Source organism: Cyanobium sp. T1B-Tous (assembly GCF_024345475.1).
Taxonomy (GTDB): Bacteria; Cyanobacteriota; Cyanobacteriia; order PCC-6307; family Cyanobiaceae; genus Cyanobium_A.
This window is the reverse complement of record NZ_JAGQBE010000016.1, coordinates 1-41,824: the sequence shown is the minus strand read 5'-3', so window position 1 is coordinate 41,824 and position 41,824 is coordinate 1. Positions and strand designations below refer to the sequence as shown.

Annotated in this window: 42 protein-coding genes, 2 tRNA genes and 3 rRNA genes; 28 read left to right on the top strand and 19 right to left on the bottom strand. The window is 66.3% G+C overall.

Going from position 1 to position 41,824, the window contains the following annotated elements; genetic code table 11:
• Positions 1-268: type II toxin-antitoxin system Phd/YefM family antitoxin (locus KBY71_RS05995; RefSeq protein ID WP_254928041.1), on the top strand; the 268-nt coding region annotated here is incomplete at its 5' end.
• Positions 268-657: a type II toxin-antitoxin system VapC family toxin gene (locus KBY71_RS05990; protein ID WP_254928040.1), complete on the top strand. Its 390-nt coding sequence runs from the start codon at positions 268-270 to the stop codon at positions 655-657. The genes KBY71_RS05995 and KBY71_RS05990, both read left to right, overlap by 1 nt.
• A gap of 18 nt (positions 658-675) precedes the next feature.
• Here the strand turns inward: KBY71_RS05990 and KBY71_RS05985 are convergent, their stop codons facing one another.
• Positions 676-1,995: a cation:proton antiporter gene (locus KBY71_RS05985; RefSeq protein WP_254928039.1), complete on the bottom strand. Its 1,320-nt coding sequence runs from the start codon at positions 1,993-1,995 to the stop codon at positions 676-678.
• A 48-nt stretch (positions 1,996-2,043) separates the two neighbouring features.
• On the opposite strand from KBY71_RS05985, the gene KBY71_RS05980 reads away from it, so the two are divergent.
• From KBY71_RS05980 to KBY71_RS05970, 3 genes are read left to right on the top strand one after another with little or no spacing between them, the layout of a single operon-like run.
• Positions 2,044-2,382, top strand: a complete 339-nt coding sequence (locus KBY71_RS05980; protein ID WP_254928038.1) for a 4a-hydroxytetrahydrobiopterin dehydratase — start codon at positions 2,044-2,046, stop codon at positions 2,380-2,382.
• Between the two features lie 24 nt (positions 2,383-2,406).
• Positions 2,407-3,192, top strand: a complete 786-nt coding sequence (locus KBY71_RS05975; protein WP_254928037.1) for a biliverdin-producing heme oxygenase — start codon at positions 2,407-2,409, stop codon at positions 3,190-3,192.
• Positions 3,193-3,219: 27 nt separating this feature from the next.
• Positions 3,220-3,645 carry a hypothetical protein gene (locus KBY71_RS05970; RefSeq protein WP_254928036.1) on the top strand — a complete coding sequence of 142 codons (426 nt, stop codon included), beginning with the start codon at positions 3,220-3,222 and terminating at the stop codon, positions 3,643-3,645.
• Between the two features lie 4 nt (positions 3,646-3,649).
• On the opposite strand, the gene KBY71_RS05965 is transcribed toward KBY71_RS05970, so the two are convergent.
• Positions 3,650-4,903: an MFS transporter gene (locus tag KBY71_RS05965; RefSeq protein WP_254928035.1), complete on the bottom strand. Its 1,254-nt coding sequence runs from the start codon at positions 4,901-4,903 to the stop codon at positions 3,650-3,652.
• Between the two features lie 75 nt (positions 4,904-4,978).
• On the opposite strand from KBY71_RS05965, the gene KBY71_RS05960 reads away from it, so the two are divergent.
• The 3 genes from KBY71_RS05960 to KBY71_RS05950 are packed head-to-tail and all read left to right on the top strand — an operon-like array spanning position 4,979 to position 6,857.
• On the top strand, positions 4,979-5,545 hold the full coding sequence (locus tag KBY71_RS05960; RefSeq protein ID WP_254928034.1) for a lectin-like protein: 567 nt from the start codon (positions 4,979-4,981) through the stop codon (positions 5,543-5,545).
• Positions 5,546-5,574: 29 nt separating this feature from the next.
• Complete coding sequence (locus KBY71_RS05955; RefSeq protein ID WP_254928033.1) at positions 5,575-6,318, top strand: hypothetical protein; 744 nt, start codon at positions 5,575-5,577, stop codon at positions 6,316-6,318.
• A gap of 53 nt (positions 6,319-6,371) precedes the next feature.
• Positions 6,372-6,857, top strand: a complete 486-nt coding sequence (locus KBY71_RS05950; RefSeq protein WP_254928032.1) for a hemagglutinin — start codon at positions 6,372-6,374, stop codon at positions 6,855-6,857.
• Here KBY71_RS05950 and KBY71_RS05945 read toward each other — a convergent pair whose 3' ends face one another.
• The 3 genes from KBY71_RS05945 to KBY71_RS05935 are packed head-to-tail and all read right to left on the bottom strand — an operon-like array spanning position 6,858 to position 12,453.
• Entirely contained in the window at positions 6,858-10,127 is a 3,270-nt protein-coding gene (locus KBY71_RS05945) for an efflux RND transporter permease subunit (protein WP_254928031.1), read from the bottom strand. It abuts the gene before it with no gap.
• A gap of 9 nt (positions 10,128-10,136) precedes the next feature.
• Positions 10,137-11,276, bottom strand: coding sequence for an efflux RND transporter periplasmic adaptor subunit (locus KBY71_RS05940; RefSeq protein WP_396095080.1), 1,140 nt, complete (start codon positions 11,274-11,276; stop codon positions 10,137-10,139).
• Between the two features lie 49 nt (positions 11,277-11,325).
• A complete protein-coding gene (locus tag KBY71_RS05935) occupies positions 11,326-12,453 on the bottom strand; it encodes an efflux RND transporter periplasmic adaptor subunit (protein WP_254928029.1) in 1,128 nt (375 codons plus the stop codon).
• Positions 12,454-12,534: 81 nt separating this feature from the next.
• Between KBY71_RS05935 and KBY71_RS05930 the strand changes: the two genes are divergently transcribed.
• Positions 12,535-14,796: an AAA family ATPase gene (locus KBY71_RS05930; RefSeq protein ID WP_254928028.1), complete on the top strand. Its 2,262-nt coding sequence runs from the start codon at positions 12,535-12,537 to the stop codon at positions 14,794-14,796.
• 28 nt (positions 14,797-14,824) lie between these two features.
• Here the strand turns inward: KBY71_RS05930 and KBY71_RS05925 are convergent, their stop codons facing one another.
• Both KBY71_RS05925 and KBY71_RS05920 read right to left on the bottom strand, forming a co-directional pair.
• A complete protein-coding gene (locus KBY71_RS05925; protein WP_254928027.1) occupies positions 14,825-15,496 on the bottom strand; it encodes an alpha/beta hydrolase in 672 nt (223 codons plus the stop codon).
• Positions 15,497-15,682: 186 nt separating this feature from the next.
• Positions 15,683-16,333, bottom strand: coding sequence for a 4'-phosphopantetheinyl transferase superfamily protein (locus tag KBY71_RS05920; RefSeq protein ID WP_254928026.1), 651 nt, complete (start codon positions 16,331-16,333; stop codon positions 15,683-15,685).
• Between the two features lie 36 nt (positions 16,334-16,369).
• On the opposite strand from KBY71_RS05920, the gene bcp reads away from it, so the two are divergent.
• Positions 16,370-16,837, top strand: a complete 468-nt coding sequence (gene bcp, locus KBY71_RS05915) for a thioredoxin-dependent thiol peroxidase (RefSeq protein WP_254928025.1) — start codon at positions 16,370-16,372, stop codon at positions 16,835-16,837.
• Here bcp and KBY71_RS05910 read toward each other — a convergent pair.
• Together KBY71_RS05910 and KBY71_RS05905 are read right to left on the bottom strand one after the other, a co-directional pair.
• The gene (locus tag KBY71_RS05910; RefSeq protein ID WP_254928024.1) at positions 16,815-17,378 is read right to left on the bottom strand and encodes a type III pantothenate kinase; all 564 of its coding nucleotides are present in this window, start codon (positions 17,376-17,378) and stop codon (positions 16,815-16,817) included. The genes bcp and KBY71_RS05910 overlap by 23 nt on opposite strands.
• Positions 17,379-17,506: 128 nt before the next feature.
• The gene (locus KBY71_RS05905; RefSeq protein ID WP_254928023.1) at positions 17,507-18,274 is read right to left on the bottom strand and encodes a phosphoadenylyl-sulfate reductase; all 768 of its coding nucleotides are present in this window, start codon (positions 18,272-18,274) and stop codon (positions 17,507-17,509) included.
• Positions 18,275-18,348: 74 nt separating this feature from the next.
• Between KBY71_RS05905 and KBY71_RS05900 the strand changes: the two genes are divergently transcribed.
• Genes KBY71_RS05900 through KBY71_RS05880 form a run of 5 tightly spaced genes read left to right on the top strand, consistent with a single transcriptional unit; the run spans position 18,349 to position 23,699 of the window.
• Complete coding sequence (locus tag KBY71_RS05900; protein WP_254928022.1) at positions 18,349-19,542, top strand: NAD(P)/FAD-dependent oxidoreductase; 1,194 nt, start codon at positions 18,349-18,351, stop codon at positions 19,540-19,542.
• A complete protein-coding gene (locus KBY71_RS05895; RefSeq protein WP_254928021.1) occupies positions 19,539-20,183 on the top strand; it encodes an HAD-IA family hydrolase in 645 nt (214 codons plus the stop codon). Before KBY71_RS05900 ends, KBY71_RS05895 begins: the two co-directional genes overlap by 4 nt.
• A gap of 28 nt (positions 20,184-20,211) precedes the next feature.
• On the top strand, positions 20,212-21,870 hold the full coding sequence (gene hflX / locus KBY71_RS05890; protein WP_254928020.1) for a GTPase HflX: 1,659 nt from the start codon (positions 20,212-20,214) through the stop codon (positions 21,868-21,870).
• Positions 21,871-21,916: 46 nt separating this feature from the next.
• Positions 21,917-22,552 carry a peroxiredoxin gene (locus KBY71_RS05885; protein WP_190390678.1) on the top strand — a complete coding sequence of 212 codons (636 nt, stop codon included), beginning with the start codon at positions 21,917-21,919 and terminating at the stop codon, positions 22,550-22,552.
• A 10-nt stretch (positions 22,553-22,562) separates the two neighbouring features.
• Positions 22,563-23,699 carry an anhydro-N-acetylmuramic acid kinase gene (locus KBY71_RS05880; protein ID WP_254928019.1) on the top strand — a complete coding sequence of 379 codons (1,137 nt, stop codon included), beginning with the start codon at positions 22,563-22,565 and terminating at the stop codon, positions 23,697-23,699.
• A gap of 16 nt (positions 23,700-23,715) precedes the next feature.
• Here KBY71_RS05880 and KBY71_RS05875 read toward each other — a convergent pair whose 3' ends face one another.
• A complete protein-coding gene (locus KBY71_RS05875) occupies positions 23,716-24,006 on the bottom strand; it encodes a ribbon-helix-helix domain-containing protein (protein ID WP_254928018.1) in 291 nt (96 codons plus the stop codon).
• Between the two features lie 73 nt (positions 24,007-24,079).
• Here KBY71_RS05875 and KBY71_RS05870 point away from each other — a divergent pair, with 73 nt between their 5' ends.
• From KBY71_RS05870 to KBY71_RS05850, 5 genes are all read left to right on the top strand, one after another.
• Entirely contained in the window at positions 24,080-24,394 is a 315-nt protein-coding gene (locus KBY71_RS05870; protein WP_254928017.1) for a hypothetical protein, read from the top strand.
• Between the two features lie 99 nt (positions 24,395-24,493).
• Positions 24,494-24,760 carry a hypothetical protein gene (locus tag KBY71_RS05865; protein ID WP_254928016.1) on the top strand — a complete coding sequence of 89 codons (267 nt, stop codon included), beginning with the start codon at positions 24,494-24,496 and terminating at the stop codon, positions 24,758-24,760.
• A gap of 254 nt (positions 24,761-25,014) precedes the next feature.
• Positions 25,015-26,736, top strand: coding sequence for an ABC-F family ATP-binding cassette domain-containing protein (locus tag KBY71_RS05860; RefSeq protein WP_254928015.1), 1,722 nt, complete (start codon positions 25,015-25,017; stop codon positions 26,734-26,736).
• Between the two features lie 121 nt (positions 26,737-26,857).
• The gene (locus tag KBY71_RS05855) at positions 26,858-27,070 is read left to right on the top strand and encodes a hypothetical protein (RefSeq protein ID WP_254928045.1); all 213 of its coding nucleotides are present in this window, start codon (positions 26,858-26,860) and stop codon (positions 27,068-27,070) included.
• 135 nt (positions 27,071-27,205) lie between these two features.
• Positions 27,206-27,433: a hypothetical protein gene (locus KBY71_RS05850; RefSeq protein WP_254928014.1), complete on the top strand. Its 228-nt coding sequence runs from the start codon at positions 27,206-27,208 to the stop codon at positions 27,431-27,433.
• Here the strand turns inward: KBY71_RS05850 and KBY71_RS05845 are convergent.
• Positions 27,430-28,587 carry a trypsin-like peptidase domain-containing protein gene (locus KBY71_RS05845; RefSeq protein ID WP_396095079.1) on the bottom strand — a complete coding sequence of 386 codons (1,158 nt, stop codon included), beginning with the start codon at positions 28,585-28,587 and terminating at the stop codon, positions 27,430-27,432. The genes KBY71_RS05850 and KBY71_RS05845 overlap by 4 nt on opposite strands.
• 166 nt (positions 28,588-28,753) lie before the next feature.
• Between KBY71_RS05845 and KBY71_RS05840 the strand changes: the two genes are divergently transcribed.
• The 4 genes from KBY71_RS05840 to hrpB are packed head-to-tail and all read left to right on the top strand — an operon-like array spanning position 28,754 to position 32,211.
• The gene (locus tag KBY71_RS05840; protein WP_254928012.1) at positions 28,754-28,885 is read left to right on the top strand and encodes a hypothetical protein; all 132 of its coding nucleotides are present in this window, start codon (positions 28,754-28,756) and stop codon (positions 28,883-28,885) included.
• Between the two features lie 46 nt (positions 28,886-28,931).
• Positions 28,932-29,237, top strand: coding sequence for a DUF2973 domain-containing protein (locus KBY71_RS05835; RefSeq protein WP_254928011.1), 306 nt, complete (start codon positions 28,932-28,934; stop codon positions 29,235-29,237).
• A gap of 43 nt (positions 29,238-29,280) precedes the next feature.
• Complete coding sequence (locus KBY71_RS05830) at positions 29,281-29,664, top strand: hypothetical protein (RefSeq protein ID WP_254928010.1); 384 nt, start codon at positions 29,281-29,283, stop codon at positions 29,662-29,664.
• Positions 29,665-29,682: 18 nt separating this feature from the next.
• Positions 29,683-32,211 carry an ATP-dependent helicase HrpB gene (gene hrpB / locus KBY71_RS05825; RefSeq protein WP_254928043.1) on the top strand — a complete coding sequence of 843 codons (2,529 nt, stop codon included), beginning with the start codon at positions 29,683-29,685 and terminating at the stop codon, positions 32,209-32,211.
• On the opposite strand, the gene KBY71_RS05820 is transcribed toward hrpB, so the two are convergent.
• Complete coding sequence (locus tag KBY71_RS05820; RefSeq protein WP_254928009.1) at positions 32,202-32,969, bottom strand: HAD family hydrolase; 768 nt, start codon at positions 32,967-32,969, stop codon at positions 32,202-32,204. The two genes, hrpB and KBY71_RS05820, sit on opposite strands and share 10 nt — an antisense overlap.
• Before the next feature lie 55 nt (positions 32,970-33,024).
• Here KBY71_RS05820 and KBY71_RS05815 point away from each other — a divergent pair, with 55 nt between their 5' ends.
• The 4 genes from KBY71_RS05815 to KBY71_RS05800 all read left to right on the top strand — a co-directional run bounded on the left by KBY71_RS05815 (position 33,025) and on the right by KBY71_RS05800 (position 35,318).
• Positions 33,025-33,321 (top strand): hypothetical protein, encoded by a 297-nt coding sequence (locus tag KBY71_RS05815; protein ID WP_254928044.1) that lies wholly within the window; start codon positions 33,025-33,027, stop codon positions 33,319-33,321.
• On the top strand, positions 33,318-34,499 hold the full coding sequence (gene xseA, locus KBY71_RS05810; protein ID WP_254928042.1) for an exodeoxyribonuclease VII large subunit: 1,182 nt from the start codon (positions 33,318-33,320) through the stop codon (positions 34,497-34,499). The genes KBY71_RS05815 and xseA overlap by 4 nt, the downstream gene beginning before the upstream one ends.
• 3 nt (positions 34,500-34,502) lie before the next feature.
• Positions 34,503-34,772, top strand: a complete 270-nt coding sequence (locus KBY71_RS05805; protein ID WP_254928008.1) for an exodeoxyribonuclease VII small subunit — start codon at positions 34,503-34,505, stop codon at positions 34,770-34,772.
• Between the two features lie 126 nt (positions 34,773-34,898).
• Positions 34,899-35,318 carry a DUF2834 domain-containing protein gene (locus KBY71_RS05800; protein ID WP_254928007.1) on the top strand — a complete coding sequence of 140 codons (420 nt, stop codon included), beginning with the start codon at positions 34,899-34,901 and terminating at the stop codon, positions 35,316-35,318.
• A gap of 35 nt (positions 35,319-35,353) precedes the next feature.
• On the opposite strand, the gene KBY71_RS05795 is transcribed toward KBY71_RS05800, so the two are convergent.
• From KBY71_RS05795 to KBY71_RS05765, 7 genes are all read right to left on the bottom strand, one after another.
• The gene (locus KBY71_RS05795; RefSeq protein WP_254928006.1) at positions 35,354-35,707 is read right to left on the bottom strand and encodes a hypothetical protein; all 354 of its coding nucleotides are present in this window, start codon (positions 35,705-35,707) and stop codon (positions 35,354-35,356) included.
• Positions 35,708-35,728: 21 nt separating this feature from the next.
• The gene (locus KBY71_RS05790; protein ID WP_254928005.1) at positions 35,729-36,637 is read right to left on the bottom strand and encodes a YihY/virulence factor BrkB family protein; all 909 of its coding nucleotides are present in this window, start codon (positions 36,635-36,637) and stop codon (positions 35,729-35,731) included.
• Between the two features lie 130 nt (positions 36,638-36,767).
• Positions 36,768-36,884, bottom strand: a 5S ribosomal RNA gene (gene rrf / locus KBY71_RS05785).
• Between the two features lie 111 nt (positions 36,885-36,995).
• Positions 36,996-39,871: ribosomal RNA gene (locus tag KBY71_RS05780) — 23S ribosomal RNA — on the bottom strand.
• Positions 39,872-40,332: 461 nt separating this feature from the next.
• Positions 40,333-40,405 (bottom strand) — tRNA-Ala (locus KBY71_RS05775).
• A 9-nt stretch (positions 40,406-40,414) separates the two neighbouring features.
• Positions 40,415-40,488 (bottom strand) — tRNA-Ile (locus KBY71_RS05770).
• Between the two features lie 255 nt (positions 40,489-40,743).
• Positions 40,744-41,824 (bottom strand): 16S ribosomal RNA (locus KBY71_RS05765); the annotation flags it as partial.

Here is a 41,824-nt window from a genome sequence, read left to right as displayed (position 1 = left end):
GTCCTCCCCGCAGGGCGCTCCGTCGCCCGCATCGCCGGGGCCCAAGCCGCGCAGCGTGAATGTTCAGGAGGCCAAGACGCACCTCTCGGCCCTGTTGGCCAGGGTTGCAGCCGGCGAGCGCATCGTGCTGTCCCGCCATGGCAAGCCGATCGCCCAGTTGGTGCCGCTTGACCCCAGCCCGCGCCGCCAGCTCGGCTTCCTGCAGGGCCGTGTGGATGAGGCGTTCTTCGAGCCCCTGCCCGACGACGAGCTCGAGCGCTGGGGCTGATGCAGCTGCTGCTCGACACCCATGTGCTGCTCTGGGCTCTGCTGGAACCTCAAAAGCTCTCGCCCAGCTTGCGCAACGCCCTGGAGAACAGCGACAACACCCTGATGGTCAGCGCGGCCTCCGCCTGGGAGATCGCCACCAAGTGGAGGCTCGGCAAGCTGCCACACGCCAGGGCCGTCGTCGAGAACTACGCCATGGCCCTGCATCGTCTGGCGGCGGTTGAACTGCCGATCAGCGGTGCCGTGGCCCGCCAGGCCGGCCTCTGGCAGGTACCCCACCGGGATCCCTTCGATCGCCTGCTGGCCGCCCAGGCCAGCTCAGACGATCTGGTGCTGGCGAGCACGGATCCGGCCTTCGCGCAGTTCGAGGGGGTGAGGACGCTGGCGTGAACCCAGGGCAGCCCCCACTCATCGCTGCGCGATCGCCTCGAGCTGACGCCGCATCACCACGGTCTGCAGCAGCAGATCGCTGAGCACCACCACGAACATCAGCGCCAGCAGCTGAGCCGCCAGGGGCTCGGCCAGCTCCACTGGGATGCCGCGCAGGTGCGGCAGTTCCTCGCTCAACGCCACCATCAGCGCCAGGGGCACCGCCGCCCGCACACCGCAGCCGGCAACAACCAGGCGCTCGGGCCAGGAGAACCGGGCCGCGGGCAACAGCGCCCACACGGCCAGCAGGCGCGCCAGGGGCAGCACGATTGCCACCAGGAGCCCCAGCGGCAACACCGTGAGCAGAACGGCCGGCTGAACCAGGAGTCCGAGCAGGAGCAGCACCGTCACCTCCGCCGCGGTGTTGAAGGGGTGCATCACCCGCCCCAGGGCCTGCTGCTCGAAGCGGTTGACGCGGTAGCGGCCGTTGGAGAGCAGCACTCCGGCCACGAACACCGCCACCAGGCCACCACCACCGAGCCACTGGCCGAGGCCATAGGCCACGAAGGCCAGCGCCACCGCCACCAGCAGCAGCTGCGGATCGGAGCGCACCAGGGCATCGATCAGCCGCGGCGCCAGGGCGCCGATGATCAGCCCCGCCACCGCCCCGGCGAGCAGGTGCAGGCCCACCGCCCCCAGCTGCTCCGGCAGGCGCTGGGCCAGCGCCCCCTGCAGGGCGTCGTGGGCGCCATGGCCGGGCACCTGCAACACCCCCGCCACCAGCCCGAAGAGCAGCAGCGTGACCAGGGTGCTCACCGCCACTTCGAACTGCAGCAGATGGCTGAGACGTCCGCTCACCGCATGGCGCAGCGCCTTGAGCAGATCCTCCAGGGCACCGCTGTCGGTGGCGCCCAGGCAGCACACCGCCAGGGCCGCGGCGGCCGGCGGCAGCCCCCCTGGCATCAGGGGCGCCAGCAGCAGCAGCGCCAGCCCGGTGATCGCCAGGGTGATCAGCGCACCGGCACTGCCCAGCCGCAGACCCACGGCGGTCATGCCGCGGATGCGACGCAGATCGGTCTTGAGACCGGCATAGAAGATCAGCAGCGCCAGGCTCACGCGATGCAGGGTTTCCACCTGCACCGGGCCGAGGGGGTGGGCCCGGGTGAGCAGTTCGGTGGGGAGGGCCAGGCCCAGCAGCAGCACCGCCGCCGCACCGGGCACGCGCCAATGGGCCGCCAACCGGTCCATCGCCAGCGCCGCCAGGTAGATCAGCCCCAGCACCAGAAAGAAGCCCCGCGGCAGCAGCGTGCCTTCGAGGTGGGCATGGGGCTGGAGCGTCACCATCAACAATCCGATCACCCGCCGAAGCCACAGTCTTCAGTGGTGATTCTCTAGCCGTGGCACGCCATGGCCGGCAGGACCGGGGCCCTGCATCATGAGCTCAGGCGCGGAGCAGCGACGCCAACGGAGGCTGAACTGCAGGAGCTCCTGCCGAAGCTGCCGGGCTGGTCGGTGGCGGATCAGCACCACCTGCAGCGCGCCCTGAGCTTCCCCGATTTCCAGAATGCGCTGGAATGGGTGATTGCCGCGGGCGCCATCTGCGAAGACCAGGGTCATCACGCCGAGTTCAGCCTGGGCTGGGGCCACGCCGAGGCGGTGATCTACACCCACAAGGTGGATGGGCTCACCCAAGCCGATGCGGTGCTGGCGGCCAAGCTCAACAGGATCGGCACCGCTGCGGGCTGAATCCTGGTCCAACAGACCCCAACCATGCTCTATTTCTTCCCGACCTTCGGCCTTGCCCCCATCCTCCTGGCCGTGATCGTGAGCACGACCCTGGGAGTCGCCGCCTATCTGATCGTCTTCAAGACCAGGCTGTTCGATCATCTGATCAACAAGCCACTGGTCCCGCCGTACATCGTCATCCCCACCAGCGTCCTGGCCTTGCTGCTGGCCTTCATGGCCTCGTCCGCGTGGCAGAACACAACAACAGCCGCCGCGGCCCTGCAGAACGAAGCGACGGCCCTCAACCGGTTGGGCATCATCGCGGCCACGTCCCCCGCCCTGGCGCGCGAGCTGAACGGCGACCTGTCGTTGTACATCCAGCTGGTGGAGCAGGGTGAATGGGGCAAGGAGTACAACATGAAGCGTCAGCCCGAGGTTGATCAAACCCTCTCCAACCTCTACAAGGAAGCCTGGACGATCGACGCTGGCGCCTGCACCGTTCGGGATGCCGGATCTCAGTGCACCACCCAAGCGATGGCGGCAGAGATCCTCACCGAAATCAAGCAGCTGGAAGCAGCTCGGGAGCAACGCCTCTCGATCGGCAGCCAGTCGAACCTGGGCTACGCGAGAAAGTGGGCCATCATTTATCTGCTGACTCTGGTCTCCAGTATCACGATTGGGGCCGTGCATCGTGCCCATCGCCCAACGGCGATCACGGCCATCGTGATCTGGTGCCTGTGCACAGCTCTGGTCTTTTCCATGATCAAGTTGCACACTCACCCCTACAAAGGGTTCAATCCACTCAGGCCTGATTTCACCAGCCTGGGCTGATCCTGCCGACCCATTCTCCACCGACCCATGCCCGCCCGACTGCCCCTTCCCGGCCGGATCGCCCGGCTCCCCCTGATCGTGCTGGCCATGGCCGCCGGCAGCGCCGCATCAGCCACCCCGCTGCCCTGCAGCAACGCCACCCTCAAGGGCACCTACCTCTACAGCGAAAGCGGCGTGCTCAACGGCAAGCCCTACGCCGAGAGCGGCCGCGAGGTGTACGACGGCCAGGGCGGCATCGTGCTGAGCTATCGCGGCTCCGATGGCTCCGGTGGTGTCGAAAAGGCCACCTACAGCGTCAGCGCCGACTGCATCGCCATGGCCACCTACCCGGACGGCCAGAAGGCGACCAGCTTCGTCAGCCCGGACGGCAGCCGCTTCGTCTACACAATCACGGCGGCGCCGGGAGGCCAGACCACGGCCCTCTCCGGGTCGGAGGTGCGAGTGGCGCCGTGAGGGCTCAGGCCCGCCAGTCCGGCAACAGATGCCGCTCCAGCTGGCTGTAGGCCAGCAGAGAGGGCACCGCCCAGATCAGGCAATACAGCGCCGGCCCTTGCGTCAGCCCCAGGCTCGCCTCCAGCCAGGTGGCGACCAGTGGCAGCGTGCCGCCGACAAGCGCCACCACCAGGCTGTAGGAGAAGGAGAAGGCGCTGCAGCGCTGCGCGGCCGGAAACAGGCCCGGCAACAGCGAGGGATAGACGCCCAGATAGAGCATCAGCGGCACGAGCACGATCAACTGGCCCACAGCAAAGGCCAGCGGGGTGCCCGCAGCGATCAGCAGCATCCCTGGCAGCACGCCCACGGCCAGCACCAGGTTCAGGCGCCGCGCCAGCGCCACCGCTGCACCGCGATCGGCCAGATGACCGCCCAGCAGGATCAACCCCACGCCGATCGCCTGGTTGAGCGTGGTGATCGCATTGAAACTGGCGGCCAGCGCCGGCAGCCGCGCCGACACCTCCTGCACGGCAAACACTGTGGCGGCATAGAAGCTCACCGCCGATAGGGCCACCGCCGCCATCAGCCGCAGCATCGCCGGAAGCTGGGCGCGCAGCTCCGCCAGGTGGGCCGCCAGACCGGCAGACGGCGCCTCCAGCCGCGTCTCCTCAAGGTGGGTGCGCAGGCTCAGGGCCCAGATCCCCAGGGCGGCGCCCACCACGAAGGGAATTCGCCAGCCCCACTGCATCACAGCTGGTGGAGTCAACCAGAGATGGATCAGTGCCGCCGCCAAGGATCCCCCCACAAAACCCAGCACGGCCCCGGCGCTGGCGAAGCTGGCGGTAAGGCCGCGCCGCTGCGGTGGAGCCGCCTCCACCAGGGCCACCACTGAGCCGGTGAACTCACCGCCCACCGAGAGGCCCTGCAGCAGGCGCAACAGCACCAGCAGCACGGCGGAGCTGCTCCCCCACGCGCTGGTGGGCGGTAACAGGGCAATGCCCAGGCTGCAGGCCGCCATCACCGCCACGCTCACCAGCAGCAGCGCCCGCCGGCCCACCAGATCGCCGATCGGCCCCAGCAGCAACCCGCCCACCGGCCGCATCAGATAGCCCACCGCAAACACCGCGAAGGCGCTCAGCAGCTGCAGCGACGGCACGTCCGCCGGGAAGAAGGCCTCGCCGATCTCCTTGGCGAAGTAGCCGTAGACGGCGAAGTCGAACCACTCCACCGTGTTGCCGATCGCTCCGGCCAGGGTGCTGCGCGGGATCAGGGGAGCCATGGCACCCAGTGTCGCCCAGCTGACAGGGCGATTCAGGCTTGCTAAGACGTCGGCAGATCAACGGATGAGGCAATCATGCGTCAGACAGTGGTCAAACTCATGCTCCTGGGGGCAACGGCCCTGCTGGCCGCCCCGACCCAGGCGGAGCCGGTGCGCTGGAGTGGCAACGGCCATCTTTATGAGGTGGTGGTGGTGCCCGAGGGCATCACCTGGCTCGAGGCCAAGGCGGCGGCCAGCGCCCGCGGGGGCTACCTGGCCACGCTCACCTCGGCCGAAGAAAACCGGTTCGTCTGGTCGTTGATCGCCAAGCAACCCCGCGTCTGGACCACCAGCCTCCGCCAGGGCCAGGCCGACGCCGTCGGCCCCTGGATCGGCCTGGTGCAGATTCGCCACCAGGCGCAGGAACCCAAGGGCGGCTGGCAGTGGATCAGTGGTGAGCCCTTGGCCTACGCCAACTGGGCGGCGGGCAAGCCGAACAACCTCGAGCAGATCGAGGATTACGGCCACCTCTTCCGCGTGGCCGGCTCCAACGACCCAGCCACCTGGAACGACTTCGCCAACGATCCGACCCAATTGAGCGTGGTGCGCGCCCAGCGTCCCGTGGCTTACATCGTCGAGTTCGATCGAAAGCCGGCGCCATGACCCCCCAGCCAACACTGACCATGCGAGCCATGCCGTACCGGTTGCGGCATCTGCCCCTCCTGCTCCTGCTCGCAGCCCCAGCTCCTGGGGCCTTACGGGCCGCAGAACCGCCAGCCCATCGCACCTTCGCCGCCGAAGAGCAGCAGCAGCGCCAGCGCTACACAGGCGTCTGGGCCCTGGTAGACAACGCCAACAACCTCTTCAACGTGCGCCTCAGCGCCGATGGCCAGGCCATCAGCACCACGGGCACCAATGGGGTGCCCGTGGGCGGCAGCAGCCACCTGGGCGCCAACCAGCTCTACGAGCAGGGGCGCTGGGCCCCCTGGGGCAACGGCGTGCGCATCGACTACAGCGATGGCTGGAGCGATGCAATCCTCACCGGCCCGGCCGGGCCGGAGCAGTGGTCGTGGGCGCCGGGGGCGAGCCGCCTCGACCCGCCGAGCAACGTCGGCAAGGCCGTGCAGCTGAGCGGAGCCGTGGCCGCCGCGGTGGGGGTCTACCGGATCCAGCCGGCCCAGGCCGATCAGCCCGTGACCACCGTGAGCCTGATGTCGAACGGCCTGGCCTTCAACGCCATCGATGCGCTGGCTGGGGGCACCTGGCGGCTGGACAACGGCGAGGTGGAGATCACCTGGAGCTCGGGCTGGCTCACCCGCTTCGAGCCGAAGACACAGGGACCGCTGCAGGTGCGGATCTGGGAACCAACCCGGCGCCACCCCTCACCGCCCACGGCGATCCGGCCCGGTCAGCGCCTGGAAGCGCCCATGCCCTGAATGGGGCAGCGGCCAGCACCCTGGCGACAGAGGGCATAGCCAGGAGTGGCTCGATGCACCTCCAATTCGTACCGATCCACCTGTTTCGCGAAACGCCGCAGGTGTGCTTCTTCGATGCCAGCGTGCCCCACAGCAACGGCACCGATGTGGTGGTGCACCACGGGCCTGCCATCTCACCGCCCGATCACGACGGGGCGGAGCAGTACTACGTGCATCAACACCAGGTGGATCACAACCTGGTGCTGCAAGGCCAGCGCACCTTCATCCTGCTCAACCCGGCCTGGGATCAGCCCCACCACGTGATTGCGCTGGAACGGGCCATGGGGGCGCTTGAAATTCCGGTGGGCACGTACCACCGCTCGATTTCAGGCGAGGAGGGCAGCCTGGTGCTGAATCAATCCATCCGCGACAACGCCTTCAGCTACGCCACCGAGTTCATCCCGGTGTGCCTGGCCGACCGGCCCGATCTGCAGACGGCCCGGGCCGTGGAGCCCTGGCGCTGGAGCTGGCACAACGGCCACATCCGCCGGCAACACTGATCAACCGACCGACTCCTGCTGCGGTTCAGGGAACCAACGCGCCTCCAGCTGCTTGATCAGCACATAGAAGGGGGGCACCACGCCCAGCGACAGCACCGTGGCCACGAGCAGACCGCCGAAGATCACCGTGCCCAGCGACTGCTGGCTGTTGGCACCGGCGGTGGTGGCCACCACCAGGGGCAGGAAGCCAGCCAGCGAGGCGATCGCGGTCATCAGGATCGGGCGCATGCGGGATTCGGCAGCGGCCATGGCCGCCTCGACGACGCCCATGCCCTCCTCCAAATGCTGTTCGGCCACCTCCACAATCAGGATGCCGTTCTTGGCCGCCAGGCCGATCAAGGTCACCAGCCCCACCTGGGCATAGATGTTGAGGTCGATCGAGCGCAAGGCCAGAAACACCAGGGCCCCCAGCATGGCCAGCGGCACGGTCATCAGGATGATGACGGGGGTGACATAGCTCTCGTACTGGGCAGAGAGCACCAGGTAGACGATCAGGATGCCCAGGCCGAACACCAGAACGCTGGCGCTACCAGCCGACAGCTGCAACGACGCCAGGCCCGTAAAGGCATACCCGACGTTGTTGAAATCCAGCTTCTGGAAGATCTGCTGAATGGCCGTGAGGGCCTGTCCCGAGCTCTTGCCGATGGCTTCAGCGCCCTGCACCAGAATGGTGCGGTACAGGTTGTAGTGACTGATCACCGGCGGCGCACTGGTGAGCTCCGACGAGGCAAACTCGCTCACCTGCACCAGCTTGTTGTCGCGGTTGCGCACGTAATAGCTGAGTACATCCTCCAGATTGCTGCGCCCAGACGCCTCAGACTGCACATAGATGTTGCGCACCTGGCCGTTCTCATAGGTGAGTCCGGAATAGTTGCCACCAGCGAGCACGGCGATCGTCTGCATCGCCTGCTGGAAGTCGATGTTGAGGGTACCCATGATCGAGCGATCAATCGTCAGCCCAAAAGCCGGCGCGCTGGGAATGAACTGGGTGTAAAGGCTGGAAAACTGATCCGAGCTGGTGCCGGCGGCCACCAGCTCCTGGGCCAGACGATCGAGCTGGTTGAAGGTGTAGGCGCCGTTGCTGAGGTCGTTGAACTGGAAGTAGAAGCCCCCCTGGGCCGAGAAGCCCGGAATCGCCGGGGGCTGGGCGGCCACCACCAGGCCACTGCTGATCTTGGAGAGCTTGGCGTTGAGCCGCGCCACGATGGCGGGGGCTTTCTGATCGGCTCCGCTGCGCTCCTCCAGGGGCTTCAGTCCAAAGAAAAACACACCCTGATCGGGGCTGGAGCCGTTGAAGCCGTAGCCACTCACCACCGAAGCCGCCGTGATGTCGGGCTCTTCCTTGAGCACCTTGGCGATCTCCAGGCCGGTCTGCTGTGTGAGGGTGAGGGAGGCACCGTTCTGCAACTGGAAGATCCCCACGCCGTAGCCCTGGTCTTCCTCCGGAATGAACGCTGAAGGCAGGGCAGAGAACGCCAGGGCGGTGAGCACGATGCCACCGGCCAGACCGGCGAACACCAGCTTGCGCTTGCGGATTAACACCTCCAGCAGACGGGCGTAACGATCTTGGAGCCAGGCAAAAAAGCGGTTGAAACGCTCAAAAATGAGGGCGAGTCTGCTGCCGGCAAGGCCGAACAGCACCACACCAAACACATAGGCACCGACGCCAAAGGAAGCCGCGCTGAAGCGACCGAACGCCAGACCCACCACCACGCCCCCGATCGTCCAACCCCAACCCTTCGGCTTCTGGGGCTGCTCCGCCTTCAGGATCAGGGCCGACATCATCGGCGAGAAGGTGAGGGCGTTGAAGGTGGAGATGGCGATCGAGAAGGCGATCGTGAGCGCAAATTGCTTATAAATAATGCCGATGCCGCCCGGATAGAACGCCACCGGCACGAACACCGCCATCAACACCAAGGAGGTGGCAATCAACGCCCCGATCAGGGTGCCCATGCACTCCATCGCCGCCTTGCGGGGGCTCATGCCGCTTTCGAGGTTCTTGGAGACGGCTTCGATCACCACGATGGCGTCATCCACCACCAGGCCGGTGGCGAGCACCAACCCCAGCAGGGTGAGCTGGTTGATCGAGAAGCCAAACGCCTTGATAAAGGCGAAGGTGCCAATCAGGGAGATCGGAATCGCCAGGCTGGGAACCACCGTGGCGCGCCAGTTCTGCAGAAACAGGAACAGGATCACCAGCACCAGCACGATCGCCAGGCCCAGGGCATCGGTCACGCCGTCCACGGCCGACTCAATGAACTGGCCGATGTTGTAGATCTGCTTCACCGAGATCCCCGCAGGCACGGTCTGGGAGAACTGGTCCATCACCGCCACCACCGCTTCCGACACATCCAGCGCGTTGCTCTCCGGGGTCTGGAACACCGCCACGGTGATCGCCGGGTAGCCCTCAACGCTGACGGCCTGCTGGGCAAAGGTGTTGAAGCCATAGGTGGCCTGACCCACATCCCGAAGCCGCAGCAGGTTGCCCTGGGGGGACTTGCCCACGATCAGATCGTTGAGCTGCTCAATCGACATCAGGTTGCCGTTGTCAGCCACCAGAATCGGGTAGGCGAACAGCTGGTCTCCTCCGGCGGGCGGGCCACCAATCAATCCGCCAATGGCAACGCTGTTCTGACTCTTGACAGCATTAACGATCTGATCGGCCGTGAGCTGGTTGGCCGTGAGCTTGTTGGGGTCGACGAACAACCAGAAGGCCGGGTTGCTACCCCCCAACATGTTCACCTGAGCAACGCCGGGAACCCGTTCCAACTCGTAAAAGAGCTGCTCATAGATGAGGCCATTGATGTAAGGCGCATCAAACTGTCCCTCGGTTGAAGTCACCTGATAGGCCATCAGGATCGAGGGCGTGCTCTGCATCACCGACACACCGGTGGCCGAAACCTGCTGTGGCAACTGGGGCATGGCCAGGGACACGCGGTTCTGCACGTTCACCTGGTCGATGTTGATATCCGTGTCTTCGTTGAAATAAACTTGAATAATGCTCTGTCCCGTGTTTGAGCTCGTGGAAGAGATATAGGCCGCACCCGGCACACCGTTGATCTGCTGCTCGAGCGGATTGGTCACCGCCTGCTCGGTCACCACGGAATTGGCGCCGCCGTAGTTGGCCGTCACCTGAATCAGAGGTGGCGCGATGTTGGGGAGGTTCTCAATCGACAGGCTTGGGATCGCGATGATGCCTATCAGCACGATCAAGATGCTGCAAACGGTGGTCAGAACCGGCCGTTTGATGAAATTATCGGAGAGCGACATGGGTGGTCCTCAGTTCACACCCGGCTGGGCAGCGCTGGCCAGCTTCACCGGCATGCCGGTGCGCAACAGGGCCGTGTTGCTCACCACCACCTGGTCTCCGGCCACCAGGCCTGAGAGCACGGGATAGCGGTTGTCCTGCAAGGTGCCAAGTGTCACCGGCATCTGCACCACGATCGGCGTTTCCGCCGGCAGGGCCTCCAACTTCTGCTTCTGGGCATCGGGAATCTGGGTGGAGGCCCGAATCTTGGCCAGCACCTGCTCGAGGCGGAAAATGCGGTACACGAAGGGCTGCTGGGCCTGCATCATCACGGCCTGCACCGGCACCGAGAGCTGGCGGGTGCTGCCGGTGATGATCCGGTTGCGCACGTACTGGCCGGTTTTGAGCTTGCCGGTGAGGTTGGGGAACGAGGCCTTCACCAGCACCGTGTTCGGCGACGCCTGATTGCCGCTCATCCCGAAGTACGGCGAGATGAACACCACCTTGCCGGTGCTGATCACCGGCGGATTCCCCTGGGACTTGAGCTCCACTGACTGGCCCAACTGCACCCGGGAGGCCTGGGTGGCCGGCACATCCATCAGGGTCCAGAGATCGCTGTTGTCGACGATGCCGGTGATCGCCTGCCCCTGGCGGACGTAATCGCCGAGCTTGACGGTGTCGAGGTCACCGATCTCACCACTGATGGGAGCGGTGACGTATTTGTAGCCCAGGTCCGCCGCCTTGGCGCGCACCTGGTCGCGGGCCTGAATCGCCTGGGTGACGTAGTAATCACGGTCTTTGGTGGAGACCGCGCCCTGCTCATTCAGAAAGATGTAGCGCTCCGCATTGACGCTGTCCTTGCGGGCTTCCGCCTTGCTCGCATCCAGGCTCGCCGTCAGCTGCACGTTGTCGAGCACCAGGATCGGCTGGCCCGCCTTCACCCGCTGCCCCTGGGTGGCCAGGATCTTGACGACCCGGCCATCCACCTCGGGACGCAGGGCCACGTCGGTGGTCGACTCCAGCTGGCTCATCACGTCGATTGATGGGCTGAAACTGGCCTCACCGATGGTTGCGGTCTCCACCACCAGGGGCTGGCGCGCCACCGGCTTGGCGGCGCAGCCCACCAGCAACACACCCACCAACGACAACGCCGGAACCGCGCGAACCACAATCCCTGGGCATGTGCAGGCAAATTAGAGGCATCGCTGCCCCTTGCCCACCTCAGGGGCGGGCCTGCTGGGCCAGCTGCAACGGTGCCCCGTGGCGCAGATTGAGCAGGCCAGCGGTGATCACAAGGTCCCCCGCCGCCAGGCCCCGCCGCACCGGGTAGCGGTTGCCCTGCAGATCCCCCAACTGCACCGGCGTCTGCAGGGCAAAGCGGGTGCCCGCCGGCAGCTTGCGCAGCTCGGCCAGGGCGGCCTGTCCCGGCCGCCGTTCCAGATCGGCCAGGCTGCCCACCACGTAGACAAACGACTGGCCCGCCAGCTGGGTCACCGCGGTGAACGGCACCGCCAGCTCCTCCCGCCGGTCCAGCACCAGGCGGGTGCGGCTGCGCTGACCGTTGCGCAGGCTGCCGCGGGGATTGGCAAACGCGGCCTTCACGAGCAGGGTCTGGGTGGCGGCTGCCACCCCCGGATCCACCGTGCTCACCTGCCCCTCCGCCAACGGCTGGGCGCGGGAGGCGTCGAGCAGGAGCACCCGCTGGCCGGGTCGCACCCGACCGGCGTACACCGCCGGAACGTCGATGCGGGCCAGCAAGCGGTCGTTGCGGATCAAACGGGTGAGCGGCACCCCCGCCTCGATCACATCGCCCTGCTTGACGCGCAGATCAGCCACCGTGCCGGCAATGGGGGCGCGCAGATCCTTGAAGGCCAGGTCCGCCTCCCGGGCCACCAGGGCTTCGCGCGCCGCGATGTAGGCCTGGCGGAATTCATCGCGCTGCAGGGCGCTGGCCGCACCCTGACGGGCCAGATCCTGGTAGCGCTGGTAGTTGAGCCGGTTGGTCTGCATCTGGGCGCGCAGGCTGGCCACCTCCGCCCGCAGCTGGGTCTGGTCGAGCACGAGCAGCAACTGGCCCTGGCGCACCCGATCGCCCTGACGCACCAGCAGACGCTGGATCCGACCGCCGGCCTGGGCCGCCAGATCCACCTCCTCCTCCGCCTCCAGGGTGCTCACCGTGTCAAAGCCAGCCTGAAACCCTGCCGGCTCGATGGGCTGGGTCTGCACCAAGGGCAAGCGCCGGGCCGGCTCCCGCACCGGGCCGCAGCCCAGCACCAGAGCGGCGGGCACCAGGGCCGCCATCAGGGCCGTCGCCAGCGCCAACCTCCTGGACCCCTGCAGCGCCGACATCCAGCAACGATCCAGCACCATCGCCGGAGCGTATCGCCGTTGGACGGATGATGGGAGCCGGTGGGACGAGCCCCGAGCCCCTTGAGCGACCTGTTCAGCCACCACCGCGACACCACCCTGGCCAAGGTGGCGCCCCTGGCCGATCGGCTGCGGCCCCGCACACTCGACGACTTCGTGGGCCAGGAGGCAATCCTCGGGCCAGGCCGCCTGCTGCGCCGCGCGATCGCCGCCGACCGGGTTGGCAACCTGATCCTGCACGGCCCGCCGGGCGTGGGCAAAACCACCCTGGCCCGGATCATCGCCGGCAGCACCCGGGCCCACTTCAGCAGCCTCAATGCCGTGCTCGCCGGCGTCAAGGATCTGCGCTCTGAAGTGGATGGGGCCAAGGAGCGCCTGGCCCGCCATGGCCTGCGCACCACCCTGTTCATCGACGAGGTGCATCGCTTCAACAGTGCCCAGCAGGACGCCCTGCTGCCCTGGGTGGAGAACGGCACGGTGAGCCTGATCGGCGCCACCACCGAGAACCCCACCTTCGAGGTGAACAAGGCCCTGGTGAGCCGTTCCCGACTGTTTCGCCTGCAGCCCCTGGAGGCCGAGCACCTGCACCGACTGCTGGAGCGGGCCCTGCGGGACCCGGAGGTGGGCTACGGCGATCGGGAGGTGGCGATCACGGCCGACGCCGCCAACCACCTGGTGGATGTGGCCGGCGGGGATGCCCGCAGCCTGCTCAATGCCCTGGAGCTGGCGGTGGAAACCACCCCGGCCGAGGCCGATGGCCGCATCGTCATCGACCTCACCATCGCTGAAGAGTCGATCCAGCAGCGGGTGGTGCTCTACGACAAACAGGGCGATGCCCACTTCGACACGATCAGCGCCTTCATCAAGTCGTTGCGGGGCTCCGATCCGGATGCGGCGCTGTTCTGGCTGGCCCAGATGGTGGAGGCCGGCGAAAACCCCCGCTTCATCTTCCGGCGCATGCTGATCGCCGCCGGCGAAGACATCGGCCTGGCCGATCCCCAGGCGGTGGTGGTGGTGGAAGCCTGTGCCGCCGCCTTTGAACGGGTGGGCCTGCCGGAGGGCCTCTACCCCCTGGCCCAGGCGGCGCTCTACCTGGCAGGGGCCGAGAAGAGCAACAGCGTGCTGGGCTTCTTTGATGCCCTCAAGAGCGTGCGCAGCACCAACCGTCAACAGGTGCCCTCCCATCTGCGCGATGCCCACCGCGATGGCCAGCTCTTCGGCGATGGGGTGGGCTATCGCTACCCCCATGCCTACGCCGAGCACTGGGTGGCCCAGCAGTACCTCCCCAGGGCGCTCCAGGGCGAAATCTTCTGGCAACCCGGAAGCCTGGGCTGGGAAGGCCACCGGCGCGAACGGCTGCAACAACGGCGGGCGGCCCAGCTCGCCGCCGCGGCCGAGCTGGCCGCCGATCAGGGGGACATCCTGAGCAGCAGCCCGGACGATCCCCAGCTGGAACGGTGGCTGCAGCGGCAGGCGGCCGCCGAGGGAGAACGGCTCGACAGCCTGAGGCGTCGGTTCTGGGATGGGGTGGGCTGGCGGCGCCACGACCGGGTGCTGGTGCTGGAAGCGCGGTCGCTGCTCTGGGCACTCGACCCCCTGGAGGCCACCCCCGAAGGGGGCGTGGTGGTGACGGTGGCCCACAGCTCCGATCGGGAGCGGCTGCAGGCCCAGCTGCAGGTGCTCGATGCCCTGCGCCAGCCCAAGCTGCTGGTGGTGCCCCCGGACACCCCCACCGCCCTGGCTGGCCCCCTGGCCGCCGATGACCGGGCCCAGTTCGACTGGGTGGTGGCGCGGCAGCCCTGGCAGGGCCAGTCCCCCGAGCAAATCGACGCCTGGATCCGGGAAGCCGGCTCCCTGCTGGAGGCCACGGGGCAATGGCGCCTGCTGTTCAGCACCCCCCAGCTGGGGCCGGCCGCCGGCCTGCTGGCCCTGATCGGCACGGCCGACTCGCCCCTACGGGCCCTGCTCCAGGAGCTCCGCGACCTGGAACGGCAGCGGCTGGGCCCGGAGCACAACAGCGCTCCAATCGCCGAGCGCAGCCTGATCGCCCAGGGCTGGCAGGTGCAGCCCCAGCAGTGGCAGGAATCCCTCCAGCTCGAGCTCTCCGATCAGCTGATCGAGCGCTGGCTGGGGCCCAACAGCACCTATCTGAACGAGCTGGCCAACCTGCGCGGCAGCCCCCTGGACTCCGAAACGGTGGCAGCCCTGCGGGACGGCTTCACCCGTCAGCGCGGGCAACTGCTGCCCCAGGCCCTGGAGCACACCCTGCTGGTCGCCCACACCCTCAAGCCCACAAAAAAGCCCCGGCAACGCCGGGGCTCCTGAGTAGCGCTGGCCTACGGCCAGCACCCCATCACCAGAGGCCGCGGATGGCTTCGGGCTGGGCCTGCTGAACGGGGGCGGGGGTGGCGCGCACCTCAGCCACGGGGTCAGCCATCTGGTTGGCCTGGATGCAGGCGGGCAGGAACACGTACCAGGAGAGCAGGGAGGTGCACTGGGCCTCACCCTGGCAACGGCCCTCGGCGCAGACGTTCTGGGCACCGGTGTAGGTGTTGCAGAAGTCGGCCAGACGCATGTCGGTGGGCAGGGCATTCATGATGCCGGCCGAGGAGATCTGGCCATCCCGGGCATCGGCCACGATCGCCGAGCGCAGAGCCTGCACGGCGTAGGTGTTCATGCTCCAGTACGGGAAGTAGCTGGTGGTCTGGTTCTTGAGGAACTTGACACCGGCATCCGAATACAGGAAACGGGACACCCCGATGAAGTCGACGTTGTACGACTTGTTCATGCCTTCGCGCACTTCCTCGGCGGTCCAGCCGGAGCGGTTCAGACCACCTTCGAGGCCGCGGTCGGTGACCTCACCGGACTCGAGGAAGGTATTGAAGGCGTCCTGGTTGGTGGACCACACGGCACCGCCGGTGTTCCAACGCACGGGAAGGTTGTTATCAACGGCGGCGGACGCTGGCAGGGCCACCGCGGAGAGGGCCGTACCCACGAAAAGGCCGGCCAGCAGACGCTTGATCACGAGACGTGTTGGATCAGTTCATCCCAAAAGGTAGTCATCGCTCGCGCACTGGCACATCCATGGCTAGCAGAGGGCGCACATTGATACAGAACTGCAAGGTTCCATGCGGTCTTGGCCGCCTGACTTGCGTTTTTGGCACGATCATGCGCCGTTCAATGGATAGGGCTTGGCCCCGGATTGGCAGGGTCAGGGCCACCTCTCCAGCACCGCCCGCCGCGCGCCCGGGCCGACCACGGCCCAGCGCCAACTCTCCAGCACCCCCCAGCGGCACTCCGGCTGGGCCCCATCGCCCTGGTGGTGCAAGTGCCCGCTGAGATGGTCGTAACACCACAGGCTGAGTTCGGCCGCCAGGGTGCGCTGGCGCCACTTGATCGCCGCCTCCTTCAACACCCAGCTGGTGAGCACCGCGTCACGCAGGTTTTCACCCCCCATCCGTTCCAGCTGGGCCTGCTCGGGGCCGGGGAAGAAACGGCGCATCAAGCCGGCCCCATCCAGGGGTCGGCCCACCGGCTCCAGATCCACCCCGATCGGCTCCGGGGAGTAGCCGATCAGCAGAGCCTCGCCGCCGTGGCTGAGGCTGATCCAGCCCGATTGGCCCTCGAGGCGGGGGGGCTCCCCTGGAGGGCTGTGCAGCGGAACGGCGGCCGGAGGGCAGCGGAGCACCCCGGCCAGCACCTGGCGCAGGGCCGCCCGGCTGTGGCGATAGCGGCGGCGGCGCAGCGGTGGCAGGGCCTCACTCCAACACCGCTCCGGAGCGGAGAGGCTGGCAACATCGTCCCCTGGCGAGGGCACCAACCAGAGCAGCGGCCACCGCTCCCAGCCCGTGCCTAGGCTCACGCGATTGTCATTCCGGCGCTTCGGCTGGAGAGTTGCATGGTCTTGCAGATCGGTGATGCGGCCCCCGATTTCAGCCTGCCCGATCAGGCCGGCACGCCCGTGAGCCTGTCGGCCTTGAAGGGCCAGCGGGTGGTGATCTATTTCTATCCGAAGGACGACACCCCCGGCTGCACCAAGGAAGCCTGCAACTTCCGCGACCAGTGGAGTGTGCTGGAGCAGCACGGCATCACCGTGCTGGGCATCAGCAAGGACGGCGCCACCAGCCACGCCAAATTCATCGCCAAATACGACCTGCCCTTCACCCTGCTCACCGATGCCGAGCCCTGCCCGGTGGCCACGGCCTACGAGAGCTACGGCCTCAAGAAGTTCATGGGGAAGGAGTACATGGGCATGATGCGCCACACCTTTGTGGTCAACCCCGAAGGCCTGCTCGAGAAGATCTACACCAAGGTCAAGGCCGAAACCATGGCCGACGACATCCTCAGCGATCTGGGCCTGGTCTGAGGGCGGCCAGCGCCTCCAACGCCAAGGCAGGGTCGCACTCCACAACCAGGGAGCTATCCGCCACCAGCTCCCGCACCAGGGGCGCCAGCAACGGCCCATCGCCCCCGGTGATCCAGAGCCTGCAGCGGGGATCCTCCGCCAGCGCCTCGCGGCCGGCCTGGGCAACAGCCGCCGCCAGGCCCCGCAGCACACCCGAGGCCATGGCCTCAGCGGTGGCCTGGGGCCATGGCTGGGCCGCGAGAACCGGGGGCAGATCCAGGGCGGGCAAGCCGGCAGTGCCCGCCTGCAGGGCCCGCAGCTGCAGGCGGGCACCGGCCATCAGCCGCCCCCCGGCGAACCCCCCATCGGCATCGACCCGGGTGAGGCTCAGGGCCGTGCCGCCATCGGCCACCAGCACGGCCGTCTCGCTCCGCTGCCAGGCCCGCCAGCCCACCAGGGCCCGATCCACCCCCAACCAGGAGGGCATCCGCGCCAGGGGAACCTCGGCCGTGTCCAGCCGGCCTTCAGCGGGCCAGGGAACAGGGGCGGGCACAGGACCCACCGCCGCCCAGCCGGTCACGTCCCCACTCCCCCCTTGCCCCGGCACATCACTCCAGGTGTGCAGCGCGCCAGGCTGACCCGTGGCCCAGTGCCATCGGCTGTTGCCGATCAACAGCCACCGACCCGCGCTCAGATGCCCTCGCCCATCAAGCCGGGCAGATGGATGCCACATTCCTGCTTGAGCCCCCCGAACCGGGTGGCCCGTCCGCTCACCTCTCCGGCATCGGGAGCGCTGGAGTGCCAGTCGCCCACGGTGGAATAGCCCTGCTCAAACAGGGGGTGCTGGGGGAGCTGCTGCTCCTCCATGTAGTAGTAGACGTCGCGCTTGGTCCAGGAGAGCAGGGGCCGCAGCGACCAGCGCTGGCGCACCGGATCCAGGGGCTCCATGGCCCGGCGGTGGTCGGTCTGGTTGCCGCGGACCCCACTGGCCCAACAGGTGACTCCGCCCTCTGTGAGGGCCCGATCCAGGGGTTCCACCTTGCGAATCCGGTGGTAGAGCTCGAGATCTCCCACCTGCTCAGTTTCCCAAAGCCGCCCATGGAGCGCTTCCATCCGGGCCGGGCTCATGGCGGCCTGCGCCACCACGAGTTTGAGCTGGAGCCGCTGCACCAGCAGGTCGGCGTATTGGTAGGTCTCCGCGGGGAGATAGCCCGTATCCACCCAGATCACCGGTACTGGCCGGCCGCTCTGCTGGCCCAGCTCACTCACCATGTGGAGCAAAACGGCCGCCTGGATCCCGAAACTGGTGGTGAGCGCAAACCCCTCGCCAAAGGTCTCTTGGGCCCAGCGCAGGCGCTCTTGGGCCGACAGGGGAGCCAGCTGCTCCCGAACCGCCGCCAGGTCAATCGCCCGCCCGGCGCCGTCCGGGGGAAGGGTGGGAGCGGAAGCCGTCTGCATCAGGCCATCATCGCCCTTGGCCTGAGTCGCTGGTTAGGGTTCGGTCAACGGTGTCGGCAGCAGGCCACAAAACCATGGCGGAGTCTGCGGCGACGCCGGCATTAGCCCCGGTCGTGATTGTGGGGGGTGGCTTCGGAGGCCTGTACACGGCCATGGCGCTGGCATCCCGCCGGCAGCACCCGCCGGTTTTGCTGATCGAACCCAACGATCACTTTCTGTTTCTGCCCCTTCTCTACGAGTACCTCAGCGGCGAACTGCGCAGCTGGGAAATCGCTCCCCGCTTCGACGCCCTGCTGGCGGGCAAGGGTGTGGCCTGGCTGCAGGACCGGGTGGACCAGATCGACACCACGGCCGGTGTGGTGCAAACCGCCGGCGGGCGGCGCCTGCCCTTCTCCCGCCTGGTGGTGGCCACCGGTGCCCAGGCCAACAGCTTCGGCATCCCTGGCGTGGCGGAGCACGGCCTGGGGTTCCGCACCCTGGCCGATGTGGAACGGTTGCAGCGCCTGATCCGCAAGCTGAAGGAGCAGCCCAGACCCCTGCAACGGCTAGCGGTGGTGGGGGCGGGAGCCAGCGGCGTGGAACTGGTCTGCAAGCTGGCCGATCAGCTGGATGGCCGGGCGATCCTCGAACTGATCGAACAGGGGCCAGGCCTGCTGCCCCAGGCCAAGGCCTTCAACCGGGAGCAGGCCGATCGGGCCCTGCAGCGCCGCGACGTGCGCCTGCGCACCCACACCAGGGTCACGGCGGTTGGAGCCAGCAGCATCGACCTGCAGGGTCCGGGAGGGGCTGAACAGCTCGGCGTTGAGGCCGTGATCTGGACCGCCGGCCTCCAGTTCAGAGCCCCGGCTTTCACCACCGCCGCCGCCAGCGACAGGCTAGGTCGGCTGGTGTGCGAGCCCAGCCTGCAGCTGCGCGACCAGCCCCTGATCTTCGCCGTGGGGGACATTGCCCACGTGGAGCTGACGGAGGGCGACCCGGCCGCCGCGCCCCTCCCCGCCACCGCCCAGGTGGCCTTCCAACAGGCCGACTGCCTGGCCAACAACCTGCTCCATTCCCTCGCCGGGGAACCCCTCGACGCCTTCCAGTACACCGACCTCGGCGAAATGATGAGCCTCGGTACGGGCGAGGCCAGTCTCACCGGCGGGGGCTTCACCCTGGCGGGACCGGCCGCCTTCCAGATCCGCAGGCTGGCCTACCTGGCCCGCCTGCCTGGCCCATCCCACCAGTTGCGGGTGGCCGCCGGCTGGCTGGCGGATTGGCCCCGATGACCCCCCGGGGGCTGCTGCTCGATGCCATGGGCACCCTGATCGGCCTGCGGGCCGGCGTGGGCCACACCTATGCGGCGGTGGCGGCCCGCCATGGCCTGGTGGTTGAGGCGGCCGCCATCGACCAGGCCTTCCCCCGCATCTATCGCCAGGCACCGCCCCTGGCCTTTCCTGGCCTCACCGGGCAGGCCCTGGAGGCGGCCGAGGTGGCGTGGTGGAGTGCCCGAATCGCCGAGGTGCTTGCCGCCGTGGGTGCAGTCCCCGCCCCCGTCACGGCGCTGCCTCCGGAGCTGGGCCCTGCGTTGTTCGAGCGCTTTGCCCAGGCCGACCTGTGGCAGGTGTATGCCGATGTGCCGGCCCAGCTGGAGGCCTGGCACCGCCGCGGCCTGAAACTGGCGGTGGTGAGCAACTTCGACAGTCGCCTGACCCGCCTGCTGGAGGCCCTGGGTCTGGCCCCGTGGCTGGATGCGGTGGTGGTGTCCTCGGCCGCCGGTGCGGCCAAACCCGATCCCTTGCCGTTTCAGCAGGCCCTGGCCAGGCTGAGCCTGGACGCCGCGGAGGTCTGGCACGTGGGAGACAGCCCGGAGGACGGAGCCGGGGCCCGGGCCGCCGGCATCCGCTGGATTCAGGTGAAGCGCCCATGAGCCAGGCCATAGCCACGGGTCAGCCGTGGTGAAGCAGGGCGTCCTGGCGGGGCGCACGGCCGGCTTGCGCCCGGCCCAGAAGCGGCGGCTGGAGCGCCTCTGCCATCGTCGCCATCCCGACGACCAGGTGGCCGAACTGCTCTGCCTGCAGCGTCTGGCCAGCGAAAGCCGCGAGCTCGAACTTCCCCTCACCCTGGTGGTGGACAGCCGCGGCCTCTGCCGGCTGCTGTGGGTGGGACCCCTGGAGCAATCGGGCCGCCTGCTGGAGCGGTTGCCCGGCTCGGAACGGCGCCAGGGCACCGACCTGCGCCTGCTCACCTGCTGCGGCCGCTCCAAACACCTCCAGCCCGACCGCCAGGAGGGAATCGTGGGGCTCGATCTGGCCCCCCGGCTGTGGCTGCGCTTCGGCGACCAGGCCAAGGCCGGAGGGCACTGGCCCGCCGAGCTGCTGGTGGCCCAACCCGATGCCCCGGAGCCCTGGCAGGTCGAAGCCGACGCGGATCTGGCCGAACTCTGCAGCCGGGACCCCCTGTCCATGGCCCCGGCCTCTGGGGCGGAACCGACCACCAACGCCACCGACCCGAGCGGCCAGGAACGGGTGCTGCTGCTGGCCCTCACCCCCGGTGATCGCGGTGCCGCCCAGCGCCTGATCGCCGAACTGGAGGGTCTGGTGGGCAGCGCCGGCGGGGTGCCTGTGGGGGTGGTGGAACAGCGGCGCAGCCAGGTGGCACCCCAGACCCTCTGGGGTGAGGGCAAGGTGCTCGAAGCGGCCCTCGAAGCCCGGCGTCTGGGGGCCACCCTGGTGGTGACCGACCGGGAACTCACCCCGGTGCAGGCCCGCAACCTGGAGCGCCTGCTGGATCTGCCGGTGAGCGACCGCAGCGAACTGATTCTCGACATCTTTGCCCAGCGGGCCGCCAGCGCAGCCGGGCGCCTGCAGGTGGAACTGGCCCAGCTGCGCTATCGGCTGCCCAGGCTCACCGGCCGGGGGCGGAGCCTGTCGCGGCAGGGGGGGGGCATCGGCACCCGGGGCCCGGGGGAAACCCAGCTCGAGAAAGACCGCCGCGCCATCGCCCGCCGGATCGAGCGCCTGCAGCGGGAGGTCACCCAACTGGGCGAGCACCGGGCCCGGCTGCGCCTCGGCCGCCAGGGCCTGCGGCGGCTGGCGCTGGTGGGCTACACCAACGCCGGCAAGAGCTCCCTGCTCAACGCCCTCACCCGGGCCAGTGAACGGGATGCGGTGCTGGCAGAAAACAAACTCTTCGCCACCCTCGATCCCACCACCCGGCGGCTCGAGCTACCCGAACCGGTGTTGCTCACCGACACCGTCGGCTTCATCCGCAACCTGCCCCCACCCCTGCTGGAAGCCTTCCGCTCCACCCTGGAGGAAACCCTGGAGGCCGACGGACTGCTGATCGTGGTCGACCTGGCCGATCCGGCCTGGCCGGAACAGTGGCGCACCGTGAACGCCATTCTCGACTCGCTGGGCGCCACGGCTCCGCGACGGTTGGTCGCCAACCAGATCGACCGCTGCCCCGCCGGCGAGGTGGAGCGGGCCCGGGTTCTGGAACCGGCGGCCCTGTTCATCTCCGCCACCGCCGGCCTGGGTCTGCAGCACCTGCGCCAGGAGCTGCGCAGCTGGCCTGCCGATGGGCGTGGGATCACGAACACCGCATCCGGGCACTGACTTGTGGCACGATCAGCGCTTCGTTCCACCCTGCCCCGCAGCAGCCATGACCCTGCAACTCGGCGACACCGTTCCCGACTTCACCCAGGACTCCCAGCTGGGTCCGATCAACCTCTACGACTTCGCCGGCGACAGCTGGGTGGTGTTGTTCTCCCACCCCGCTGACTACACCCCGGTCTGCACCACCGAGCTGGGTGAGGTGTCCCGGCTGCGCCCCGAATGGGAGAAGCGCAATGTGAAGACCATCGCCTTGAGCGTCGATTCCGCCGAAAGCCACAACGGCTGGATCTGCGACATCAACGAGACCCAGAACACCTCTGTTGACTATCCGATCCTGGCGGATGCCGACAAGAAGGTGGCGGATCTCTACGGGATGATCCACCCCAATTCCCTCAACAACCTGACGGTGCGCTCGGTGTTCATCATCGACCCCAACAAAAAGCTCCGCCTGCAGATCACCTATCCCGCCAGCACCGGCCGGAATTTCCACGAAATCCTGCGGGTGATCGACTCCCTGCAGCTCACCGACCACCACTCCGTGGCCACCCCGGTGAACTGGACCGACGGCGAGGACTGCGTGGTGGTGCCCTCGATCTCCACCGAGGATGCCCGGGCCAAGTTCCCCAAGGGCGTCACGGAGATCAAGCCCTACCTGCGCATGACCCCCCAGCCCAATAAGTGAGCCGGCTCTGATGCGGGTGTTGGGGTTGATGAGCGGCACCAGCGCCGATGGCGTTGATGCCGTGCTGGCCCACTTCTCGGGCCAGCCCCAGCGCCCGCGCTGGACACTCGAAGCCCACCACTTCAGCCCCTATCCCGCCGAGCTGCAACGCCGACTGATCCACGTCGGCCAGGGCGAGCCGGTGCCAGCGGCCGAGCTGCTGGAGCTGGCCGAAGCGGTAACCGAACACCAGGCCCTGGCGGCACGGGCCTGCGATCCAGTTGGCCGGGCCCAGCTGGTGGGCTGCCATGGCCAGACCCTCTGGCATCGCCCACCCCAGCCCGGCCGCCGGGGCGCCAGCTGGCAGCTGCTGCAAGGCCCCCTGCTGGCCGAACTGCTGGGCAGGCCGGTGGTGTTCGATTTCCGCAGTGCCGACCTAGCCCTGGGAGGCCAGGGAGCGCCGCTGGTGCCCCCGGCAGACCAGGCCCTACTGGGCCGCTGCGGCGGCTGGCGGGCCGTGCTGAATCTCGGCGGCATCGCCAATCTCACCCTGATTCCCCCGGCCACCGGTCCCCAGCGGCACCAACCGGTTCGGGGCTGGGACTGCGGGCCGGCCAATACCCTGCTGGACCTGGCCACCCGCCACTTCAGCGCCGGCCGCCTGGCCTACGACGCCGGGGGAGCCTGGGCCCGGCAGGGCCGCTGCGATGAAGCCCTGATCCAACACTGGCTCCGCGAGCCCTACTTCCAAACCCCACCCCCGAAATCCACGGGCCGCGAACTGTTCGGCCAGGCCGACCTCGAACGGCGGCTGGGGGAGCTGGGCCCACGGGATCCCGCCGATGCCCTGGCCACCTTGACGGGATTCAGCGCAGCCGTCGTGGCCCATGAGCTCGGTCACGGGCCCCAACCGGTGGAGTTGCTGGTGGCGGGGGGCGGCTGCCGCAATGCCCTGTTGATGGAGCAGCTGCGACTCCGCTGCCGCGGCCTGATCCTGCGCCCCCTGGCGGAGCTGGGCATCGGCGACGCGGAACGCGAGGCCCTGGCCTTTGCCCTGCTGGCCTGGTGGCATGTCCGGGGCCATCGCGGCAGCCTGCCCTCCGTCACCGGGGCCCGCAGGGCGGCGGTGCTGGGCCTGCTAGCCAAACCCCAACACGCCAGAACCTAACGCTGACATCCAGCCGTCAGGCCGGCCGGTGCAGACGGAGCCGGCGCGGCGCTCCGCGCAGGCGCTGGGGCTTCTGAGCCTGGCGCTGCTCCAGTCCCTGGCGGAACAGGGCCACCCCTGCGCCGCCCAGCTGGGCCCGTTCCAGGCGTTCAACGCCCTGCTGGATCAGCACCTTGGCCATGTTGCTGACGGTGCGCGACTCGGCCTCCGCCAGATCCGCCAGACGCTGACAGAGCTCCTCAGGCAGCACCACCTGGATGCGAGGGGACTTGGCCTTGCCGCTGGAAGAGGTCTGCCGGGTCGCCACGGATCGATCGGGGGGAGAGGACTACCGGATACCTCAGAGTGTACTGAGATGCGCAAGGGTAGTATCCACGACTATGCTGAGGGCATCCATCCCATCGGAGGTGCACCCCGTGCCCCGTTCCTCCACCCCCTCCAAGCCAGCCAGCCGCAAGCGCCGCACCGCCGAACGCAGCGACGTCCTGGTGTCCGCCGTGATCAGCACCTACCTGCTCACCCACCTGCACCACGTGCTGCAGCGGGCTGAATACGGCGCCCAGCAGGAGGGCCGCCAGGCCCTCGCCGCCAACTACGCCGAACTGCGCAAGGTGCTTTGCCTGGATGCCCGCAGCATGGAAGATGCCTCAGCCTGCGGCACCCCCGAAACCAGCGACAACCGTCGCGCCGCCTGATCGAGCTCCACCCCGACGGCAAGCCAGTGCAACCAGGTTTTGCCGTCAGGATTCAGGCGCAGTGGAAAGACTTAGGCTCGGCTTAATCAGCTGTCTGAAATGACCGCCAGCAACGTCGGCGCCGGACGTCCGCTCCACGCCAGCCATGCCGCCGAGCTTTACGGACGGATCAGCAGCGACCACGCCCTGACCCAGGCCCTGTTCCGCCAAGCCCTCCAGGATCCCCAGGGTGCGGTGCGCCGGATCGTGGAGCTCGGGCAGGAGTTCAACCTGCCGGTCACGCCCCAGGAAGTGCGCAGCCACATCGTGAGCCTCGACGACAGCGAGAGCAAGCAGTGGTTGCTGAAAGCCCGCGGCGGGCTCTGAGCTGCGCAGCCTTTGCGGGCGCTGATCTTGGCCCCCGCCGGCCCAACTGAAGAACAGCCAATAACTGACGATCGCCAGGCCAGCTGCAACCACCAGGGCTGCCACCTGCTCAAGGCGTTTGATCATCTCCGGCAGCCGGGCACGTGAAGACGAGTCTGCACGCGCCAGGGCCCTACGGGCCGCCCCCTGAGCAGGGATGATGGTTCCGAGCTGCTGGAGCGGCTCCGCACCACCCCCTCCCCAGCCCTGACTCCGTGCTCCGCCTCGAACGCATCGGCAAGATCTATCCCACCGGTGAGGTCCTGCGCGACGTCACCTGGGAGGTCAAAGCCGGCGACCGGATTGGCCTGGTGGGCGTCAATGGGGCGGGCAAATCGACCCAGATGAAGATCATCGCCGGGCTGGAAGAACCCAGCAGTGGCCTGGTGGTGAAACAGGGTGAACCGCGGATCGCCTATTTGCAGCAGGAATTCGACGTGGATCCGGCCCGCACCGTGCGGGAGGAGCTGTTCCAGGCGTTCGGGGAAGCGGCCGAAGTGCTGATCCGCCAGCACCAGGTGGAGCACGCCATGGCTGAGGAGAAGGCCGCCAACGACCCCGACCATCTCGATGACCTGATCCACGAGCTGGGCCGGCTGCACAGCCGTTTCGAAGCCCTGCACGGCTACGAGCTCGACGCCCGCATCGACAAGCTGCTGCCCACGATCGGCTTCACACCCGAGGGGGCCGAGCAGCTGGTGGGGGATTATTCCGGCGGCTGGCAGATGCGCATCGCCCTGGGCAAGATCCTGCTGCAGGAGCCGGATCTCCTGCTGCTCGACGAACCCACCAACCACCTGGACGTGGAGACGATCCAGTGGCTGGAGGGCTACCTGGTCGAGCAGACCGCAGCCCTGGTGGTGATCAGCCACGACCGCACCTTTCTCGATCGGGTCTGCAACCAGATCGTGGAGACCGAACGGGGGGTGTCTCGCACCTATCTGGGCAACTACAGCCAGCACCTCGAACAGAAGGCCTTGGAGCGGGAAGCCACCCAGGCCGCCTTCGAACGCCAGCAGAAGGAGCTCGGTGCCCAGCAGGCCTACATCGACCGGTTCCGGGCCAGCGCCACCCGCTCCACCCAGGCCAAAAGCCGCGAAAAGCTGCTCGACAAAATCGAACGGGTGGAGGCCCCGATCGAGGGCGTCAGCGGTCCACGCTTCCGCTTCCCGGACGCCCCCCGCTCCGGGCGCCTGGTGGCGGAAATCCGGGATCTCAGCCACAGCTACGGCGACCAGATCCTGTTTCTGGGGGCCGAACTGGAGGTGGAGCGGGGCGACCGCATTGCCTTCGTCGGGCCCAATGGGGCGGGCAAATCCACCCTGCTGCGCCTGATCATGGGAACGGAGCTGCCCGCGGAGGGCCTGGCCCAGCTCGGGGAGCACAACGTGGTGGCGGGCTACTTCGAGCAGAACCAGGCCGAAGCCCTCGACCTCTCCAAAACCGTGATCGACACGATCTTTGAGGCGGTGCCCGACTGGACCCAGACCCAGGTGCGCTCGCTGCTGGGCAGCTTCTGCTTCTCGAACGAGAGCGTGTTCAAGGAGGCCGGCAAACTCTCGGGTGGCGAGAAAGCCCGGCTGGCCCTGGCCTTGATGCTGCTCTCCCCCTGCAACCTGCTGGTGCTGGATGAACCCACCAACCACCTCGACATCCCAGCCAAACAGATGCTGGAAGACGCCCTGATCGACTACGAGGGGGCGGCCCTGCTCGTGAGCCACGACCGCTATTTCATCTCCCGGGTGGCCAATCGGATCGTGGAAATCTGCGATGGCCAGCTGGTGCTCTACCGGGGCGATTACGCCTACTACCTCAGCAAGAAGGAGGAGGAGGCCGAGCTGGCGCGGGCAGCCCGGGACGCAGCCCACAAGGCGGCCAAACGGGCGGCCAACAAATCCAAGCAGAGCTCCCGCAAGGCCCAGGCCAAGGCCGGCTGAGCCAACGTTCCACCCCGGGCCTACACACAACTTCACCGTTGCTTAGGCAGGAAGACTCATTTCCCTGGTGTGTCCGGTTTGGTGTGCATAGGCTGACAAGACGTCGCCGGAGCAGGAGATCATGGGATTTGCACACATGGGCACAGGGAACTTCGGCCATGGGGCCATGGGCTTCGAAGCCGCGGGTTTTGAGCCCATGGGCCAGGGCCTCCAGGCCGAACAGGCCCAGGCCGGTGACGCCCTTGAGGTGTACTTCGAGTGCATCACCACCTGCTCCCTGGACGACGGAGCCTGTGTGACCCGCTGCGTCGAGCAACTGCGCGAGCAGCCCTGAAGCGACGCCAAGGCCGCGGGAGGGCGACCCCCAGAACAGCGATCCCACACAGAGAGCCCGCCCTGTTGCAACCGCTACGCACGCAAATGAAACACTTTGTAGCGTTAGGGGATCCACAGAGCCAAGCGGTGCGCCATGTCGGAACCACTCGCCCTCAGCCTCGGCCAACAATTTGAGCTGGAACGGATGAGCCGGGCCATCGAGGCCACCGCCGACCTGCAGACCCTTCAGGGGATCGCCAAGCAACTGCTGCAGGCGTGGCACAGCCAGAAGGCGGCCACCCAATGGGTGATGCGCCAGCAACTCGGAGCACCACCCCAGATTGCCCCCAGCCTGACCCAGCAGTGGGGCCAGGAGGCTTAGCGGGGGGCCAACGGGGCCGGCACCACGGTCACCGACAGCAGCCGGCCAGCCCGATTCACCGTGAGCGGCAGGCTTCCGCCCACCCCTGCCCGCTCAACCGCCGCCACCAGCTGGGCGGGGCTGGCGATGGGCTGACCCGCCACCGCCACAATCACGTCCCCCTGCTGGAGGCCAGCCCGCGCCGCCGGGCTGCCGGGCTGCACCGACATCAGCCGAACCCCCTGGCTCAGGCCTGAGCCATCGCCAGGCTTCACCCCATCAAGGCCCACGCCGATCATCGGATGGCTCACCTTGCCCGTAGCAATCAGCTGGCGGGCGATCTCCCGGGCCCTGTTGATGGGGATCGCAAATCCCAGGCCTGCCCCCGGTCCCGTGCGCACCAGGGTGTTGATGCCGATCACCTCGCCCTCGGCATTGAGCAGGGGACCGCCGGAGTTGCCAGGGTTGATGGCCGCATCCGTCTGAATCAGGTCCAGCCGCTTGTCGGTGATCCCGAGCTTGCTGGCGTTGCGGTTGAGACTACTGATGATCCCCATCGTCACGGTGTTGTCGAGGCCGAAGGGGTTGCCCACCGCAATCGCCCATTCCCCCACCTGGAGCAAGTCGGAGTTGCCGAGGGGCGCCACGGGCCAAGGGCCTGCGCTCGCCAGTTTCACCACCGCCAGGTCGGTGAGGGGATCCAGTCCCACCACCGTGCCCTCCACCCGCCGTCCGTCCTGGAGACCCACCGTCACCCGGTCGCTCTTCTCCACCACGTGGGCATTGGTGAGGATCAAGCCATCGGCCTGAACGATGAAACCACTGCCCTGGCCGCGCTCCTTGCGCTGGGAAGGCTGCTGCTGCAGCTGGGGCATGCCGAAGAACTGACGGAAGAGGGGATCGTTGAGCAACCCCCGCGGCAAGCCGCCGCTGCCCCCACCCGGCACCACCACGGTGCGCTCGGTGTCGATGGTCACCACCGCCGGGCCGGCACGACGCACGGCAGCGGCCACAAAGGACTGCCGGGCCAGGCCCGCCCCGACCGCTCCCTGGGCCCGGGCAGCGCCCGCTCCAAAGCCGACACCGGCCGTGCCGAGCCAGGCGCCCGATGGCAGCAGCAGACCTGCGGCCAGCACACCGGAGCAAACCCAGGAGCGGGTGCGCGATCCAACCATCGTCATGGAGCACAACTGTCAAAAACCGTACGCAGCCCGGGCGCCCCTGCCCAGGCCGGTTGACCACCCCTGGGACCGCCCCCTGGAACCGCCCCAGCACCGCCCAACCCGCGAGCCACGCCCCGCCAAAACAAGACCTAAGCTGCGTAAAGAATCTCAACAATTCATGGACACCGGTCGGCTGCTGCTCGCGTTTCTGACCTTCGGCGCAGCCTGCACCACCCTGTGGGCCTGGATGCTGGCCAATAGCGGTGCCAATGCGACCGGCGCTTCCGTCTCCCCCCGGATCAGGCAATGATGGGATTGCGGCTCGACTCTCCTGATCTGCGGCCAGCCCCCCGGCCATGAACGCCTTGCTCTCCCAGCTCTTCCCCCTGCTCTACGGAGCCTGCTTCCTGGCCCTGCTCTGGCAGGCGTTCAAGGTGATGGGTCAGGGCTTCAAAGCCATTCCTCGACCCGGCGACCAAGGTGCCGCCGGATCAGGCCTCGCCAGTCAGCCCCAGGTGCAGCCCAACAGCGATCGCACCGGCCGACTCACGATCCACCCCGAGCTGCTGGATGCGGATGGTCAGCTCACCCAGGAAGACCTGCTCACCGTGCGGTTTAGCGGGGACAACGAACAGCCGGCTGTCCCCGGTGACCCCAGCTGAATAGGCTCACCGTTGAGCACGTGCTTTTCAGCGGAGACAGACGGTGGATCAACGGACCCGAATCGTGGCTGCAGTGCTGAGCAATCTCAAACTGCCGCCCCGTTTTCGCCTCAAGCTGATCAAGGAGGATCCGATCCGGCTCGAGCTGAGCATCACCCCGGCCTACGGCAAGGACCCCATCCTGGTGGGCCTGGTTGAATCCCAGGATCTGGTGGCCCGCCGGGATCGTGAGGGCCGCATCCCCCGCGACCTGCAGGGCACCTGGGACTGGACCGTCCGCCATGGCAAGGTCAGCACCGGTGGCTGGAACCCCTACCTGAAAGAAGCCCTGCAGACGATGTTCGAGACCGGACTGCCGGCGATCGTCTATGAGGAACTCACCGGTGAGGGGTACCACCCGGTGGATGGCGTTCGCCACGTGCGCTGAGGCCCCACGCCGACGCCCCTGCCGATCGATGGCCTGCTCGGGCCGCTGTGCGAGGCCTGCGGCCCTGGAGCCACGGTGCTGCTGCAGGCACCACCGGGTGCCGGCAAAACCACCCGCGTCCCCCTCGCCCTGATGAACGGCCTGGGCGCCGGCCGCCCCGCAGCCCCCAGGATCTGGATGCTGGAGCCCCGCCGGCTGGCCGCCAAGGCGGCCGCCCAGCGCCTGGCCAGCGAGCTGGGCGAAGCGCTGGGCCATCGGGTGGGGTACAGCGTGAGGCTGGAGTCGTGCACCTCGGCAGCCACCCGAATTGAGGTGCTCACCGACGGCCTGTTCCTGCGACGCCTGCAGGCCGATCCCGCCCTGGAAGGGCTCGACTGCCTGATCTTCGACGAGTTCCACGAACGGGGCGCCGACACGGACCTGGCCCTGGCCCTGGTGCGCCAGGCGCGGGAGCTGCTGAATCCCGACCTGCGGCTGGTGGTGATGTCCGCCACCCTCAACCTGGCTCCGCTGGCCCAGCAGCTTCCCGAAGCCACCGTGCTCACCAGCGAAGGGCGCAGCCACCCCGTCACCATCACCCACCAGCCCCCGCGTCCTCACGAGCGGTTGGAGCAGCAGGTGGTGCGGGCCCTCGAGCAGCACTGGCTCGACCAGCGTGGGGATCGGGAGACCGTGCTGGTGTTCCTGCCTGGGCTGCGGGAGATCCAGGCCTGCAGTCGGGCGATCACCGCCACCGACTGGGGCGGGGAGGGCATCGCCTGTGTGCCCCTGCACGGCAACCTCTCCCTCGAGGCCCAGAGCCGCGCCATCGAGCCCGCCGGCCAGGGCACCGGCAAGGTGGTGCTGGCCACCTCCATCGCCGAGAGCTCGCTCACCCTGGCCGGCGTCACCCTGGTGCTCGACAGCGGCCTCAGCCGCCGCAACCGCTTCGATCCCGGCAGCGGCCTCGACGGCCTGGTGACCCTTCCCGCCAGCCTGGCCAGCGCCGAGCAACGGGCCGGCCGCGCCGGGCGCCTAGCCCCAGGCCGCTGCCTGCGCCTGTGGTCGCCCGCAGAGCAGCAACGGCGTCCGTCCTTCGACCCCCCGGAACTGCTGGAGGTGGATCCCCTGCCCCTGGCCCTGCAACTGGCCCAGTGGGGCGACCCCCTCGGCAGCAGCCTGGCCTGGCTCGACCCACCCCCAGCGTCCCCCCTCCAGGACGCACGCCAACGGCTCGAGCAGCTCGGCGCCCTTGCCCCCCAGGGCCGTCTGACGGCCCATGGCCAACGGTTGGCCACCCTTGGGGTGCATCCGCGCCTGGCCCAGCTGCTGCTGCTGGGTCAGGCCATGGGGGCCTTGGATCTGGCCTGCGCCCTGGCGGTGCTGCTCAGCGAGCGGGATCCCCTGAACCGCCAGGACGCCGGCAGTGATCTGCTGCGCCGGGTCGACTGGCTGAACCAGGAGCGGCCTGCCGACAGCCGGCGACGCCAGCTGCGCCAGCTCCAGGCCCAGCTGCGCCGCCAGGTCCGCCAGCTCAACCCGCAGCCCCCCCAGGCCGAGCCAGCCCCGGCGACGGTCGCTGCCGAGCTGGTGGCCGCCGCCTACCCGGAACGCCTGGCCCTGGCGCGCCCAGGCCGGCCGGGCCGGTTTCTGTTGAGCAGCGGGCGCGGCGCCGTGCTCCATCCCGACGACCCCCTGGTGGCCTGCCCCGCCCTGGCCGTGGCCCAACTGGATGGGCAAGGGCCGGAGGCCCGCATTCAGCTGGCGGTCCCCCTCGATCCGGAACACCTGCGGGAGCTGGCCGAGCAGCCGGGCGGCCAGGGGCACAGCCAGGTGGAAGCCCGCTGGGATGGCGAGGCACTGCGGGTGCGTTGCGAGCGCAGCCTGCGCCTGGGGGCCCTGGTGCTGGAGCGGCGCCCCTGGAACGATGCCGACCCCGACCTGATCCGCGGCGCCCTTCTGGACGGCTTGCGGGACTTGGGACTGGAGGCGCTGCCCTGGGACCGCCCGAGCCGGCAGCTGCAGCAGCGCCTGACCCTCGCCCACCAGCACCTGGGGGAGCCCTGGCCCGACCGCGCCCCCACCCGGCTGATGCAGGAGCTCGACAGCTGGCTTGGCCCCCACCTGGACGGTCTGCGCAGCCGCGACGACCTGCAGCGCCTGCCCCTGGGCGAAGCCCTCTGGGGCGATTGCCCCTGGGCCCTGCGGCGGGAGCTGGAACGGCTGTTACCCGTGGCCCTGCCCGTACCCTCCGGCCGCCAGGTGGGCCTCGACTACAGCGGGGGGCCGCCGGTGCTGGCGGTGAAATTGCAGGAACTGTTCGGAGCCCGCACCACCCCGACGGTGCTCGACGGCCGGTTGGCCGTCACGGTGCATTTGCTCACGCCAGCGGGAAGGCCGGCGGCCATCACCCAGGACCTGGCCGGCTTCTGGGAGCGGGGCTATCCGGAGGTGCGCAAGGAGCTGCGGGGGCGCTACCCCCGCCATCCCTGGCCCGAGGATCCCCGCCAGGCCCAGGCCACCGCCCTCACCAAAACCAGGCTGCAGCAGCGGGGCGCTCAGATCTGAGCCAGGAGATGGCCAAAGCCGAAGTGGTGCAGGCCTTCACAGATGCCCGCGCAGCCTGACGCCCGGGCCCCATAGGTGCGGGGCAGGTGTTGAGCTTTGGCCCGCAGGGCTGGCTCGGCATTGCCCACCATCACCCCCGCCAGGCCCGTCTCGAACATGGCCAGGTCGTTGAGGCTGTCACCGGCGGTGACCACGAGGGTCGGGTCGATCTCCAGGGTGTCCAGCAGGGCCAACAGGGTGCTGCCCTTGTTCACTCCGGCCGGGAGCACATCGAGGTAGCGGTTGTCGGACAGCAGACAATCGACGCCATGGGCCTCCAGCTCGGCGATCAGGCCGTGGTCAAAGGAATCGGGGTCGTAGTAGTAGGCGAGTCGCCGCTGGCTGCTGATCGGCTGGGCCGACACGCCGGCCGCCCCGGCCATCACCGTGAGCACCCGATCCGGCTTCCCCTGCCAGCGGGCCTCGATCGGATCCACCGCCAGGGGCAGGGGCTTCAAGCTGGCGCCACAGGCCACGGTGCAGCCCACATCGCCGATGACGAGGTGGGGGGCCCGCAGTCCCATGTGCTCGTCCTCCACCAGGAGGCGAGCCACGGAAGTGAGGTCACGGCCGGTGCAAAACACATGCAGCACCCGGCTGCGCTGCTGCTCGAGCCAGGCGTAGAAGCGGCGCCGCTCCCCCAGGGACCCGCCCAGCAAGGTGCCATCCAGGTCGGTGACCAGCACCAGCTCCGGTTGCTGGGGCAAGGGCGCCGACAACTGGGCCTGCAGGCGACTGCGAAGGGACGGACCGGACGGCTGGGGGAGACCGGGGATGGCTGGGATCGCAGACCCCTCCTGCCTAGGGGAGGCGCCGATCCCTGTCAAGGCCAGGCCAGGGATCGGCAGGCCCGTTCGGAGCTGGGCCAGACTGCTGATCTCCGGTGTTGCCCGCTTGGCCCGCTTCTACGTCAACAACCGCCGGGATGGCTCCAGGCTGCTGAGCAGTGCTCTGGTGATCTGCGTTGCCGGCCTGATCCGGATCGACCACCCGGTCGGGCAGGCCGTCGCCCTGCTGGCGGGACTGGTGAGCCTCTACTGGTGGCGCTGCTACCGCCAGCTCTCGTCATGAACGGAGCGGCGGAGGGCCCTGCGTTTCCGCGCTACAGCGTGGCCGAGCTCAATGGCGCCGTGGCCAGCCTGCTGGAGCGGGGCTTTGCCCCCCGCTTCCTGCTGGATGCCACCGTCAGCCGTCCCCAGCTCAAGAAGGGCCACCTCTGGATGACCCTGGTCGACGACCAGGCCTCCATCTCCGCGGTGGTGTGGGCCTCCCAGCTGGACAAGCTGACGTTCCGTCCCGAAGACGGCGACGGCGTCGTGGTGGTGGGCAAGCTCAATTTCTGGAGCAGCCGGGCCACCCTCTGTGTCCAGGCACTCGACATCCGGCCCAGCCTCACCAGCGTGCTGCGCCAGTTCGAAAAGGTGAGCCAGCGGCTGGCGGGCGAAGGCCTGCTCGACCCCAGCCGCAAACGGGCCTTGCCCCCCTTCCCGCGCCGCATCGCCCTGCTCACGAGCCGTCCCAGCTCGGCCCTCGCGGACATGCTGCGCACCGCCGCGGAACGCTGGCCCGCCACCTCCATCCTGGTCGTGCCGATCCCCGTCCAAGGGCCAGTTCAGGAGCAGATCTGCCAGACGCTGATCGAGGTCGAGCGGCAGGCTGAAGCCCTGGGCCTCGACGCGGTGGTGATCGCCCGGGGCGGGGGCAGCCGTGAGGATCTGGCCGTGTTCGACAACGAAACCCTGGCCCGCTGCCTGGCCCGCTGCCCCCTGCCCGTGGTGAGCGGCATCGGCCACGAGGACGACACCACCGTCGCGGACTTGGTGGCCGACTACCGAGCCGCCACCCCCACTGCCGCCGTGGTGGCCCTGCTACCCGATCGCAGCCTGGCCCGCCGGGAGTTGCGCCAGCAGGCTGGCCATCTGCGGCAGGTGGTGCGGTTGCAGTTGCAGGGCCAACGGGAGCGGCTCAACCGTCACCAGGAGCAGCTGCGGACCCTCCACCCCCGCCAGCTGATCGGGGCCCGACGCCAAGCCCTCAGCCATGCCCGCCAGCTGCTGCAAGCCCTGTCGCCCGACCACCAACTGGCCCGCGGCTACAGCCTGCTGCGCCGTTCCGACGGGACGCTCGTGCGCTCACTCAGCCAGCTTGGGGTGGGCCAAACGGTGGTGGCGCAGCTAGCCGATGGGCACGCCGACCTCCAGGTGCGCGAGATTCACCCCCTCGCCGTTGCGGCCTCCACCGAAGCCTGATCCATGCCCAAAAAGGTCCAACCCGCCGCCGACCTGACCTACAACGAGGCCCATACCGCGTTGCAGCTGACCCTGGCCGCCCTGCAAGCGAGCGACCTCGACGTGGAGGAGCTCACGGACCTCTATCGCCAGGCCCGCACCTATCTCGAACGCTGCGACACGGTGCTCAGCGCAATCGAACAGGAGGTGCTGTTGTGGGACGACGCGCACCAGGGGGGAGCCCTGGTGGCCGATGGGGGCTCGGAGGATTCAAAGTTGAGGCCCAGCCCGTAAATCCCTGAGAGCCTGAGTTCCTGAAACCGTCAGTCCATAAGAGCGTGGGTCCATAAGAGCGTGAGCCGATAAGAGCGTGAATTCCTGAGCCCGCGATCCCTCTCGCAATCACCCACTACTCCAACCATGAGCCAAGAGCCCCAGCCCCAGCATCCGCCAGACACCTCGCCATCCCCCAGCGTTTCATCGCCAGCCACGCTGAATCGAGGTGGCAAAGTCCAATGGCTCTACCTGGCCCTGGCCGTCGCCGGCGCCGTGCTGCCCTGGCTGGCCAACCTCGACTTCATTGGCACCACGGGAGGGAGCTTTGATCTGGGCCTGTTCGTCCAGCTCGCCAACGCCAATCCCGCCGCAAGCTCCCTCTCCCGCGACCTGGCCATCGGTGCCACGGCGGTCGTGATCTGGATGGTGCAGGAGAGTCGGCGGCTGCAGATGCGGGGGTTGCCCTGGGTGCTGCTGAGCTGCGTGACGGTGGCCTTCGCCTTTGGAGCGCCCCTCTTCCTCTACCTGCGGGAACGCAGGCTCCAAGAATTGGCCCGTGGGTGAGGCCAAGCCCTCCGATCGTCTGGGGCTCTGGGCCCTTAGCGATCCGGGCTGGTGGGGTCGGCGTCCACAACCTGAACATCGATGGTGACGTTGCTGACATCGAGTTGGTCATCGCCGGGCTCAGCAGGACTCGCTCCAGCCAGGGGGCTGCCGCAGGCGGGGCACTGGTCGGTGGCCATGCTCGTGAAGCCACAGGCTTCGCACGTGCGCAGCCGCCGCTGAATCACCTGCCAGGCCACAAAACCAGCAGCGCCCAACAACAACGGAAGGAGCAGCAGAACCAAGGTGAGGCCACCGACAAGATCGAGCAGAAAACGGCCCGCCGGGCCTGGAGCCAGCAGCAACACAGCAGCCAGCAGCAGCCAGATCCAGGTGTTCGAGCGCTGCATCACAGCTGGCCGGGACGGCCCTCAGGGTGCCTCCATCCTGACGCGGGGACGTCGATCCAGGACGACGCACAAGCACTGGCCGTAGTAGAGGATCACCCCCACCAGCCAAACCCAAAGACTGAGCACCAAAATCCCTCCCACCAGTCCATAGGCCTGAAAACGAACCCCGAGGGTCACCAGAACCCTGCCAAGCACGAGGTTCAAGAAGGTGAGGGAGCCACCGATCAGTAGGGCACCCGGGATCAGGGGCCTCCAGGGAATCCGCCGCGAGGGCAACACCCACAACAGCAACAGGGAGGCCCCAATCGCCAGAGCCAGGGCAATCACCAGGTCGAGTCCCCAGGACACGGGCTGTTGGAACTGTTCCGCCCAGGGCCACAGCGCCAGCGCCCATTGGCGCAAACCCGACGACCCCAACAGACGCATGTTGGTGAACGCCTGATCAACAACGATCAACAGAGCAAACAGCGACACCAGACCAAAGGCCTTGAGGCGGAGCTGGAGATAGCGCCACACCAGGGCCTTCCACGACAACCCCTCAAAGCCAAACGGGCGATTCCACCACAAGCGGTCAGCCCCGCGCTGCAAGGTCAGATAGGCGTTGCTCGCCGTCAACACCAGCACGACAACACCCAAGACTCCGGCCCCGAAACCCTGCCGCAAAAAAGCCGACAGGGTGGCCGAAAAGACGGGCATCACCGACACCGGCAACACCTCCGAAACCAGATCAATCAGTCGCTCGTACAGGCCCTCATCACGACCCAACAGCTTGGACGCCAGGGACATGGCGATCAGCACCATGGGGAAGAGCGACTGCAGCCCGTGGTAGGCGAATGCGGCACTCAGATCGACGCAATCGAGCCGCAACCACAATTTGTAGGCCCGCCAAAAGGGCTTCAACCGCCGGCTGGCAGGCAACAAGTCAGCCAACGTGAAGCGCCCATTGGATGTCGACAGACCGTAGCCAAAGCCAACAAAAAAGCCACCCTCTCGGGTGGCTTCTCTTGCTTCAGCTCACAACATCTAAGCAGTGATCTGAAAAGATTGGAATGAATGTTTTACCTGGCATCGAGCTATTTTCTCAGGGGGCTACCCCCCAAATATCGTCGCCGCTGCAGCGTTTCACAACCGAGTTCGAGATGGATCGGAGTGGTTCCACTGCGCCATGGACACCAGGATAGTTCATTCCCAGGTTGAACCCTGAGAACTGCATAGGCTAGAACAACAAGGACCTTCTCAGATCTCTGCTGAACTTCTGGAAATAAGCTTTTTGTTTAGAGCTCGAGTTGTGGTCAAGCCCTCGGTCTATTAGTACTCCTCTGCTTCACGCATTACTGCGCTTCCACATAGAGCCTATCAACGGGTGTTCTTCCCGTGACCTTACTGGCTAACGCCATGGGAATACTCATCTTGAGGTGGGCTTCCCACTTAGATGCTTTCAGCGGTTATCCTCTCCGCACATGGCTACCCAGCGTTTACCGTTGGCACGATAACTGGTACACCAGAGGTGCGTTCCTCCCGGTCCTCTCGTACTAGGGAGAACTCCTCTCAATATTCCTGCGCATGCACCGGATATGGACCGAACTGTCTCACGACGTTCTGAACCCAGCTCGCGTACCGCTTTAATGGGCGAACAGCCCAACCCTTGGGACCGACTTCAGCCCCAGGTTGCGATGAGCCGACATCGAGGTGCCAAACCTCCCCGTCGATGTGAACTCTTGGGGGAGATCAGCCTGTTATCCCTAGAGTAACTTTTATCCGTTGAGCGACGGCCCTTCCACGCAGAACCGTCGGATCACTAAAGCCGAGTTTCCTCCCTGTTCGACTTGTAGGTCTCACAGTCAAGCCTGCTTCTGCTTTTACACTCGTCGGCTGATTTCCAACCAGCCTGAGCAGACCTTTGCGCGCCTCCGTTACCTTTTAGGAGGCGACCGCCCCAGTCAAACTGCCCACCTGATACTGTCCAGTCCCCGGATAACGGGTGACTGTTAGAACCCTAGCTCTGAAAGAGTGGTATCTCACCGTTGGCTCACATCGACCCGCAAGCCGATGATCAAAGCCTCCCACCTATCCTGCGCATTCAGAGCCCGGGCACAATACCAAGCTACAGTAAAGCTTCATAGGGTCTTTCTGTCCGGGTGCACGTAGTCCGCATCTTCACAGACAATTCTATTTCGCCGAGCCTCTCTCCGAGACAGCGCCCAGATCGTTACGCCTTTCGTGCGGGTCGGAACTTACCCGACAAGGAATTTCGCTACCTTAGGACCGTTATAGTTACGGCCGCCGTTCACCGGGGCTTCAGTCGCCAGCTTCGCTTGCGCTGACCAGCTTCCTTAACCTTCCGGCACTGGGCAGGCGTCAGCCCCCATACATCGTCTTGCGACTTAGCGGAGACCTGTGTTTTTGGTAAACAGTCGCCTGGGCCTCTTCACTGCGACCACCTTGCGGTGGCACCCCTTCTCCCGAAGTTACGGGGCCATTTTGCCGAGTTCCTTAGAGAGAGTTACCTCGCGCCCCTCGGTATTCTCTACCACCCCACCTGTGTCGGTTTCGGGTACAGGCCATGATGCCTTAACGGGTATAGGGCTTTTCTTGGAAGCTTGACGTCACCAACTTCGCTGCCGTAGCAGCTCGCACTCACGCCTCAGCTCAAACCGTTTTCGCCGGTTCTCAACGCCTCGAACGCTTGGACCAGTAACCAACATCTGGCTTGGCTAGCCTTCTCCGTCCCCCTTCCCAAAACATCACAGGTACAGGAATGTTGACCTGTTGTCCATCGACTACGCCTTTCGGCCTCGCCTTAGGTCCTGACTAACCCTCCGCGGACGAGCCTGCCGGAGGAACCCTTAGGGTTTCGGGGCATGGGATTCTCACCCATGTTTTCGCTACTCAAGCCGACATTCTCACTTCCATGCAGTCCACGCCCGCTTACGCTAACGCTTCACCCCACATGGAACGCTCCCCTACCATTTAACAAGTTAAATCCGCAGCTTCGGTACAATGCTTAGCCCCGTTCATTTTCGGCGCAGGATCGCTCGACCAGTGAGCTATTACGCACTCCTTTGAGGATGGCTGCTTCTAGGCAAACCTCCTGGTTGTCTGGGCAATCCCACCTCCTTTATCACTCAGCATTGATTTGGGGACCTTAGCTGGCGGTCTGGGCTGTTTCCCTTTCGACCATGGAGCTTATCCCCCACAGTCTGACTGCCTAGTTACACACAGGGTATTCAGAGTTCGTCTCGATTTGGTACCGCTCTCGCAGCCCGCACCGAAACGGTGGCTTTACCCCCCTGCTGGAGCACTAGACGCTACGCCTCAACGTATTTCGGGGAGAACCAGCTAGCTCCGGGTTCGATTGGCATTTCACCCCTAACCACAGCTCATCCGCTGATTTTTCAACATCAGTCGGTTCGGACCTCCACTTGGTATCACCCAAGCTTCATCCTGGCCATGGTTAGATCACCCGGGTTCGGGTCTATAAACACTGACGATCGCCCTATTCAGACTCGCTTTCGCTATGGCTCCACCATTCCCGGTTTAACCTGCCAGTGCCTATAAGTCGCCGGCTCATTCTTCAACAGGCACACGGTCACCCGATCAGTCGGGCTCCCATTGCTTGTAAGCTCACGGTTTCATGTTCTATTTCACTCCCCTCCCGGGGTTCTTTTCACCTTTCCCTCGCGGTACTGTTGCGCTATCGGTCACACAGGAGTACTTAGCCTTACGAGGTGGTCCTCGCAGATTCACACGGAATTTCACGTGCTCCGTGCTACTCGGGATACAGCTAGGCCAACTTTGTTTTCGAATACGGGGCTTTCACCCTCTGTGGCGCGCCATTCAAACGCTTCTTCTAACTCCGTTGGTCCACGTTGCTGTCCCACAACCCCGATGGTCGAAACCATCGGTTTAGGCTCTTCCCCGTTCGCTCGCCGCTACTCAGGGAGTCGTTTTTACTTTCCTTTCCTCCAGCTACTAAGATGTTTCAGTTCGCTGGGTTGGCTCGTGCCGCCCTATGGATTCAGGCGGCCGTTCTAAGGGTTGCCCCATTCGGAAATTCCCGGATCAAAGCGTGTTTCCAGCTCCCCGAGACTTATCGCAGGTAACCACGTCCTTCATCGCCTCTGTGTGCCAAGGTATCCACCGTGAGCCCTTTGTAGCTTGACCAAATTAAACTCCCAGTCCTTCAGGCTGTTGAAGCCTATTCTCTCTAGATTCACCTACAGCTTAGAAACCTGATTTCTCAGATTCTTCCCTGCGGTTTGAATACCAGGATCAAACTCCCAAACCCTCGGCGGGCTCAGAAGAAAACTGGAAGCTCTCGGCTCTAAAAACTCAATAGAATTTTCTTGATTCCACACCAAGCTCTCTCCATTGCTGGAAGTTACTCGGCTTAGAATCAAGCATCCATGAGATGCTTTATTTCCAAACTCACCTATGCAGTTGTCAAGGTTCTGCTGATCCTCCAATGCCTCCTGTCTCCAGAACGCATTGAGTCCAGCATCGTGACAACTTGATCTACAATCAAGAATGACACGAGGCTGGAGTCTTTTGACTCAGCGTCAACCATCTAAATCACCTCACCAGCAACTCCTTTTCATTCGCTGCTTGGGGCACACATCATTGGATGGAGGTTAGCGGACTCGAACCGCTGACATCCTGCTTGCAAAGCAGGCGCTCTACCAACTGAGCTAAACCCCCAAACACGAATGGGCCATCCTGGACTTGAACCAGGGACCTCACCCTTATCAGGGGTGCGCTCTAACCACCTGAGCTAATGGCCCAGGAGTTGTTGCCGCATCCAGCTCGCCTTTCGGCTTGCCAGTTCAGCACTCGCATTGCTGCTCGTGCTCTCGGCTTTACCCTCTGTGGGGTGACCTAGACAAAGTTTAGGAACTGAAATTGATTCGTAAGTCTCCAAACTGATTACTCAGCTCTTCTCTTACCCTCAAGTTGAGGTACCGATCGACCTTCGAGATGACAGGATCATGGCCTGAGAATAAAGTACTCAGACATCACGATCAGGTATTGTCTCCCTGTTAGGAGGTGATCCAGCCGCACCTTCCGGTACGGCTACCTTGTTACGACTTCACCCCAGTCATCAGCCCCACCTTCGGCATCCTCCTCCACAAGGGTTGGAGTAACGACTTCGGGCGTGGCCAACTTCCATGGTGTGACGGGCGGTGTGTACAAGGCCCGGGAACGTATTCACCGCAGTATGCTGACCTGCGATTACTAGCGATTCCTCCTTCACGTAGGCGAGTTGCAGCCTACGATCTGAACTGAGCCACGGTTTATGGGATTTGCTAGCTCTCGCGAGTTTGCTGCCCTTTGTCCGTAGCATTGTAGTACGTGTGTAGCCCAGGATGTAAGGGGCATGATGACTTGACGTCATCCACACCTTCCTCCGGTTTATCACCGGCAGTCTCTCTAGAGTGCCCAACTAAATGCTGGCAACTAAAGACGTGGGTTGCGCTCGTTGCGGGACTTAACCCAACATCTCACGACACGAGCTGACGACAGCCATGCACCACCTGTCACTGCGTTCCCGAAGGCACTCCCTCGTTTCCAAGGGATTCGCAGGATGTCAAACCCTGGTAAGGTTCTTCGCGTTGCATCGAATTAAACCACATACTCCACCGCTTGTGCGGGCCCCCGTCAATTCCTTTGAGTTTCACACTTGCGTGCGTACTCCCCAGGCGGAACACTTAACGCGTTGGCTACGACACCGAGGGGGTCGATTCCCCCGACACCTAGTGTTCATCGTTTACGGCCAGGACTACAGGGGTATCTAATCCCTTTCGCTCCCCTGGCTTTCGTCCATGAGCGTCAGTTATGGCCCAGCAGAGCGCCTTCGCCACTGGTGTTCTTCCCGATATCTACGCATTTCACCGCTACACCGGGAATTCCCTCTGCCCCTACCACACTCTAGTCTTACAGTTTCCATCGCCGAAATGGAGTTGAGCTCCACGTTTTAACGACAGACTTGTAAAACCGCCTGCGGACGCTTTACGCCCAATAATTCCGGATAACGCTTGCCACTCCCGTATTACCGCGGCTGCTGGCACGGAATTAGCCGTGGCTTATTCATCAAGTACCGTCAGATCTTCTTCCTTGATA

What these genes read in the sequence shown, in the direction of transcription:
- KBY71_RS05975 (WP_254928037.1), top strand. Translation starts at nt 2,407, where the DNA reads ATGCTCTATTTCTTCCCGACCTTCGGCCTTGCCCCCATCCTCCTGGCC.
- KBY71_RS05795 (WP_254928006.1), bottom strand. Translation starts at nt 35,707, where the DNA reads ATGCAGCGCTCGAACACCTGGATCTGGCTGCTGCTGGCTGCTGTGTTG.
- KBY71_RS05870 (WP_254928017.1), top strand. Translation starts at nt 24,080, where the DNA reads ATGCTGAGGGCATCCATCCCATCGGAGGTGCACCCCGTGCCCCGTTCC.
- xseA (WP_254928042.1), top strand. Translation starts at nt 33,318, where the DNA reads ATGAACGGAGCGGCGGAGGGCCCTGCGTTTCCGCGCTACAGCGTGGCC.
- KBY71_RS05880 (WP_254928019.1), top strand. Translation starts at nt 22,563, where the DNA reads ATGCGGGTGTTGGGGTTGATGAGCGGCACCAGCGCCGATGGCGTTGAT.
- KBY71_RS05980 (WP_254928038.1), top strand. Translation starts at nt 2,044, where the DNA reads ATGGCCGGCAGGACCGGGGCCCTGCATCATGAGCTCAGGCGCGGAGCA.
- KBY71_RS05805 (WP_254928008.1), top strand. Translation starts at nt 34,503, where the DNA reads ATGCCCAAAAAGGTCCAACCCGCCGCCGACCTGACCTACAACGAGGCC.
- KBY71_RS05845 (WP_396095079.1), bottom strand. Translation starts at nt 28,587, where the DNA reads ATGGTTGGATCGCGCACCCGCTCCTGGGTTTGCTCCGGTGTGCTGGCC.
- KBY71_RS05850 (WP_254928014.1), top strand. Translation starts at nt 27,206, where the DNA reads ATGTCGGAACCACTCGCCCTCAGCCTCGGCCAACAATTTGAGCTGGAA.
- KBY71_RS05990 (WP_254928040.1), top strand. Translation starts at nt 268, where the DNA reads ATGCAGCTGCTGCTCGACACCCATGTGCTGCTCTGGGCTCTGCTGGAA.
- KBY71_RS05885 (WP_190390678.1), top strand. Translation starts at nt 21,917, where the DNA reads ATGACCCTGCAACTCGGCGACACCGTTCCCGACTTCACCCAGGACTCC.
- KBY71_RS05900 (WP_254928022.1), top strand. Translation starts at nt 18,349, where the DNA reads ATGGCGGAGTCTGCGGCGACGCCGGCATTAGCCCCGGTCGTGATTGTG.
- KBY71_RS05935 (WP_254928029.1), bottom strand. Translation starts at nt 12,453, where the DNA reads ATGTCGGCGCTGCAGGGGTCCAGGAGGTTGGCGCTGGCGACGGCCCTG.
- KBY71_RS05895 (WP_254928021.1), top strand. Translation starts at nt 19,539, where the DNA reads ATGACCCCCCGGGGGCTGCTGCTCGATGCCATGGGCACCCTGATCGGC.
- KBY71_RS05800 (WP_254928007.1), top strand. Translation starts at nt 34,899, where the DNA reads ATGAGCCAAGAGCCCCAGCCCCAGCATCCGCCAGACACCTCGCCATCC.
- KBY71_RS05905 (WP_254928023.1), bottom strand. Translation starts at nt 18,274, where the DNA reads ATGCAGACGGCTTCCGCTCCCACCCTTCCCCCGGACGGCGCCGGGCGG.
- KBY71_RS05960 (WP_254928034.1), top strand. Translation starts at nt 4,979, where the DNA reads ATGCGTCAGACAGTGGTCAAACTCATGCTCCTGGGGGCAACGGCCCTG.
- KBY71_RS05950 (WP_254928032.1), top strand. Translation starts at nt 6,372, where the DNA reads ATGCACCTCCAATTCGTACCGATCCACCTGTTTCGCGAAACGCCGCAG.
- KBY71_RS05865 (WP_254928016.1), top strand. Translation starts at nt 24,494, where the DNA reads ATGACCGCCAGCAACGTCGGCGCCGGACGTCCGCTCCACGCCAGCCAT.
- KBY71_RS05855 (WP_254928045.1), top strand. Translation starts at nt 26,858, where the DNA reads ATGGGATTTGCACACATGGGCACAGGGAACTTCGGCCATGGGGCCATG.
- KBY71_RS05955 (WP_254928033.1), top strand. Translation starts at nt 5,575, where the DNA reads ATGCCGTACCGGTTGCGGCATCTGCCCCTCCTGCTCCTGCTCGCAGCC.
- KBY71_RS05970 (WP_254928036.1), top strand. Translation starts at nt 3,220, where the DNA reads ATGCCCGCCCGACTGCCCCTTCCCGGCCGGATCGCCCGGCTCCCCCTG.
- KBY71_RS05840 (WP_254928012.1), top strand. Translation starts at nt 28,754, where the DNA reads ATGGACACCGGTCGGCTGCTGCTCGCGTTTCTGACCTTCGGCGCAGCC.
- KBY71_RS05965 (WP_254928035.1), bottom strand. Translation starts at nt 4,903, where the DNA reads ATGGCTCCCCTGATCCCGCGCAGCACCCTGGCCGGAGCGATCGGCAAC.
- KBY71_RS05815 (WP_254928044.1), top strand. Translation starts at nt 33,025, where the DNA reads ATGGCTGGGATCGCAGACCCCTCCTGCCTAGGGGAGGCGCCGATCCCT.
- KBY71_RS05835 (WP_254928011.1), top strand. Translation starts at nt 28,932, where the DNA reads ATGAACGCCTTGCTCTCCCAGCTCTTCCCCCTGCTCTACGGAGCCTGC.
- KBY71_RS05945 (WP_254928031.1), bottom strand. Translation starts at nt 10,127, where the DNA reads ATGTCGCTCTCCGATAATTTCATCAAACGGCCGGTTCTGACCACCGTT.
- bcp (WP_254928025.1), top strand. Translation starts at nt 16,370, where the DNA reads ATGGTCTTGCAGATCGGTGATGCGGCCCCCGATTTCAGCCTGCCCGAT.